Origin of the sequence: Actinoplanes sp. NPDC049118 (assembly GCF_040648555.1) — a bacterium.
In the GTDB taxonomy this organism is placed as follows: Bacteria; Actinomycetota; Actinomycetes; order Mycobacteriales; family Micromonosporaceae; genus Actinoplanes.
In genome coordinates this window covers 112,406-167,911 of the sequence record NZ_JBEZDY010000021.1, presented here as the reverse complement: position 1 = coordinate 167,911, position 55,506 = coordinate 112,406, and the positions used below count along the sequence as shown (strand labels likewise).

53 protein-coding genes and 1 tRNA gene (1 of these 54 running past the window's edge) are annotated in these 55,506 nt (G+C 72.2%); 27 read left to right on the top strand and 27 right to left on the bottom strand.

The genetic code is table 11. From position 1 onward, the window contains the following. Positions 1-894, top strand: partial view of a lipase gene (locus AB0B58_RS30005; protein WP_360230339.1) — the 3' portion only. Its footprint begins 132 nt before the window's first position; the window shows 894 of its 1,026 coding nt (coding positions 133-1,026); the start codon falls outside the window, past its left edge; its stop codon occupies positions 892-894. A 103-nt stretch (positions 895-997) separates the two neighbouring features. Here the strand turns inward: AB0B58_RS30005 and AB0B58_RS30000 are convergent, their stop codons facing one another. Beyond that, positions 998-1,804: an S-methyl-5'-thioadenosine phosphorylase gene (locus tag AB0B58_RS30000; RefSeq protein ID WP_360230337.1), complete on the bottom strand. Its 807-nt coding sequence runs from the start codon at positions 1,802-1,804 to the stop codon at positions 998-1,000. Positions 1,805-1,929: 125 nt separating this feature from the next. On the opposite strand from AB0B58_RS30000, the gene AB0B58_RS29995 reads away from it, so the two are divergent. From AB0B58_RS29995 to AB0B58_RS29965, 7 genes are all read left to right on the top strand, one after another. Further along, entirely contained in the window at positions 1,930-2,487 is a 558-nt protein-coding gene (locus AB0B58_RS29995; protein ID WP_360230335.1) for a YqgE/AlgH family protein, read from the top strand. A gap of 73 nt (positions 2,488-2,560) precedes the next feature. Further along, a tRNA-Ala gene (locus AB0B58_RS29990) sits at positions 2,561-2,633 on the top strand. A 97-nt stretch (positions 2,634-2,730) separates the two neighbouring features. After that, the gene (locus AB0B58_RS29985) at positions 2,731-3,471 is read left to right on the top strand and encodes a hypothetical protein (protein WP_360230333.1); all 741 of its coding nucleotides are present in this window, start codon (positions 2,731-2,733) and stop codon (positions 3,469-3,471) included. A gap of 4 nt (positions 3,472-3,475) precedes the next feature. Beyond that, on the top strand, positions 3,476-3,835 hold the full coding sequence (locus AB0B58_RS29980; protein WP_360230331.1) for a hypothetical protein: 360 nt from the start codon (positions 3,476-3,478) through the stop codon (positions 3,833-3,835). Between the two features lie 91 nt (positions 3,836-3,926). Further along, complete coding sequence (locus AB0B58_RS29975; RefSeq protein ID WP_360230329.1) at positions 3,927-4,355, top strand: YbaB/EbfC family nucleoid-associated protein; 429 nt, start codon at positions 3,927-3,929, stop codon at positions 4,353-4,355. A 7-nt stretch (positions 4,356-4,362) separates the two neighbouring features. Continuing rightward, the gene (locus AB0B58_RS29970; protein WP_360230327.1) at positions 4,363-4,674 is read left to right on the top strand and encodes a type VII secretion target; all 312 of its coding nucleotides are present in this window, start codon (positions 4,363-4,365) and stop codon (positions 4,672-4,674) included. Between the two features lie 14 nt (positions 4,675-4,688). Then, positions 4,689-5,387, top strand: a complete 699-nt coding sequence (locus AB0B58_RS29965) for a hypothetical protein (protein ID WP_360230325.1) — start codon at positions 4,689-4,691, stop codon at positions 5,385-5,387. Here the strand turns inward: AB0B58_RS29965 and AB0B58_RS29960 are convergent, their stop codons facing one another. Next, positions 5,388-6,347 (bottom strand): helix-turn-helix domain-containing protein, encoded by a 960-nt coding sequence (locus AB0B58_RS29960; RefSeq protein WP_360230323.1) that lies wholly within the window; start codon positions 6,345-6,347, stop codon positions 5,388-5,390. It lies immediately after the preceding gene. Between the two features lie 141 nt (positions 6,348-6,488). On the opposite strand from AB0B58_RS29960, the gene AB0B58_RS29955 reads away from it, so the two are divergent. Next, complete coding sequence (locus AB0B58_RS29955; protein WP_360230321.1) at positions 6,489-7,394, top strand: LLM class flavin-dependent oxidoreductase; 906 nt, start codon at positions 6,489-6,491, stop codon at positions 7,392-7,394. Between the two features lie 12 nt (positions 7,395-7,406). Here AB0B58_RS29955 and AB0B58_RS29950 read toward each other — a convergent pair whose 3' ends face one another. After that, positions 7,407-8,054, bottom strand: a complete 648-nt coding sequence (locus AB0B58_RS29950) for a GntR family transcriptional regulator (protein WP_360230319.1) — start codon at positions 8,052-8,054, stop codon at positions 7,407-7,409. 74 nt (positions 8,055-8,128) lie between these two features. On the opposite strand from AB0B58_RS29950, the gene AB0B58_RS29945 reads away from it, so the two are divergent. Continuing rightward, positions 8,129-9,430 (top strand): PQQ-binding-like beta-propeller repeat protein, encoded by a 1,302-nt coding sequence (locus AB0B58_RS29945; RefSeq protein WP_360230317.1) that lies wholly within the window; start codon positions 8,129-8,131, stop codon positions 9,428-9,430. A 43-nt stretch (positions 9,431-9,473) separates the two neighbouring features. Here AB0B58_RS29945 and AB0B58_RS29940 read toward each other — a convergent pair whose 3' ends face one another. From AB0B58_RS29940 to AB0B58_RS29880, 13 genes are all read right to left on the bottom strand, one after another. Continuing rightward, the gene (locus tag AB0B58_RS29940; protein WP_360230315.1) at positions 9,474-11,030 is read right to left on the bottom strand and encodes an RICIN domain-containing protein; all 1,557 of its coding nucleotides are present in this window, start codon (positions 11,028-11,030) and stop codon (positions 9,474-9,476) included. Then, complete coding sequence (locus AB0B58_RS29935) at positions 11,003-11,647, bottom strand: prepilin-type N-terminal cleavage/methylation domain-containing protein (RefSeq protein WP_360230313.1); 645 nt, start codon at positions 11,645-11,647, stop codon at positions 11,003-11,005. The genes AB0B58_RS29940 and AB0B58_RS29935 overlap by 28 nt, the downstream gene beginning before the upstream one ends. Beyond that, positions 11,647-13,365, bottom strand: coding sequence for a putative Ig domain-containing protein (locus AB0B58_RS29930; RefSeq protein WP_360230311.1), 1,719 nt, complete (start codon positions 13,363-13,365; stop codon positions 11,647-11,649). Before AB0B58_RS29930 ends, AB0B58_RS29935 begins: the two co-directional genes overlap by 1 nt. A gap of 227 nt (positions 13,366-13,592) precedes the next feature. Then, on the bottom strand, positions 13,593-13,793 hold the full coding sequence (locus tag AB0B58_RS29925; RefSeq protein ID WP_360230309.1) for a hypothetical protein: 201 nt from the start codon (positions 13,791-13,793) through the stop codon (positions 13,593-13,595). A gap of 3 nt (positions 13,794-13,796) precedes the next feature. After that, positions 13,797-14,405: a type 4a pilus biogenesis protein PilO gene (gene pilO / locus AB0B58_RS29920; RefSeq protein WP_360230307.1), complete on the bottom strand. Its 609-nt coding sequence runs from the start codon at positions 14,403-14,405 to the stop codon at positions 13,797-13,799. After that, a complete protein-coding gene (locus AB0B58_RS29915) occupies positions 14,405-15,121 on the bottom strand; it encodes a PilN domain-containing protein (protein ID WP_360230305.1) in 717 nt (238 codons plus the stop codon). Before AB0B58_RS29915 ends, pilO begins: the two co-directional genes overlap by 1 nt. Continuing rightward, the gene (pilM, locus tag AB0B58_RS29910) at positions 15,121-16,146 is read right to left on the bottom strand and encodes a type IV pilus assembly protein PilM (protein WP_360230303.1); all 1,026 of its coding nucleotides are present in this window, start codon (positions 16,144-16,146) and stop codon (positions 15,121-15,123) included. The genes AB0B58_RS29915 and pilM overlap by 1 nt, the downstream gene beginning before the upstream one ends. A gap of 12 nt (positions 16,147-16,158) precedes the next feature. Then, on the bottom strand, positions 16,159-16,944 hold the full coding sequence (locus tag AB0B58_RS29905; protein ID WP_360230301.1) for a prepilin peptidase: 786 nt from the start codon (positions 16,942-16,944) through the stop codon (positions 16,159-16,161). Between the two features lie 78 nt (positions 16,945-17,022). Next, positions 17,023-17,496 (bottom strand): prepilin-type N-terminal cleavage/methylation domain-containing protein, encoded by a 474-nt coding sequence (locus tag AB0B58_RS29900; protein ID WP_360230299.1) that lies wholly within the window; start codon positions 17,494-17,496, stop codon positions 17,023-17,025. A 100-nt stretch (positions 17,497-17,596) separates the two neighbouring features. Continuing rightward, a complete protein-coding gene (locus AB0B58_RS29895) occupies positions 17,597-18,826 on the bottom strand; it encodes a type II secretion system F family protein (RefSeq protein WP_360230297.1) in 1,230 nt (409 codons plus the stop codon). A 1-nt stretch (position 18,827) separates the two neighbouring features. Then, complete coding sequence (locus tag AB0B58_RS29890; RefSeq protein ID WP_360230295.1) at positions 18,828-19,964, bottom strand: type IV pilus twitching motility protein PilT; 1,137 nt, start codon at positions 19,962-19,964, stop codon at positions 18,828-18,830. A 150-nt stretch (positions 19,965-20,114) separates the two neighbouring features. Further along, positions 20,115-21,797: an ATPase, T2SS/T4P/T4SS family gene (locus tag AB0B58_RS29885; RefSeq protein ID WP_360230293.1), complete on the bottom strand. Its 1,683-nt coding sequence runs from the start codon at positions 21,795-21,797 to the stop codon at positions 20,115-20,117. A 21-nt stretch (positions 21,798-21,818) separates the two neighbouring features. Continuing rightward, on the bottom strand, positions 21,819-22,784 hold the full coding sequence (locus AB0B58_RS29880; protein WP_360230291.1) for a helix-turn-helix domain-containing protein: 966 nt from the start codon (positions 22,782-22,784) through the stop codon (positions 21,819-21,821). Between the two features lie 19 nt (positions 22,785-22,803). Between AB0B58_RS29880 and AB0B58_RS29875 the strand changes: the two genes are divergently transcribed. Both AB0B58_RS29875 and AB0B58_RS29870 read left to right on the top strand, forming a co-directional pair. Beyond that, positions 22,804-24,180, top strand: a complete 1,377-nt coding sequence (locus AB0B58_RS29875; protein WP_360230288.1) for an MFS transporter — start codon at positions 22,804-22,806, stop codon at positions 24,178-24,180. Positions 24,181-24,278: 98 nt separating this feature from the next. Then, on the top strand, positions 24,279-24,809 hold the full coding sequence (locus tag AB0B58_RS29870; protein WP_360230286.1) for a snapalysin family zinc-dependent metalloprotease: 531 nt from the start codon (positions 24,279-24,281) through the stop codon (positions 24,807-24,809). A 50-nt stretch (positions 24,810-24,859) separates the two neighbouring features. On the opposite strand, the gene AB0B58_RS29865 is transcribed toward AB0B58_RS29870, so the two are convergent. After that, positions 24,860-25,177: an STAS domain-containing protein gene (locus AB0B58_RS29865; protein ID WP_360230284.1), complete on the bottom strand. Its 318-nt coding sequence runs from the start codon at positions 25,175-25,177 to the stop codon at positions 24,860-24,862. A gap of 102 nt (positions 25,178-25,279) precedes the next feature. Between AB0B58_RS29865 and fxsT the strand changes: the two genes are divergently transcribed. After that, the gene (gene fxsT / locus AB0B58_RS29860) at positions 25,280-27,700 is read left to right on the top strand and encodes an FxSxx-COOH system tetratricopeptide repeat protein (RefSeq protein ID WP_360230282.1); all 2,421 of its coding nucleotides are present in this window, start codon (positions 25,280-25,282) and stop codon (positions 27,698-27,700) included. 7 nt (positions 27,701-27,707) lie between these two features. Here fxsT and AB0B58_RS29855 read toward each other — a convergent pair whose 3' ends face one another. Genes AB0B58_RS29855 through fxsA form a run of 3 tightly spaced genes read right to left on the bottom strand, consistent with a single transcriptional unit; the run spans position 27,708 to position 31,078 of the window. Further along, on the bottom strand, positions 27,708-29,393 hold the full coding sequence (locus tag AB0B58_RS29855) for an EAL domain-containing protein (protein ID WP_360230280.1): 1,686 nt from the start codon (positions 29,391-29,393) through the stop codon (positions 27,708-27,710). 55 nt (positions 29,394-29,448) lie between these two features. Continuing rightward, the gene (locus AB0B58_RS29850; protein ID WP_360230278.1) at positions 29,449-30,915 is read right to left on the bottom strand and encodes an aKG-HExxH-type peptide beta-hydroxylase; all 1,467 of its coding nucleotides are present in this window, start codon (positions 30,913-30,915) and stop codon (positions 29,449-29,451) included. 7 nt (positions 30,916-30,922) lie between these two features. Continuing rightward, positions 30,923-31,078 carry an FxSxx-COOH cyclophane-containing RiPP peptide gene (gene fxsA / locus AB0B58_RS29845; protein WP_360230276.1) on the bottom strand — a complete coding sequence of 52 codons (156 nt, stop codon included), beginning with the start codon at positions 31,076-31,078 and terminating at the stop codon, positions 30,923-30,925. A 241-nt stretch (positions 31,079-31,319) separates the two neighbouring features. Between fxsA and AB0B58_RS29840 the strand changes: the two genes are divergently transcribed. Both AB0B58_RS29840 and AB0B58_RS29835 read left to right on the top strand, forming a co-directional pair. Further along, positions 31,320-31,526 carry a hypothetical protein gene (locus AB0B58_RS29840; protein ID WP_360230274.1) on the top strand — a complete coding sequence of 69 codons (207 nt, stop codon included), beginning with the start codon at positions 31,320-31,322 and terminating at the stop codon, positions 31,524-31,526. After that, complete coding sequence (locus tag AB0B58_RS29835) at positions 31,516-31,911, top strand: hypothetical protein (RefSeq protein WP_360230272.1); 396 nt, start codon at positions 31,516-31,518, stop codon at positions 31,909-31,911. The genes AB0B58_RS29840 and AB0B58_RS29835 overlap by 11 nt, the downstream gene beginning before the upstream one ends. Before the next feature lie 39 nt (positions 31,912-31,950). On the opposite strand, the gene AB0B58_RS29830 is transcribed toward AB0B58_RS29835, so the two are convergent. Next, complete coding sequence (locus AB0B58_RS29830) at positions 31,951-32,235, bottom strand: DUF427 domain-containing protein (RefSeq protein WP_360230270.1); 285 nt, start codon at positions 32,233-32,235, stop codon at positions 31,951-31,953. Between the two features lie 153 nt (positions 32,236-32,388). Here AB0B58_RS29830 and AB0B58_RS29825 point away from each other — a divergent pair, with 153 nt between their 5' ends. Genes AB0B58_RS29825 through AB0B58_RS29815 form a run of 3 tightly spaced genes read left to right on the top strand, consistent with a single transcriptional unit; the run spans position 32,389 to position 35,479 of the window. Further along, entirely contained in the window at positions 32,389-32,973 is a 585-nt protein-coding gene (locus tag AB0B58_RS29825; RefSeq protein WP_360230268.1) for a hypothetical protein, read from the top strand. Then, positions 32,970-34,034 (top strand): hypothetical protein, encoded by a 1,065-nt coding sequence (locus tag AB0B58_RS29820; RefSeq protein ID WP_360230266.1) that lies wholly within the window; start codon positions 32,970-32,972, stop codon positions 34,032-34,034. The genes AB0B58_RS29825 and AB0B58_RS29820 overlap by 4 nt, the downstream gene beginning before the upstream one ends. After that, positions 34,031-35,479, top strand: a complete 1,449-nt coding sequence (locus AB0B58_RS29815) for a hypothetical protein (protein ID WP_360230264.1) — start codon at positions 34,031-34,033, stop codon at positions 35,477-35,479. The genes AB0B58_RS29820 and AB0B58_RS29815 overlap by 4 nt, the downstream gene beginning before the upstream one ends. 29 nt (positions 35,480-35,508) lie before the next feature. Here the strand turns inward: AB0B58_RS29815 and AB0B58_RS29810 are convergent, their stop codons facing one another. Further along, positions 35,509-36,363 (bottom strand): bifunctional DNA primase/polymerase, encoded by an 855-nt coding sequence (locus tag AB0B58_RS29810; RefSeq protein ID WP_360230262.1) that lies wholly within the window; start codon positions 36,361-36,363, stop codon positions 35,509-35,511. Positions 36,364-36,406: 43 nt separating this feature from the next. Further along, complete coding sequence (locus AB0B58_RS29805) at positions 36,407-37,414, bottom strand: beta family protein (protein ID WP_360230260.1); 1,008 nt, start codon at positions 37,412-37,414, stop codon at positions 36,407-36,409. Between the two features lie 110 nt (positions 37,415-37,524). On the opposite strand from AB0B58_RS29805, the gene AB0B58_RS29800 reads away from it, so the two are divergent. After that, positions 37,525-38,826, top strand: a complete 1,302-nt coding sequence (locus AB0B58_RS29800) for an AAA family ATPase (protein ID WP_360230345.1) — start codon at positions 37,525-37,527, stop codon at positions 38,824-38,826. 10 nt (positions 38,827-38,836) lie between these two features. On the opposite strand, the gene AB0B58_RS29795 is transcribed toward AB0B58_RS29800, so the two are convergent. Beyond that, on the bottom strand, positions 38,837-40,138 hold the full coding sequence (locus AB0B58_RS29795) for a hypothetical protein (protein ID WP_360230258.1): 1,302 nt from the start codon (positions 40,136-40,138) through the stop codon (positions 38,837-38,839). 147 nt (positions 40,139-40,285) lie between these two features. Between AB0B58_RS29795 and AB0B58_RS29790 the strand changes: the two genes are divergently transcribed. Genes AB0B58_RS29790 through AB0B58_RS29780 form a run of 3 tightly spaced genes read left to right on the top strand, consistent with a single transcriptional unit; the run spans position 40,286 to position 43,013 of the window. Continuing rightward, positions 40,286-40,672 carry a type VII secretion target gene (locus tag AB0B58_RS29790; protein ID WP_360230256.1) on the top strand — a complete coding sequence of 129 codons (387 nt, stop codon included), beginning with the start codon at positions 40,286-40,288 and terminating at the stop codon, positions 40,670-40,672. After that, complete coding sequence (locus AB0B58_RS29785) at positions 40,669-41,916, top strand: hypothetical protein (RefSeq protein WP_360230254.1); 1,248 nt, start codon at positions 40,669-40,671, stop codon at positions 41,914-41,916. Before AB0B58_RS29790 ends, AB0B58_RS29785 begins: the two co-directional genes overlap by 4 nt. Beyond that, on the top strand, positions 41,913-43,013 hold the full coding sequence (locus AB0B58_RS29780; RefSeq protein ID WP_360230252.1) for a S8 family serine peptidase: 1,101 nt from the start codon (positions 41,913-41,915) through the stop codon (positions 43,011-43,013). The genes AB0B58_RS29785 and AB0B58_RS29780 overlap by 4 nt, the downstream gene beginning before the upstream one ends. Here AB0B58_RS29780 and AB0B58_RS29775 read toward each other — a convergent pair. After that, entirely contained in the window at positions 43,003-44,235 is a 1,233-nt protein-coding gene (locus AB0B58_RS29775; RefSeq protein ID WP_360230250.1) for a hypothetical protein, read from the bottom strand. The two genes, AB0B58_RS29780 and AB0B58_RS29775, sit on opposite strands and share 11 nt — an antisense overlap. Before the next feature lie 384 nt (positions 44,236-44,619). Here AB0B58_RS29775 and AB0B58_RS29770 point away from each other — a divergent pair, with 384 nt between their 5' ends. The 3 genes from AB0B58_RS29770 to AB0B58_RS29760 all read left to right on the top strand — a co-directional run bounded on the left by AB0B58_RS29770 (position 44,620) and on the right by AB0B58_RS29760 (position 50,451). Beyond that, the gene (locus AB0B58_RS29770; protein WP_360230248.1) at positions 44,620-45,252 is read left to right on the top strand and encodes a hypothetical protein; all 633 of its coding nucleotides are present in this window, start codon (positions 44,620-44,622) and stop codon (positions 45,250-45,252) included. Between the two features lie 74 nt (positions 45,253-45,326). After that, positions 45,327-46,088, top strand: coding sequence for an SDR family oxidoreductase (locus tag AB0B58_RS29765; RefSeq protein WP_360230246.1), 762 nt, complete (start codon positions 45,327-45,329; stop codon positions 46,086-46,088). Between the two features lie 64 nt (positions 46,089-46,152). After that, entirely contained in the window at positions 46,153-50,451 is a 4,299-nt protein-coding gene (locus AB0B58_RS29760; protein ID WP_360230243.1) for an AAA domain-containing protein, read from the top strand. On the opposite strand, the gene AB0B58_RS29755 is transcribed toward AB0B58_RS29760, so the two are convergent. Continuing rightward, a complete protein-coding gene (locus AB0B58_RS29755) occupies positions 50,375-51,337 on the bottom strand; it encodes a helix-turn-helix domain-containing protein (protein ID WP_360230241.1) in 963 nt (320 codons plus the stop codon). The two genes, AB0B58_RS29760 and AB0B58_RS29755, sit on opposite strands and share 77 nt — an antisense overlap. 52 nt (positions 51,338-51,389) lie before the next feature. Between AB0B58_RS29755 and AB0B58_RS29750 the strand changes: the two genes are divergently transcribed. Next, positions 51,390-51,800 carry a cupin domain-containing protein gene (locus AB0B58_RS29750; protein WP_360230239.1) on the top strand — a complete coding sequence of 137 codons (411 nt, stop codon included), beginning with the start codon at positions 51,390-51,392 and terminating at the stop codon, positions 51,798-51,800. On the opposite strand, the gene AB0B58_RS29745 is transcribed toward AB0B58_RS29750, so the two are convergent. Continuing rightward, complete coding sequence (locus AB0B58_RS29745; protein ID WP_360230237.1) at positions 51,762-53,345, bottom strand: restriction endonuclease; 1,584 nt, start codon at positions 53,343-53,345, stop codon at positions 51,762-51,764. The genes AB0B58_RS29750 and AB0B58_RS29745 overlap by 39 nt on opposite strands. A gap of 380 nt (positions 53,346-53,725) precedes the next feature. On the opposite strand from AB0B58_RS29745, the gene AB0B58_RS29740 reads away from it, so the two are divergent. Further along, on the top strand, positions 53,726-55,492 hold the full coding sequence (locus tag AB0B58_RS29740; protein WP_360230235.1) for an EAL domain-containing protein: 1,767 nt from the start codon (positions 53,726-53,728) through the stop codon (positions 55,490-55,492). Positions 55,493-55,506 lie beyond the last annotated feature (14 nt).

Sequence of the window (55,506 nt, the reverse complement as noted above, 5' to 3'; positions counted from 1 at the left end):
CGGCTCGCGTCCTCCCTGCACTGCACCGGCGACCCGGCCGCCAGCGCCCGCGCAGGCCGTACCCCGGTGCTTCTCATCCACGGCACCACCTCGAACTCCCGCGCCAACTTCTCCTGGAACTGGGACCGCGCCTTCGACGGCGAGCTGCGGGCACACTGCGACGTCGACCTGCCCGACAGCGGCAACAGCGACATCCAGGTCGCGGCCGAGTACGTCGTCAACGGCATCCGCACCCTGTACGCCGCCACCGGCTCCCGCATCGACCTGCTCGGGCACAGCCAGGGCGGCATGATCGGCCGCTGGGCGCTGAAATACTGGCCGGACACCCGCGGCATGGTCGACGACTACGTCTCCCTCGCGGCGTCCAACCACGGCACCACCGTGTTCGCCGCCCAGTGCGCGGCCACCCCGACCTGCACGGCGGCGAACTGGCAGCAGCGCACCGGCTCGAACTTCCTCACCGCGCTCAATCAGGGCCCGCAGACCTGGCCGGGCATCAGCTACACCCAGATCTACACCCGCCACGACGAGGTCGTGGTCCCGAATCTCGACTCGAACGGCTCGTCCTCGCTCCCGCCGGCGGGCAACGTCAGCAACATCGCCGTGCAGGAGCTGTGCCGGTTCGAGACCGTCGAGCACTTCGGCATGGCCTACGACAACGCCGCCTGGCTGCTGGGCATGGACGCCCTCACCCACCCGGGCCCGGCGAACCTGTACCGGACCAGCACCGCCACCTGCGGCCGGCCGCTGATGCCCGCGGTCAACCCGCTGACCTTCCTGTCCAACGCCTCCGCCGCGCTGGCGCAGACCGCCGCCTCCACGGCCGCCGCCGCCATCCTGCCGGCCGAGCCGCCCCTGCGCTGCTACGCCACCGCCGCCTGTCCGGGGCGGTGAACGCGGAGACGCGTCCATTGTGTGCCCGCCGGGCGGGCGTCCGGCGGCTTTGAGGCGGGCGTAAGCGCGCAGCCCTCCCCCGTCGCGACGGGGGAGGGCACCCTCAGGGCAGGTCGTGCGGGAGCTTGATCCCGTCGAGGGCATTCCCGCAGGCGCAGGTGCGCTCGGTGGGCAGCAGGCGCACGGCGTCGAGCAGGACCCGCCGGAGCCTCGTGGTGTTCTCGTGGAACACCCTGAAGACCTCCTCCTGGGTGACACCGTGACCGCTTTCGACGCCCGCGTCCAGATCCGTCACGAGCGCGATCGAGGTGTAGCAGAGCGCGAGCTCCCGGGCGAGAACGGCCTCCGGATGCCCCGTCATGTTGACGATGGTGCCGCCGATCGAGGTGAACCAGCGCGACTCCGCCCGGGTGGAGAACCGCGGCCCCTCGACGACGACCATCGTGCCGCCGTCCACCGGGCTGAGCTCCTCGCCAGCCCGAAGGACCGCCTGCCGGCCGTCGGGACAGTACGGGTCGGCGAACGAGACGTGCACCGCGCCCGAGTCGTAGAACGTCTGTTCGCGGCCGTTCGTACGGTCGATGAGCTGGTCGGGGACGACGAAGGTGCCCGGGCCGAGCTCCGGAAGCAGGCCGCCGACCGCGCAGGGCGCGATGATCTGCCGTACCCCGAGCGAGCGCAGCGCCCACAGATTGGCCCGGTAGGGGATCCTGTGCGGGGGGAAACGATGATCGCGACCGTGCCGCGGCAGGAACGCCACACGGCGCCCGCCGACCTCGGCGACGGTGATCGGATCCGAGGGCGGACCGTAGGGCGTGGACACCTGATGCTCGGTCGCGCCGTCGAGGAGCGCGTAGAGCCCCGATCCACCGATGACGCCGATGTCCGCCTCTAGGGGTCGCTCGTTCATGCGCAGACCTTATCGGTGGCCTGAAACCCAGGCTAATGTGCGATGCATGGCGTTGACCGAGGGCCTCTCGCGACAAAGGGTGGGCTGCCGTGTTCAGTGAAGAGCAGCGCATCGGAGGTCGGTCTATGGAGTCGATGACCGGTCAACTACTGGTCGCGACCCCGACCCTGAAGGACCCGAACTTCGACCGCACCGTGGTGCTGCTGGTCGCACACGAGACGGGTGGGGCGCTCGGGGTGGTGCTGAACCGGGCCACCGAGGTGCCGGTCGCCGACGTTCTCGGGAACTGGGGTGAGCTGGCGGGTGACCCGGCGGTGCTCTTCGAGGGCGGCCCGGTCCAGCCCGAGTCGGCGATCTGCCTGGCCCGGACCCGGCCCCAGGTGACGAAGCGGGTGTCGGGCTTCCACCAGGTGTCGGGAGCGCTGGGCACCGTCGACCTTTCGGCGGACCCCGACCGGCTGCGGGAAAGCGTCGCGGGGATCCGGGTGTTCGCCGGATACTCGGGGTGGTCGCCGGGTCAGCTGGAGGACGAGATCGCCGCCGGCTCGTGGTTCGTGTTCGACGCCCTGCCGGGTGACCCGTTCGTGAACAGGCCGGACGACCTGTGGGCGATGGTGCTCAGGAGGCAGGGCGACATCCTGGCGGCGGTGGCGCACTTCCCGCCCGACGTCTCGCTGAACTGAAGGGGCCTCCGCACGAGGGGGTCGGGCGGTGTGTAATATTCCGTGAGTGCCCGGGGAGTCCCGGGGACGGCAAGGGGCTGTGGCGCAGCTGGTAGCGCACCACACTGGCAGTGTGGGGGTCAGGGGTTCGAGTCCCCTCAGCTCCACCCTTGATGAAGGCTCGGCCATCGGCCGGGCCTTTTTGTCGTGCCGGCGCTTGTTAGACTCTGCCGCCTGCGGGCACGGCTGCGAACGGGCAGGGCGGTGACGGGTCGACCCAGGGCACCCCACGGCGGAGGGGCCGGCGACAGCGGAACGCCGCCCGGCCGGCGCGGGCCGGACGACGGCGGATCCTCGCTGACGCCGCGCGGGGCCACGAGCGTGGCGCGGGCGCAGGAGACCGTCGCCGGGGTCGCGCGGGCGGGCCGGCCCGGCTCGGGTGCGGGTCATGGCGGTGGTGCCGGCAACGGTCCTCCGGGGCCGGCCGCACACGCCGACGATGTCGCGCTGCGCGAGATCATGGATCGCTACGACCGACTCGGCGCCGAGCCCCCGAGGTTCAACATCGCGGCCAACGACACCGCACACAGTGGCCACGGTGCGCATACCGAGGAGCGGCACGGCCCGGGCGTTCCGTTGTCCCGGGATCCGAGCACCCGGACGGTCGAGGGCCGGATCTACGGTGATCCGCCGTGGAACCGTCCGGAGAACTGGTCGTTCCGGTGGACCGATCCCTCGACCATGAACCGCGCGGTCAACGACTACGTCCGGCGGAACTGGGAGCAGATTCGCAGCGACCTGGCGCTCCGTGGCCGGCACGGTGGTGGCTTCGACGCCGGACACCGTACTGGTGAGGGCTACTACAACACCGGAATGTACGGCAGCGGACCGCGCGACTCGCAGTACACGGCGACCAGCCTCGTGGTGGTCCGCATCCGGCTCGTACCCGGCTCGGATCCGCCGCAGCCGTTCGTCATCACCGCATACCCGGCCGGACTACTGTAGGCCCATGGAGACGTCCCGCCTCCCCGAACCGATCCGCGCGCGTATGGAAGCGCTTGCCGCACGCTCGCCGATCGAGGCTGTTCGCGAGTTTCTCCGCGACCACGTGACGGACTCCGATGGTCTTGAGGAGGTTCGCGAGGACCTATACCTGGTGGGACGCGTCAGCACTCTGGGGCTTCACCAGGACCTGGCCGCCATCGAGTCTCTCCTGGCCGAGCCGCCGTCGTCTCCTGGCACGCTGGCGCGTCTGGTCGGGTGGGAGGCGAACTGGGTGCTCGACGATCCGTCGGACGCCGGGGCGGCACGGTTTCTCGGCGACCTCGCCCAGCTCCTCCGCGAGGTGATCGACGAGGTGGAGCGGTAGCGGCCGACCCCGGCGAACCGGGCCCGCCGAGCGCCGCGTTGGTAGAGTCCAGCCAGTTCTCGGTGCTCCTTCGTGGGTCTGGAGGCGGTGGATGGCTGCCGGGTTGTCCGATGAGGGCGGCATCCTCGACCCGGACGGGGCGAGGGAGTATCTGCGGGGCTGGAAGGGCCGCGTCGACCGGATGGCCGTCGACGCGAAGGCCGTGAGCGAGCGCCTCGGGCAGCTGCGGGTCACCGCCGAGGACGCGAACGCGATCGCCGAGGTCACGATCGATTCCACCGGGGCCCTGGTGGACATCCGGTTCAGCGAACGGATCCAGCATGCCCAGCCGGACGTCGTCTCGCGGGCGGTGATGAGCGCGGTTCGCGAGGCCCGGTCGAACGCCGCCGACCGGTCCCGTCAGATCGTCCTGGACATCATGGGCGGCGAGTCGGTGGCGGCGCGGGCGATCGCCGAGCGCATGGCCGAGCAGTTACGCGGCCCGGACGCGGGCGGTGCCAAGCACGGCTTGGAGGGGTGACGCTGCGGTGGCGGACGAGTTCTCCGTTGACGTGCGGCAGCTGCGCGCGCACGTGGCCAAGGTCGACGCGGTGCAGCGGCGGTTCGGGGCGGTGAAGGCCGCCAGCGCCGCCATCGCATCCGACGCCGCCGCCTACGGGCTGCTGTGCGGGTGGATCTCCGGCATTCTGCAGGGCCGGCATGCCACGCAGGACGAGCTGATCACGTACGTGGAGGAGAACCTGCGGCTGGCGGCGGATGCACTGATCGGCGCGGGCCGGGACTACGACCGGGTCGACGAGGCGGCCGCGGAGCGGGTCCGCCGCGCCGGGCGGGTCTGAGGGCGGGCACCGCGATGACCGACGATTCCCTGGTCGCCGAGGTTTTCACGCGTACGGCTTGGACCGGGGTGTCGCTGGTCGACAGCTTCCAGGGCCTGCATCAGGCGGTCGACGGCGGCGGCTGGGTCGATCAGGCTCTCGCCGGCGGGTCGCTGGCGCTCGAGGCCACGGCGACCGTGCTAGACCCGTTCAGCGCGCTGCTGTCCAACGGCCTGGGCTGGGCGATGGAGTACTTCGAGCCGCTCCGCGAGATGCTCGATCAGCTGGCCGGCATCCCGGACGCCGTTGCCGCGCACGCCGCGACGTGGAACAACATGGCCGGTGCGCTGCAGGCGATGGCCGCCGATCTGCGGTCGTGCCTCGCCTCGGATCTGCCCGATTGGCAGGGCCCGGCCGCGGCGGCGTACCAGGGCCTGATGGCGAACAACGTCGAGGCGGTCGACGGCCTGGGTGCGCTGGCGGCGACGATGTCCTCGGCGACGCAGGCGGCGGGCAATCTGGTCTCGTTCACCCGTGATCTGGTGCGCGACCTGATCGCCGACCTGGTGGCCCGGGTGATCGTGTGGGCGGCGGAGTCGCTGCTGGTGGTGACGATCCCGGTGGTGGCGGCGCAGATCGCGTCCGCGGTGGTGAAGTGGGCCGGCCGGATCATCGGCTACACGAGCGCCCTGGTCAGCAGCCTCACCAACCTCACCCGGCTCCTACAGGGATAGTCAGGGGTGGCGCTGCAGGCGGCGCAGCGCCAGGGCCAGTTGCAGCCGCAGCCGGCCCTGCGGCTCGCGGACGTTCCAGCTCAGCAGGTGTTCCGCGTGCGTGATGCGGTCCTGCAGCGTCGAATGATGCACCTGGAGCATCGTCGCCGCGGCCCGCAGGCTGCTCGTCGAGGCGACCGCGTGCAGTGTCGCCAGCATCCAGGGCGCCGCGGACGCCGCATGTCCCAGCGCCTTCACGTCCGGCAGCGCCGACTGGTCGCCGGCGGCCGCCAGCAGCGCAAGGCCGCCCAGCTCCGCGGCGTGCACCACCCGCGGCCCGGGGTCCTCGTCGGTGCCGTCGGCCGCGAAGCGCAGCGCCACCCGGGCCGCCGCACAGGAGGCCGGCAGGTCCGGCAGCGGCGTCACCGGTCCGACGCCGGCACGCCCGGACAGCGGCGGCAGCGGCCCGGACAGCACCCGGATCTCGTAGTCGAGCGCGATCACGTACCCCGTGTCGACCAGGCCCAGGCGGCGGGCCGCCCGAACGCGTACGTCGGCGGGAGCGCCCGCGTCCACGATCAGCTCGGCCGAGGCCGGGTCCGCCGCGGCCGAGCGGCCGCGGGTCCGGTCCAGGACCGTCCGCGCCGCGCCCGCCGCCCGTTCGAGGATCATCGCCTCGACCGGGCCGGCGGGGCCCGGCCGCTCCAGCCACAGCGTCGCGGTGCCCACCGCGATCGACATCCAGAGCGGGTCAGGGGCCTCGGTCCGCCATTCCGCCCGTCCCGCCCGCGTCACCCGGATCCGGACCCGGCGGGCCGGGTCCAGCAGCCGGGCCGGGCAGTCCGCCAGGATCGCCGCGCCCCGCACGATCGGCTGCAGGCCCGCCCGCGACTCGGCCAGGGCGTCGTAATACGAGATCACCCGCAGCGCGGCGCCGGCGTCGGCGTCGATCGCGGCCAGCCGCAGGGCGAGGTCCTTCATGCTGACGAGGCTAGTGCGTACCGGGCCGCTCCGTTCCGGTAAAGCACGGCCTGGACATCCGGCAGCCGTGGCGGGTACGCCGACAGCGAAACGCGGTCGCCGGGGTCGGCGCGCCGCGGCGGGCGGGACCAGAATCGCGAAATGGCCGACTTCGCGCTTCAAGCCCAGCCGACCGACGCCGCCGACTGGCTGGACCTGGCCCGTCGCGCGGAGGCGGCCGGCTTCGACACCCTGTCCGCGGCCGACCATCCCGGCTCCTGCGCCTCGCCGTTCGTCGCGCTGGCGGCGGCCGCCGCCGTCACCACGCGCATCCGGCTCGGCTCGTACGTCTCGAACGCCGCCGTCCGTGAGCCGATCCTGCTGGCCTCGGACGTCGCGACGCTGGACGTGGTGTCCGGCGGCCGGGCGATGCTGGGCCTGGGCGCCGGGCACACGCCCGCCGAGTGGGACGCGGTCGGCCGCAACCGGCCGGACGTGCGGGGTCGCGTCGCCCGCTGCATCGCCGTCGCGGAGGCCACGATGGCCCTGCTGGCCGGCGAGAAGGTCACCGCCGGCACCCCGGAGCTGACCATGTTCGCGGCCGAGCTCACCAAGCCGCGGCCGGTGCAGGAACGGATCCCGCTGACCGTCGGCACGGCGAACTCGCGGCTGCTGCGCTGGGCGGGCGAGCACGCGGACACCGTCGGCCTGACCGGCTTCGGCCGTACGCTGGCCGACGGGCACCGGCACGAGGCCCGCTGGCGGCTGTCCGACGTCGACGCGCAGGTGCAGCTGGCGCGCGACGGCGGTGACGCGACGCTGGAGGCGCTGGTGCAGCAGGTCGAGATCACCGACGACGCGGGTGCCGCGCTCGCCGAGCACGCGGTGGAGCTCGGGATGAGCGAGACCGAGCTGCAGGCGGTGCCGTTCGTGCTCGTGGGCACCGCGGACGAGATCGTCGCGGCGGTGCGGTCGCACCGCGAGCGGTGGGGGATCACCCGCTACGCCGTACGCCGGCCCGCGCTCGAAGCGCTCGCCTCGCTGCTGCCGCGCCTGGCCGAGCTGTAGGGCCGGGCGCCGTCAGTCGTCGAGGAGCGCGCGCTCGACCTCGGCGCGGTAGTCCACATAGATCTGGCGGTACCGCTCCAGCGCGCCGACCGTGTTGCCGGCGTCGAGCAGCTTCAGGATGTCGTCGTGGCCGTTGACCCAGATCTGCCAGAGGCTGTCCGCCGAGCCGGCCAGGATGCGGGTCGTGCGGGCCACCACCAGGTCGAGCATCGCCTGCAGCTCGCGGTTGCCGCTCGCCTGTATCACGATGGTGCTGAAGTCCGCGCCGGCCTCGCCGGCCGCCAGCACATTGCCCGTGCGCAGACCCTCCACGAACTCCTTCTGGCGCTGGCGCATCAGGTCGACGTGGGTCTCCGTCAGGTTGCCGACGCCCCATTCGAAGCCGGCGCAGGCCAGCACCCGCATCACGTCGATCAGCTCGAGCGCGTTCTGCTGGGTCACCTTCGTGACGTGCCGGGTGCGGTTCGGGGCTATGTCGATCAGGCCCTCGACCGACAGTTGGGCGATCGCCTCACGCACCGGCGTGATGCTGACCCCGAGGCGGCCCGCGAGCTCGGCGTCCTTGATCAACGTTCCGGGAGGGAGCTCACCGGTGACGATCTCGTTACGCAGCTGGCGGACGACCGCCGCCGTTCGGGTCGGCGGGACCGTGTAGGACATACCGGCAGCCTACCCACAGTGATGGTCGGGTACGAACCGTACCCTGTCCGGGTCACGCGGGGCATGCTTGGCGCGTGGCCGGCGCCGTACCCCTCATCGATCTCGATGCGGCGCCGCGCGCGCCGGCCGAGGCCGGATCGCCGCGGCCGCTCGCCGCCGTGCCGCGCCCCATTCTCCTGCTCGGTGTCCTGGTCGCGGCCCTGCTGACGCTTGCCGCGGCCGCCGCGCCGCCCCGGACCATGCGGCCGGTCCTGGCCGCCGGCGGCACCGCCGCCGCGGCCTTCACCCTTGGCCCGGACGCCCTCTACACGGCCACGTTCGGCCAGAACCCGAACAGCGAGTCCGGGGTACGCCGCTTCGCGCTCCCCGGCGGCGAGCAGTTGTGGGCGACACCGCTGTCGCAGAACGTGCAGAACCTGATGCTCGACGGTGGAATCCTGCTGGCCCGCTCCGGCGCCGAGCCGCGGGTGTCGTTCCTCGACGCGGACGACGGCAGTGTCCTCTGGCGCCTGAACTCGCCGAACACGTCGGTGGTCACCCTCAGCGGCGGCCGCGTGCTCCTGCGGGCGGACACCGAGGACGGGGGTACGGAGTTGCGGCTCGCCTCCGCCCGCACCGGGGCGACGATCTGGAGCCGGGCGATCGAACGGGAGAGCGAGGTCCGCAACGACGACCTCTTCGAGGACGACCCGGACCGGATCGTGCTCGTCGGCGTCGACGGCCACGTCACCACGCTGAGCTTCGCCGACGGGAGCGTGCTGGGCGAGGGGGACCTGGGCGTGCGGTTGCCGACCGAGCTGGACGACGACTTCCTCACCGACTTCGCCGACATCACCGTCGCCGGCGACCGGCTGTACCTGTCGCGCGGCGACGACGGGCGCGTCTCGCTGACGGCGTTCGGGCTGCCGCAGCTGACCGAGCGGTGGCGGACGGTGGGTGGGCCGGCCGGCTACGTGAACGACTGCGGTCCGGTCCTCTGCGTCTCCGACACCGCCCGGGTGAGCGGCCTCGACCCGGGCGACGGGGCGGTGCGCTGGTCCGAACCGGCCTGGAGCAACGCCTCGCCGCTGGGCGACGGCACGCTGCTCGCCTACGACCGGCAGGAGGACCCCGTTTCGGTGATCCTCGACGCCCGCACCGGCGCCGTGCTGCGCCGGCTGGGCCACACCCACGTGACCGGCGGCCTCGAGCTGCGCGCCGACACCGAGATCCTCGGACGGACCTGGGTCAACGTCGCCGACCCGGCCGCCGGGGACGGCGCGGTGCACACCGTCGGCGCGCTGGACACGGCCGCGCCGTACGGCTGCACCGTGCTGGCGCCGTACCTGGCCTGCCCGACCTCCGCCGGGCCGACGACGGTCTGGCGGATTCCCTGAGCCGCATCGAGCGGCCCCGCCGCGGTGGGCGGGGCCGGCGTCACTACTTCTCGATGGTGTTGGTTAGGGGGTCCGGGTTGGTCAGGTTCGCCGGAGCGTTCCACTTCTGCAGCAGGCTGCCGTCGCAGGTGGCGACCCTCGTCTTCGCCGTGCCGTCGGGGTGGGTGTCGGGGCTCGACACCGTCAGGTCGGTCGGCGTGAGGCAGCGTCCGTCGACGTCGACGACGGTGTAACTGGTGGCGTACACGCCGGTGTCGCCGTACATCTTCCAGCGCAGGTCGGCGGCCAGGTTCGGGTCCTCGCCCGGCAACGCCGGCTTGTCGGGGCACGACGTCACCGTCACGTACTTGTTCGAGGCGGTGGATCGTGGGCTGCGCAGGCAGACGCCGGGGCTGCTGGTGCCGGTCGTGCGGATCCGCTCCGCCACCGGGGTGGCCTGCGCGATGGCCAGCGGCGGCAGGGTCCACCGCTGGTTCCACGAGACGTCGCCGTTGGGCGCCTGCTTGCAGAACCACACGATCATGTACGACATGTTCACGTCGTGGTTGGTGACGTCGAGGCAGCGGCTGAACTGCTTGTAGTTGATCAGCTGGCCGGTGGCGGACGAGGCCATGCCCGCGCCGACGGCGGCCTGCGGCCGCCACACCCGCTGGTTGGAGCCGCCGCCGCAGCCGCCGATCACGATCGCGCTGCCGGCCTTCCCGGCGTCCGCGTCCTTGAGGGTGAGGCAGTAGCTGTCCAGATTGACGCCGTCCGACGTGCTGCGGAAGTTCGAGCTGTTGTCCAGGCTCCACTGCTGGCGGGCGACCCGGCCCAGGCACGGCTGGAACGTCACGGCGTTGTTGGCATTGCGGGGCATCGGTGCGTCGAGGCACATCCCGTCCGGGGCCGTCGAGCTCTCCGACTTGACCAGCTTGATGTTGAGGTCGGGGGTGTAGGCGAACCGCTGGTCGCTGGTGATGGTGTAGACCAGCTTGCCGTCGCCGTCGAGCTTGCGCTCGCACTCCTCCACCTTGACGGGCGTCCCGGCGGCGGGCCGGCGGGTGCCGCCGGAGTCCATGCACAGGTACGGGCTCGTCGGCTGGTCCAGGCGGATGTTGCCGCCGTTGATGTTCTCGTTCGTCGTCTTGAAGGTGTAGGTCGCCTCCAACGTGCGGGTGTTGTCCCCGCCCGGCGCCGAACTGCCGGTGCCGGTGACGGTCAGCCGGGCCGTCGCCGGAATGCCGGTCGGCGGGCAGCCCAGATCCGCGGTCACCCCGGCGACCGGGGCGTAGTACTTGATCGATACGTGGTAGCGGTCGTCGGTGCCGCCGTCCAGCTCGCACGGCGGCAGCTTCTTGAAGTCGCCGGCGGCCGCGCGGATCTGGCCGACCGCCGCGTCCATGCCGGTCTGGGACGCCTCGATCGCGCTGCTGCGCACGGAGACCGTGGTGGTGTTGTCGGCCTGTCGGACCAGGACGGGGACCATGACGGCACCCAGCGACATGACGACCGTCGTCACGAGCATCGCCATCGGCATCGAGCCGCGGTCGGTGATGTCACTGTGGCCCGGTCCAGGCCGGCGTGCGAACCTCATGCCCTCGCCCAATCGCTCATGCATCCGTTGGTTATCGCCTTCGCGGAGTTCACGGCGGTGAAGGTGGTGTCCACCGTCGTGACGGCGTCCGCGACCTTCGTCGTCAGCCTGATCCGGAGCCGCTGGAAGGCGGTCATGAAGTCCTGCCCGACCGTGGCCGTCGCGTAGGGTTTCTCCCCGACGTCCTGCCTTGCGAAGGGCTTGTCCGAACCCACGTCGAGGTTCGAGGCGACCGTCGTCCAGGGGCTGGTCGCGGTCGGGGGTGTGCCCAGATTCCACCGGATGAGCTGCAGGATCCCCGCACCCGCCTGGCCGTGCGTGTCCAGGCGCAGGCGTACGCACTTGGTGGGGTCGGCCTCGGCGAACTCCACGTAGTAGCGCGTGCCGATGGCGACATCGTTCGGCAGGCTGATCGACGATGCGTAGCGCAGCTCCCGATCGAACCGCTGGAACGCCATGTGCAGCTGGGACTGCGCCACAGACACGGTCTCCGTTCGGCGGTTCGCCCAGTACACCTGGACGATTCCCGTGGTGAACACCAGCATGACGATGCTCATGACACCCATCGTCACCATCAACTCGATGAGCGAGAGACCCGCGTCGTCGCGCTGCGGCGCCGCCTCGTCGGCGATCCGGCGCATCACTTCACGGTCCAGGTGAACATCAGCACGGACGTCTTGCTCCCGTTCGTCACGGTGAGAGTCACCGGGTAGGTGCCCCTCTTCGTCGGGCTTCCGGTCACCGCGCCGCTGACGGTCATCGTCAGTCCCGGCGGCAGCCCGGTGGCGTTCCAGCGCGGCGAAGGGTTGTTCGACATGTTGGTCTTGGCGTTCAGGTTCACCACGGCGTCGAGCACGGTGGTCTGGTCCGGATTGGTCGGGCTCGGCGAGGTCACCCTCGCGTTGCCGCAGTTCCTCATCTGCCAGATGACCTCGGTGGTCGCCTTCTCGCCGTTCTTGTCGGTGACGGTCACGTTGGTCACGTAACGGGTGCAGGTGGTGGGCTTGCCCGTCATCGCGCCGGTGGAGGAGTTGATCGACAGGCCGGGCGGAAGGTCCTGCGCCGCCCAGGCGTACGGCGTCGTGCCACCGAATGCGGTCATGGTGACGTTGACGCTCGTGTTCAGCTTGACGCTCTTCGGGGTCAGCGGGCTCGCCTTCAGCGTGCCTCCCGGCGGCGGGGTCCCGACGATCCAGGAGATCGTCCCCTCCGCCGTCCTGTCGTTGGCGTCCGCGACGGTGACCTGGACGAAGTGCGCCCCTGGTGCCGTGGTGGTGCCCGAGATGACCCCGGTCGTCGAGTTGATCGACAGCCCGGCCGGCAGGTCCTGCGCCGCCCAGGTGTATGGCGACTTGCCGCCGGCTGCCGTGTTGGCCCGGGACACGCTGTTGCCGACCTGGTTGGTCTGGTCGCCGGGCACGGTGATCGTCACCTCGGGGTAGACGATCATGGGCAGGGTGAACGTGTCGGACTCGTCCGCACTGTCTGTCACCTTTACCGGGATCTGGTACGAGCCGGCTACCTCGGGCGTGCCCGTGAACTGGCCGGACTCGGGCACGAGGGTCAGCCCCTGTGGCAGCTTCGAGGAGTCCACGACGGACCAGGCGAGCGGGCCGGGTGCCCCGCCCTCGCTCAGCATCTGCAGGTCAACGCCCTCGTTCTCGTCAACCTCCTCGCCAACGTACGCGAAGGCGGAGGCGGGGCCGGTGATCACGGGAGGCTGCGAGTTGACTTCGAACGACGGGTCGGCACCGGTGCTGGCGAGGGTCGACGTGACCTCGACGCACGAGGCGGCGCAGCCCCGTCCCGTCCAGGTCACCGACACCACGACGCGGATGTATGTCGCGTATCCGATGGTGGGCGTCGGCTTGCAGTCCACTGCCGTGCCCGGCTGCGCCGAGGACACGGGCTTCTGCCAGCATCTACCCACGTACCAGCGCTGGTCGAAGGACAGACCAGCCGACGAAACCGTCACCGGGTCGGTGGGCAGGCCCGCCTGCGGTCCCGACGTCGCCAAGGCGGCCGGATCCCAGGCCTTCTCCATCTTGGCCAGCTCGGGCTTCACCTTGTCGGGCGCCGCACTCCACTGGTCGTCGGTCTTCTGCTGGCTTCGCCCCTTCAGCAGGAATTCCGGCTTGATCGCGCGTACCCGCTCCACCGCGTCGCTGGCGAGCTGCACAGCTGTCTGCTGCGAGCGTTGCTCGGCGACCACGATCACGGACTTGATGATGAACGGCGTGGCCGCGGTCATGACCATGGTGATGACGGCGAGGGCGACCAGCACCTCGATCAGCGTGAAGCCGCCGTCGCCCGCGGCGGACGGCTTCAGATGAGACGACCGGCGAACCCTGGGTCGCAAGCTGACGCGGTTTCGACCGGCTGGCATGTTCCTCCGTCCCAGGGGTGGCATCGAGGCCGTGCGGCGATCCCGATGTCTCGTGCGACTCATCGGCCGGGCCGGACCGGACTTGAGCACGATCTGCGCCGGGTGTGACCTGTGTCGCATGGCCGCGGCGGGCTTCCGCTCGTGCGCTCAGCGTGTGTGGCCGAGGTCACGGCGGCGCCGCCGCGGGGTGAACCCGCGGCTCACGCCGCGGGGCCGACCTCAGCCAGCAGCCGCCGGTCGACGCCGGCCTCGTCGAGGATCCGCTCGACCGCCGCGATCGACAGCCAGTCGAGAACGTCGTCGCCGTGCACGATCCGGTACCACCGGGTCCGACCGCGCCGCACGATCTCCACCCGCCAGGCGCCGTCCGGCGTCTGCATGGCGCCCTCGACGTCCTCCACGCTTCAGTCCGCGGTGACCTTCGGGGCTCCCGCGCCGGGCGGGGGTGCCACGAACGCCTTGATGCCGAGGTTGAGGAGCATCTGCGGCGCCGCGTCACTCTCGTTGTCGTCGCTGTCGCCGGCGCTCACGTTGGCGGTCTCGATCAGAACCGCCCGCTTCTGATCGGCACCCTGCAACAGCTGCAGGAAGGCGCCGAGCCGCTTGGCGGTGCCTTCCGCGTTGAGCTGGATCGGCAGCGCCCACACTCCGGGCGACGTCTTCTCCTCTGCGGGAACACCGACGGTGATGCCGCTGACTTCGACGTCGACCGCGTTGCCGGACGCCTGCAGCTGGCGCAGGAATTCCGGCACGCCGGAGTCCGGCGGCAGCGCGGCCGCGAGCGCGTCGTACTGCTTGGTCAGTTCGCCGATCTTGGCCTGATCGGCCGCCAGCTCGGCGTTCCGTTTGCGCAATTGGGTGACCTGGGCGGTGGCCGCCTCGGTTTGTTCCTCGAGGTCGGCGGCCTCGGTGTGCTGCGGGTTGACCAGCAGCAGCCAGGTGACCGCGCCGAGCAGCGCGACGACGACTGCGCCGGCGATCACCCACAGCCGGTCCGCGTGGCGGGTGCGCATCACTTGCCTCCCGGGCACTTCTCGGTGAACCGGCCGCAGAGTGCCGCCTCTGTGATGTCGGCGGTGAGGCTGAACGAGACGACCTTCTTGTCGCCCTCCTCCTGGGTCGCCACTACGGTGACGTAGGGGTTCGTCACCGTGGTCTCCTTGGCGAGGGCGTCGGCGTACGCGGCGACAGCTCGTTTGTCCTTTCCTGTTCCGGTCACCACGATCGAACCGACCGAGGTCCCGTTGCTCGACCCGGGCAGCGTGCTGGAGTCCTTTGCGTCGGAGCCGTCGGTCGCGTTGAGCTTTCCGTTCACGCCCTCGACCGTGATGCCCGACCGTTTGCCCGTGTTTCGCACCGTGTCGAGCAGCGCGTCCCAGTCGAGGTCATTCGCCATAGCGGCCTTTAGCTGGCTGTCGAGCGTCTTGATCCGCTCCTGTACCCGGACCGTGTCGGAGTACTCGGCCTGCTGGCGCTGCTGGTTGGTGACCTCTACCGAGGCGGCCTCCAGGTCACGTTCGGCGGCCTGCGTCTGCTGGTACGCCACGGCGAACCAGGCGGCGCAGAGGCCGGCGACGAGGGCGACCACGACGGCCACCAGGATCCCCGCGCGACGGGCCCGCCTCGCGGAGGTGACCTCCTCGGGTAGCAGGCTCGCCGAGATCGTCAGGATCCGGTTGACCCGCTGCGGGGAAACCGCCGGGTCGATGGGCAGCAGGGTGGTGGCCATCAGGCTGCCGCTCCCAGGGTCAGGCCGATCGACACCGCTGCCGACGGCACGAAACTGTCGAATCCGCGCTGGCGCGCCTGACGCGTGTCGCGCAGGCGGCCGGCGGCGTCGGCGTACATGACCTGGACGCCGAGCTGCTTCTGGACATGGTCGGCCAGGCCGGGCATCAGGGCGGTACCGCCGCAGAGGGAGACCCGGGTGACCTGCTTCTGCCGCTCGCCGGAGGCGAGGTAGGTGAACGAGCTGCGCAGCTCGTTGATCAATGGGCGGATCGCGTCGGCGACCGCGGTCGCGGAGTCCGGCCGTTCGTCGCCGTGCAGGCCGTAGCGGCACTTGAGCGCCTCGGCCTCGGGCGCGGTGATGCCGAGCCGGGTGGCGATGCTCTCGGTGACCTCGGCGCCGCCGCGCGGCACGGTGCGCACGATCAGCGGCTCGCCGTCGGCGTGCACGACCACGCTGGTGACCTCGGCGCCGACGTCGACGATGGCCTCGACCTGTGCGTCCAGCCGGGAGGCGGCGCGGAGCATGGCGAACGAGGCCAGGTCGACGTCGACGACGTGCAGGCCGGCCTTCTCGACGGCCTGCACCAGCTCCAGCACGGCGTCCTTCGGCATGGCGATGAGCAGCCCACGCACGGTGGGGTTGTCGCCCGGTTCCTCGAGCGGGCGGAAGTCCAGCAGCGAGCGCTCGACCGCCAGCGGCAGCATGTCGCGCACCTGGAACGGCAGCGACTTGCGCATCTCCTTGACGGGCAGGTTGGAGACGGAAACCTCGCGAACCACCAGCTGCGGGTTGGTGACGCCGAGCCTGACGCGCTTGGTGTTGAACTTGCAGGCCGCCCAGAGCTGCTTGAGCGCGGAGGTGAGTGCGATCGGGTCCTCGAGGACGCCGCCCTGGACAGTGCCGTGCGGGAGCGGCACCTGGCCGAAGTTGGTCAGGTTGTACTCGTCCTTCGCGCGGCGGACCTCCACGGCGCGGATGGACGACGAGCCGATGTCCAGCCCGATCGGATTGACGCCAGCCATCGGTTTCCTTCCTCAGGCGGTGGGTGCGAGCAGGGACGTGTACCAGCCGGCGATGGGCGCAGCGGCGAAGACGGCGAGGAACGCGCCGGCGAGCATGTACGGGCCGAACGGGATCTGGCTCTTGCGGCCGGCCAGCCGGGTCGCCATCAGGACGACGCCCACGACGCCACCGAGCAGGAAGGCGGCAAACGCGCCGACCGCGACCGCGTCCCAGCCGAGCCAGCCGAGGTAGAAGCCGAGCAGCGGGGCGAGCTTGACGTCGCCGCCGCCCATACCGCCGAAGTGGGCGAGCCCGCGGTAGAGGACCCAGAGCAGCGCCGCGGCGGCGAGTCCCCGCACGATCGGGGCCGTGCCGTCGCCGAGCAGGGCGGCGGGCACCAGCAGGGCCGCCGCGACCAGGTACGACGGCAGCACGATGGCGTTCGGCAGCCGCATCACGTCCAGGTCGATAAGGGCGAGCGCGATCGCGACGGCGGCGAGGTAGAGGTATGCGGGCAGGGCCCAGGAGGGGCCGAACTTCGCGGCCACTGCCACGAAGAGCGCCGCGGTGCCGGCCTCGACCAGCGGATAGCGGACGCTGATCGGGGTGCGGCAGTCGGCGCACCGGCCGCGCAGCATCAGCCAGCCGAGCACCGGGACGTTGTGCCGGTTACGGACCGCGGCGCCGCACTGCGGGCAGTGCGAGCCGGGCCGGACCAGGGACTCGTCCCGGGGCACCCGATGGATCACCACGTTCAGGAACGAACCGACGGCGAGGCCGAGTAGGGCGACGATGCCGATCAGCAAGGGCTGCGGCATGGCCGGCTCCTTCCCTCGTGGTGGATGCAACAGGTGCCGGGTGGCGGCGCCGACGGCGCCGCCACCCGAAGGGAACTGTCAGACGCAGGTCGCCGCGCTGGCCGGTGCGGCCGCCATCGACTTGACCGAGCCGCCGATCGCACTGTCGTACAGGTACCACTTGCCGCTGCCGCCGACGTTGGTCGCGCAGATCTTGTAGGTGGTCGACGGAGCCGCGCCGAGGGCGTAGTACAGCGTGGTCTTGTCCGACAGCGTGATCTTCTGGGTCGAGGTGCCCAGCGTCACGGTCGGCGTGGCGCCAGCGCTGTTGTTGCCGGTGGTGGACGGCGGGTACACGTTGCTGTTCTCGGTGTAGTACTGCTCGACCGCGCTGATCGCGCCGCGTACGTCGGACTGCGCCGACTTGTCGGCGGCACCCGCGCGGTAGTTCAGGTAGACCGGGACGGCGATGGCGACCAGCACGCCGATGATGACCACGACGACCAGGAGCTCGATGAGGGTGAAGCCCTCGTCCTGCTTCTTGGCGCGCAGCCGGGCGATGATGTCCTGCATGGGGGTGCCTCCAGTAGGCGTCAGGGGTGGGGCGGGAGCGGTGTTGCTGTTTCGGGCAGGGGGCCCGACGTCGACCGGAGACCGGCCGTCTTCCAGGGCCTCAGCCCTGGATGTTCTGGTAGATGGTGAACATCGGTAGGTACAGACAGATCACCATTCCGCCGACCACGGAACCCATGACGAGGACCATGATCGGTTCGATCGATGCGGTCAGGGACTCGGCGGCGCTGTCGACTTCCCTGTCATAAAAGTCGGCAACCTTGTCGAGCATCTGACTGATCTGGCCGCTTTCTTCACCCACCTCGATCATCTGTGTGACCATCTCGGGGAAGACCTTGTGGCGGCGCAGGGCCGAGGACATCGGCTGTCCGTCGCGCACGGCAGACTGGACGTCGCGCATGGCGATGTTGATGACCTCGTTGCCGGTCGTCTCGCCGACCACGGAGAGCGCCTGCATGACGGGCACGCCGACGTTGAGCAGCAGGCCGAGGTTGCGCGAGAAGCGGCTCATGGCGAGCTTGCGCAGGAGTGGCCCGAAGACCGGCAGCCTGAGCTTCAGCCGGTCGACGCTCAGCCGGAAGCTCTCGCTCTGCCGGATCCTGCGCTTATAGGCGATCGATCCGCCGATCGCGACGGTGAGGAACAGCGGCCCGATCCACCACATGTTGTGGCTGGCGTCGACCAGGAATTGGGTGATCCCGGGCAGTTCGCCGCCCAGATTCTTGAACATCGCCTCGAAGATCGGAACGATGAAGATCAACACCGCCGCGATCATCACGAACGTGAAGGCGAGCACGATCGCCGGGTACGTGAGCGCGCTCTTGATCTTGCCGCGGAGTGCGGTGTCCTTCTCTAGGCTGTTCGCGACCTGTTCCAGGGCGCGGTCGATCATGCCGCCCGCCTCGCCGGCGCGGATCATCGCGACCATGAGGCGGGGAAAGACCCTGTCGTGCTTGGCCATGGCGGCCGAGAGCGAGACGCCGCCGGAGACGTCCGAGCTGATCTCGGCGGTCGCCCTCTTGAGCGGGGCCGAGGCGGTTTGCTCCTCGAGGATCGACAGCGAACGCAGCAGCGACATGCCCGAGGCGGTCATCGTGGAGAACTGCCGGGCGAAGACCGCGAGGTCCTTGAGCTTCACCCGGTTGCCCAGGCCCGGAATCTTGAGGTCCTGGTTGAGCCCGTGACCTGCCTGGCTCATCCCCAGCGGCACCTCGCCACGCTGACGCAGCAGCTGGGTCGCCGCGGCCTCGTTCGCCGCCTCTAGCGTCCCCTTGGTCTTGCGGCCCTGCGCGTCGATGCTGTTGTAGTGGAACGTCTTGGTCGCCGGCATGTCACATCCGTCCGATCAGGCGCTTGAGCTCTTCGTGGGAGTGGCAGATCTCGAGGGCGGTCTGGATCGTGACCACGCCCTCGCGTACGCGGTCGGCCAGGTGCTGGTCGAACGCCAACATGCCGTCGTTCCCGCCGGCCTGCATGAAGGACGGGATCTGGTGGGACTTGCCCTCGCGGATCAGGCTCCGGATGGCGGGCGTCGCGGTGAGGATCTCGCAGACCACGGTTCTGCCCTTACCATCGGCACGCGGTGCGAGCGCCTGAGTGACGACCCCCTGGAGGCTCGCCGCCAGCTGCGCGCGGATCTGGAGTTGCTGGTGTGGCGGGAAGATGTCGATGACGCGGTCGATCGTCTGCGTCGCGCTCTGCGTGTGCAGGGTCGCCAGCACGAGGTGACCGGTCTCGGCGGCGGTCAGCGCCGTCGCGGTCGTCTCGAGGTCGCGGAGCTCGCCGACCAGGATGATGTCGGGGTCCTGGCGCAGCGCGTGCTTGAGTGCCTGCGGGAAGGTCGCCGTGTCGGAACCGACCTCACGCTGGTTGACCAGGCTGCGCTTGTGCGGGTGCAGGAACTCGATCGGGTCCTCGATGGTGATGATGTGCGCCGCGCGGCTGCGGTTCGCCAGGTCCAGCACCGAGGCGAGCGTGGTGGTCTTGCCGGAACCGGTCGGGCCGGTCACCAGCACCAAGCCGCGGGGCAGGTGTGCGAAGCGGGTGACGGACTCGGGCATGCCCAGCTCGTCCAGCGGCTTGATCTTGTGCGGGATGGCCCGGAAGACGCAGCCGCACGAGTTGCGCTGGATGTAGAGGTTTCCGCGGAACCGGGAGACGCCGACGATGCTGTGCGCGAAGTCCATCTCCTGCTCGCGCTGGAACGTCTCCCACTGCTGCGCCGAGACGGCCGCGCGGGCCAGCAGGGCGGTGTCGGCGGAGTTGAGCTTGCCGTAGCCGGGGAGCGGGGCCAGGCTGCCGTCGACCCGGATCATCGGCGGGGAGCCGACGGTCAGGTGCAGGTCGGAGCCGCGGGACTCGACGAGGGTGATCAGCATCTGGTCCAGCACAGCCAGGTCGTCGGGGCCGGGCCCGGACGGGTCCGCCGGTCCCGCCTGGTGCGGAACCTCGTGATCGAGCGTGTACATGGGCTGCACCGGCAATCTCGTCGTGATGTCTGACGCCCTTCTCATTCGGCATGGCGATGCGCTGGTTTAGGGGCTTTTTCGCCGGAAATGAGCGCGTATCAGCGCGGCGGAGTACCCTGCGCCGGGGCCGGGCGAGCCTGCCGCCCGGGCTCAGATGGCGACGCGGGACACCTCGCGGATCGACGTGAGTCCGCCGGCCGCCTTGGCCAGCCCGTCCGAGCGCAGCTCGTACATGCCCTGGTCGAGGGCCACCTCGCGGATCTCGTTGGAGGAGGCCCGGCGGATGGTCAGCGACTCGATCTCGGGCGAGATCGGCATCACCTCGTGCAGCGCGATCCGCCCGCGGTAGCCGGTGTTCGCGCAGTTGCGGCAGCCGATCGGCCGGTAGAGCGCCTCCGGGACCTTGAGGTCCTCCAGCGGCCAGCGGGCGCCCTCCAGCTCCGCCTCGGTCGGCAGGTACGCCTCCTTGCACCAGTCGCAGAGCCGGCGGGCGAGCCGCTGTGCCAGCACGCAGTCCAGCGACGAGCCGACCAGGAACGGCTCGATGCCCATCTCGGTGAGCCGGGTGACCGCGCCGGGCGCGTCGTTGGTGTGCAGGGTGGAGAGCACGAGGTGGCCGGTCAGGGACGCCTCGGTGGCGATCTGCGCCGTGTTGCTGTCCCGGATCTCACCGATCAGCACGACGTCGGGGTCGGAGCGCAGGATGGCCGGCAGCACCGCGGCGAAGGTCAGGCCGGCCTTGGCGTTGACCTGGACCTGGTTGACGCCGCGCAGCCGGTACTCGACCGGGTCCTCGACCGTGATCACGTTGATCTCGGGCTTGCTGATCCGGCCCAGGGTCGCGTACAGGGTGGTGGACTTGCCGGATCCGGTCGGGCCGGTGACCAGGACCATGCCGTGCGGCTTGGAGAACGACTCCGCGAAGCGGTTCAGGTTGTGCTGGGTGAAGCCCAGCTTGCCCATGTCGAGGTCGATGCCGCCGGTGTCGAGCACGCGCAGGACGATCTTCTCGCCCCACACGGTCGGCAGGGTCGCCGTCCGCAGGTCGACCTGGCGGTCCCGGATCAGGACCGTGATGCGGCCGTTCTGCGGCACCCGCTTCTCGGTGATGTCGACGCCGGACATGATCTTCAGGCGCGAGGTCAGCGCCGCCATGCCGCCGCGCGGCACCGTGTCGAGCTCGTGCAGCACGCCGTCGATGCGGTAGCGCACCCGCATCTCGTCCTCGCCCGGCTCCAGGTGCAGGTCGGAGGCGCGGTTCTGGATCGCCTGCTCGATCAGGTTGTTGACGTAGCGCACGATCGGCGCGTCGTCCGCGCTGACCGCCTGCGCCGCCATGGGCTGCTCGTCGAGAGACTGGTCGTCCAGGCCGCCGAGGTCGCTGTCCTCGCGCTGCAACCGTTCGATGATCCGGCGGACCTCGCTGCGGGCGACCACCACCGGGCGGATCGTCATGCCGGTGGAGGCGCGGACGTCGTCGAGCGCCACCACGTCGCCGGGGTCGGTGACGCCGACGACGAGCTCGCCGTCGGCCAACGACAGCCCGAGCACGCGGTGGCGCAGCACGACGGAGAGCGGGATGCGCTTGAGCGCGGCCGGTTCAGGGGTGTATCCGACCAGGTCGAGGGTGTTGATCCCGAACGCCGCCGCGGCGGCCTCGGTCAGCTGCTCCTCGGTGACGACCTGGTCGTTGATCAGGACCGCCCGCACCGACCGGCCACTGCGCTGGGCCTCGTCGGCCGCGGCGTCCACCGCGACCGGGTCGATGCCGAGCTGCTTGAGCGCGTCGAGCAGCGGGCGGAAGGTCTGGTCCACGTTCGTCCCATCGGACACCTGCCGCCTTTTCTGAGGCCGTTACGTCTGACGAAACGTTCGGCGGTACGCGGTCGGCGGCACCCCGATCGTCGCCTGCAGGTGTTGCCGCAGGGCCGTTGCGCTGCCCAGCCCGGAGCGCCGGGCGACCAGGTCGACGCTCAGGTCGGTCGACTCGAGCAGCAGCCGGGCGTGCGCGACCCGCTGCCGCAGCAGCCATTTCTGCGGGCTCAGCCCGGTCTCGTCGCGGAACCGGCGGGTGAAGGTGCGCACGCTCATCCGGGCGTGGCCGGCCATCTCCTCCAGGCTCACCGGGTCGGCGAGCCGGCCCAGCGCCCAGGCCCGGGTCGGCTCCGTGCCGCTGCCCCGCACCGCCGGTACCGGCTGCTCGATGTACTGCGCCTGCCCGCCATCGCGCCACGGCGGCACCACGCAGCGGCGGGCGGCCTGGTTGGCCACCGCGGTGCCGTGGTCCTTGCGCACGACGTGCAGGCACAGGTCGACGCCGGCGCCGACGCCCGCCGAGGTGAGCACGTCGCCGTCGTCGACGAACAGCACGTCGAAGTCCCAGTCGACCTGGGGGTAGAGGCGGCGCAGGCGCTTGGCCCAGGCCCAGTGGCTGGCCGCGGCGCGCCCGTCGAGCAGGCCGGCCGCGGCGAGCACCGAGGCGCCGGTGCAGATCGAGATGATCCGGGCGCCGCGTGCGTGTGCGGCGCGCAGCGCGCCGGCGACCTCCGGGTCGGCCTCGCCGGTCGTCAGCGGCCAGCCGCCGCTCACGCCCGGCACGAGGACGGTGTCGGCCGTGGCGAGCGGCGAGAGGTCGTGGTCGGGCAGGACCTGGAAGCCGCCGCGGTGGGGGCGTACCGCCCGGCCGGCCGGGCCGCAGGTGGTGACGGTGTAGAAGGGCCGCTCGTCGGCGTCCCGGGCGGCGCCGAAGACCTGCGGCGGCACTCCGAGGTCGAAGCCAACCACGCCGTCGAGGGCCAGCATCGCGATCGCATGGGTCATGGCCTGATTCTTGCGTATCATGGCTCTCGGGCCACTCGTCGGACCGGACCGCGGTCCGCAGAATTATCGGGTGATCATTCGCCGCCCACATCCCGCCTGGTTCGTCGCCGCCGTCGCCTTCGTCGCGCTGGTGGGCGCCGCCGGCTTCCGCGCCACGCCGTCGGTGCTGCTCCGGCCCCTGCACGAGGAGTTCGGCTGGTCGCTGGGCACGATCTCCGCGGCCGTCTCCGTCAACCTGCTGCTGTACGGCCTCACCGCCCCGTTCGCGGCGGCGCTGATGGAGAAGTTCGGCCTGCGCCGGGTGGTGACCGCCGCGCTGGTGCTGGTCTCGGCGGGCAGCGGCCTCACGGTGTTCATGCAGCACAGCTGGCAGCTGGTCCTCTGCTGGGGCGTGCTCGTCGGCCTCGGCACCGGCTCGATGGCGCTCGCCTTCGTCGCGGTCGTGGCGAACCGCTGGTTCGTGGCCCGGCGCGGGCTGGTCGTCGGCGTGCTGACCGCCGGCGGCGCCGCCGGCCAGCTCGTCTTCCTGCCGTTGCTGGCCCGGCTGACCGGTGAACACGGCTGGCGGGTCGCGGCACTCACGGTGGCGGCCGCGGCGTTGAGCGTCGTGCCGCTGGTCTGGTGGCGGTTGCGGGACCGGCCGGCCGATCTCGGCGTGACCGCGTACGGTGCCGGGCCCGGCGACGTGGCCGCGGTGCCGTCGGCGGCGCCCGGCAGCGCGGCCCGCAACGCCCTTCGCGCGCTCGGCCAGGCCGCGAGGACCCGGCCGTTCTGGCTGCTCGCGGGCGGATTCGCGATCTGCGGCGCGACCACCAACGGGCTCGTCGGCACCCATTTCATCCCGGCCGCACACGACCACGGCATGACCGAGACGACCGCGGCGGGCCTGCTGGCCCTGGTCGGCCTCTTCGACATCGTGGGGACGATCGCCTCCGGCTGGCTCACCGACCGGGTCGACAGCCGCTGGCTGCTGGGCGGCTACTACGCGCTGCGCGGGCTGTCCCTGCTGGTTCTGCCGTCGCTGTTCGCCGCGACCGCCCACCCGAGCATGGTCGTCTTCATCCTCTTCTACGGCCTGGACTGGGTCGCGACGGTACCGCCGACGGTTGCGCTCTGCCGCGAGTACTTCGGGGCGAGCGGGGCGGTGGTCTTCGGCTGGGTCTTCGCGTCACACCAGGTCGGTGCGGCGATCGCGGCGACCGCGGCGGGGCTGGTCCGCGACCGGCTCGGCGACTACGACGCGGCCTGGTACGGCGCCGGCGCCCTGGCGCTGGCGGCCTCGCTGCTGTCGCTGATGCTGCTGGCCGGGAAGCGCCGCGGGGACGTCGGCCCGGCCGGGCCCGGCATCGGCGTGGCCTTCCCGGCGTCGCCGGCCGCCAAGGCGGCCATCACATGACGATGAGGCGGCAACCGGTATGACCACCATGCATCGATAAACGTCTCTCCATGGCTACGGTGTGGGCACCCGTCCCATCACCCCCAGGGAGGTCATCGATGCTGCGTAAGAGACTGTCCGCCGCGCTGGTAGCCGTCGCGATGCTGGTCGGCCTACAGGTCGCCACCGCCGCGCCGGCCGCGGCGGCCGCCCGGATCCTGTACTACGACGCCAGTCAGGCGCAGGAGTTCGTGGCGGTCGTCAACCAGGGCGCACAGATCTGGAACAGCCGAGTCACGAACGTCCAGCTGCGGCCGGTCCCGGCGGGCCGAACCCCGAACATCCGGGTGTACGCGGACAACGGCTGGCCGCGTACCTACTCGACGTCGCTCGGCAACGGGCGCTGGTACATGGGCCGGGAGGCCGTGAACGACGGCTACTACCCGCCGCGGATCGCGGCACACGAGTTCGGCCACATCCTCGGCCTCCCGGACCGCCGCACGGGCCTGTGCGCGGACCTGATGTCGGGCAGCAGCGCGCCGGTCTCCTGCACGAACTCCTACCCGAACGCCACCGAGGCGGCGACGGTTAACAACAACTTCCGCTCGGCGGCAGTGATCCCGGCCCGCGAATACGCCTGGGCCGGCTGACGCCACCCCGGCCGGGCCCCCGCGGGCAAGCCCGGGCCCGGCCGGCCCGTTCATTCGCTCAGCTCGACGACCTCGAGCAGGCCGCTCAGCACGAGGATCTGGCGCACGCCCTGGCTCGGCCGGGCGAGCCGGAAACCGATCCCGGCGTCCCGCGCCCGCTGGAAGCCGAAGGTCAGCGCCCCCAGCCCCGCGGAGTCGATGAAGGACAGCCCGGACAGATCCACCACAATGGCGCGTGGCCGGCTCTCCAGGGCTTCCCCCAGCGAGACGCGGACCTGGCCCACGTTCATGACGTCGACCTCGCCGTGCAGGGCCACCGTCACCACGTCGTCTTCGCGGGCGAGACTCGTCACAGGTACCTCGGACACCGGTGCCTTTCCGTTCGGCGACAGCTTCCGCTGTGGTGGCGGTTCCACGTACGGTAGTCGGGACCACGACAGTAGACGGCCGAGTCACCTGGGGAGGGCGGCGTGCCGATCCAGGGTGGCCTGCCGCCGCGCAATCCGCATTTCGTCGGTCGTGAAGGGCTCCTCGCCGAGGTGCGCGGGCTACTCGGCAAGGGTCCGGTGGCCCTGCTGCCGGCGCCCGGGCACGAGGTCGGCGGCACCGGGCGCACCCAGCTCGCCGTCGAATACGTCTATCGGTACGCCGACGCATACGACCTGGTCTGGTGGATTCCCGCCGAGCAGACGGCCGGCATGCGCGCCGCCCTCGTCGGCCTGGCGCAGGAGCTGAAGCTGCCCGAGGCCCGGGACCTCAACTCGACGCTCGGCGCGGTGCGCGACGCGCTGAGCCGCGGCGAGCCCCATCGCAACTGGCTGATCGTCTTCGCGAACGCGAACCGGCCCGAGGACATCCGGCCCTACCTGCCCAGCGGCGCCGGGCACGTGCTCGTCACCTCGCGCAATCCCCGGTGGACCACGGAGGTCGCGCAGGCGGTCCCGGTCGCGGCCTTCGACCGTACGGACAGCGTGGACCTGCTGCGGCGCCGCGGCCCCGACCTGTCCGCCGACGACGCGGAGCGGCTGGCCGAGCGGCTCGGCGACGTGCCGATGGCGCTCGATCAGGCGGCCGCGGTGCGCAAGGCGGCGGGCTGGAGTGCCGCGGAATACCAGCGCCGCTATGTCGAGCGGGCCGCCGAGCTGGCGTTCCCGACGCCGATCCGGGTCGCGTGGGGACTGTCCGCCGACGCCCTGGCCGAGGCCTCGCCGGCCGCCTACGAGCTGCTCGAGCTCTGTGCGTTCCTGGCCAGCGCCCCGGTGTCGTGGGAGCTGCTCTGGGCCGCGCGGGGCCGGGTCTCCGCCGAGCTGGACGGCACGGTCCGCATCGAGCGGCGGCTCAAGGCCGCGCTGCGCCTGATCGGCCGGTACGGGCTCGCCGACCTCGATCCCCCCGGCGAGAGCGTGCTCGTGCACCCCCTGGTCCGCGGCATGGTCGGCCAGCAGCTCAGCTCGGAGCGGCACGCCGCGCTGCTGCGCTCGGTGCGCGCGATGCTGGCCGCGGCCGACCCCGGCGACCCGGACAACCCGGCGCACTGGCCCCGGTACTCGGCGATCGTCGCGCACCTGGTCCACGCCGACGTCCTCGGCAGTGACGCCGAGGAGATCCGGCAGCTGGTGATCAACTGCATCCGCTTCCTGTACGCGCGCGGCGACTGGGACTCGAGCCGGGACCTGGCGGAACAGGCGGTGGCCCGCTGGCGCGACGACCTCGGCGAGGCCGACGAGCAGACACTGCTGGCCTCGTTCCATTTGGCCAACGCCCTGCGGTCGGTCGGGCTCACGGCGGACGCCCGGGATCTGAACGCGCGGACACTGCGCTCACAGCGTGAGGCGCTCGGCGCGGACGACGAGACCACCCTCGCGACGGCGAACAGCGTCGGCGCCGACCTGCGGATGCAGGGTCACTTCTCCCAGGCCCGCCAGCTCGACGCGGACAACCTGGTGCGCTACCGCCGCCTGTTCGGCGAGAGCTTCCCGACCGCGCTGCGCTGTGCCAACAATCTCGCGGTCGACCTGCGGCTGCTCGGCGACTTCCGGGGCGCCCGGGCGCTGGACGAACAGGTGCTGCGGCACCGGCAGATGATCTTCGTCGAGGGACATCCGGAGACGCTGTCCTCCCGGGCCGGCCTGGCGTTCGACCTGCTCGGCCTCGGCGACAACACCGGCGCGACCGAGCTGCTGAGCGGCGGGCACGCCGAGGCGCTCGGCGCCGGGCACCCGATGGCGCTCTGGGTCGGCCGGTTCGCGGCGATCGCGGCCCGGCGCTGCGGCCTGCCGCAGGCCCGGCAGCTGGCCGAGGCGAACGTCGAGCTGTTCAGGCAGCGGTTCGGCGACGCGAACGTCGAGACGCTGGGCGCGCTGGTGTCGCTGGCCAACTGCGTCCGTGACGACGGCGACCTCGACGAGGCGCACCGGCTGCTGGAGCGCGCGGTCGCCGACTACCGGGCGGTGCTGGGCGCCGAACACCCGTTCACCCTGGCCGCGGCGACGGACCTGGCCGGCGTGGTGCGCGCCACCGGCCGGTTCGCGCAGGCCCGCACGATGGACGCGGAGGCGCTCGGCGGGCTGCGGCGCAGCGTCGGCGCCGATCACCCGTTCACGCTGAGCTGCGCGAACGGCCTGGCCGCCGACCTGATCGCGATCGGCGAGGCGCAGCAGGCCCGGGAGATCGCGCTCGACACGCTCTCGCGCTCCCGCGTGCTGCGCGGTGCGGAGCACCCGGACACGCTGGCGTGCGCGTTCAACGTCTCACTCGACACCGGCGACGAGCTGTCTACCCAACTCGCGATCGAGGAGCTGCGGAAGTTCTGCGGCGACAGTCACCCGCTGCTGACCCGCGCCCTGGCGGGGGTCCGCCTCGAGACGGAGATCGAGCCGCCGCCGCTTTAGGACAGTCCTAGGACGAGAGCGCCGACTGGCGGTTCAGCAGCGCGGTCAGGTCGCCGGCCGGCATCGGCCGGGCGAAGTGGTAGCCCTGCGCCTGCGCGCACTCGAGCTCGCGCAGCCGGTCGGCCTGCGTCGCGTCCTCGACGCCCTCGGCGACGGGCGCCAGGTTGAAGGTCCTGGCGATCTGCAGCACGGCCTCGGCGACGGATGCGCCGCTGCTCTCCTGCATGGCCTGCACGAACGACCGGTCGATCTTCACGACGTCGACGGGCAGCCTGCCGAGGTGGCTCAGCGACGAGAAGCCCGTGCCGAAGTCGTCGAGCGCGATCCGGACGCCGAGGGTCTTCAGCGCGCTCAGCACCCGCGCCGACTCGGTCAGGTCGACCAGCGCGACCGACTCGGTCAGCTCCAGCACCAGCAGCGACGGCGCGAGGCCGGTGCGCTCCAGCACCGCGCGGACCTCGTCGACCAGGTCGGGCTTGCCGAGCTGGCTGGCGGAGAGGTTCACGTTGAGCTCGAAACCGGGCTCCTGCTCCTGCCAGACGGCGGCCTGCCGGCAGGCCTCCTCGAGCACCCAGCCGCCCAGGCGCGGCAGCAGGCCCAGCGACTCGGCCATGTCCAGGAAGGCGGCGGGCGGCAGCAGGCCCCGCTCGGGGTGGTTCCAGCGGACCAGCGCCTCGACGCCGACCGTGCGCTCGCCGTTCAGGTCGACGATCGGCTGGTAGTGCACCTCGAACTCTTCGTCGTCGAGCGCGCGGCGCAGGTCGGCCTCCTCGCGGCGGCGCTGCTCGGCCCGGGCGAACTGTGCCGGGTCGAAGCGGCGGGCGACGCCCTTGCCTTCGGCCTTGGCCTGGTAGAGAGCGAGGTCGGCCTCGCGCATCATGTCGTCGATCGCCATGCCGCTGCCGCGGGTCAGCGCGATACCGGCGCTGGCCGGGATGGTCAGCACTGCGTCGCCGACGACGAGCGGCTGGGCCAGGTCGCGCAGGATGCGGTTGGCGACGGTGTCGGCGATCTGGTCGTCGATGAGCCGGGGAAGAAGCACCACGAACTCGTCGCCGTCGAGGCGGGACACGGTGTCGTTGTTGCGCACGTTCGCGGTCAGCCGCTCCGCCGCGGTACGCAGCAGCTCGTCGCCGGTCGCATGCCCGTAGGCGTCGTTGACCTCCTTGAACCCGTCCAGGTCGACGAGGATCACGGCGGTCATCGTGTCGTCGGCGCCGGAGAGGGCGTCGACGGCGTGGTCCATGAACAGCTTGCGGTTGCCGAGCTCGGTCAGCGGGTCGCGGCTGGCCTGCTGTGCCAGCTGGGCGCGCTGCCGGGTGAGGTCCCGCACGAGGCCTTCGGTGGTGCGCGCGCCGAGGAACTGGCGGAGCAGGATGATCGCGGCGACGGCGATGACGAGCCAGGTCAGCGCGGGGCTGATGCCGTGCCGGGCGGACCAGAAGGCGGCGGCGACGACCGCGGAGGCGACCGGCAGGAACTGCAGCAGCGGCCAGCGGCGGGCCAGGGCGATCACGCCGATGCTGAGGAGGGCGACCGTGGCGAGGCCCGCGACCAGGCCGACCAGGCCGGCATCCTCGCGGACGAGCTCGTCGAACATCGCCGGCCACGCGAGCAGCAACAGCGACGTGAAGATCATGGCGTGGTCGACCCCGCGGCGCACACGATCCATGGTCTTGTCGATCGGACCCATGACTCACCTCCAACGGGGGGTCCCATCGGTGCCGCGCTGCCGGATCTGAGCGAACTTACGAAGAAAGCCAGGTCGCGAGCGTGACGGGGTCAACATTTCGGTGGTCCAGCGCCCGGTAGGCGGCCGCGACGACCTCCGGTCCGGCGCCCAGCCCGCCGGTCAGGGCGAGACCCGCCCAGGCCGCGTGATCCCCCGGGTCCAGCATCAGACTCCGCTTGTACGCCTGCGCGGCCGCGTCCTGCTCGCCCCGCACGTACGCGAGATCGCCGCCCGGCCCGTCCACCGGATCGCCGCGCAGCACGGCGTGCGCCAGGTCCAGCCGGGCGCTCGCCTCCAGCGCCCGGCGCGGGGCCCTGCGCAGGTGGGACACCACGCGCGGCGGGGGGTCGCCGCGACGCCACGCGTCGGCGAGGGCCCGGGCGTCCGCGGGGTCGACGCGCAGGTTCCGCAGCCGCCAGCGCAGCCGATGGTCCGCGTTGGCGCCGGCGGCGAGCCGCGCCACCTCGGGCGCGACCGGCTCGTCCAGCCAGGGCAGCGCCTCGGCGCGCAGCGCGGTCACGAATCGGATCCCCGCCGCGGTGAGCCCGCCCCGGCCCAGCAACTCGTCCGCCGCGGTGACCACGGCCGAGCGCCACCTCGCGAACTCGAAGGCCGCCAGCGGATCGCCGGCGTGTGCGCGCCGGAAGCGGGTGACGTTGAGATAGGCGTAGGCGCCGTGCAGGATTCCGGACGCCGGGCGCGGGTCGTCGCGCCACGGCGAGTAGCCCAGGGCGTCCGGGTCCTCGTGCAGGTCGAAGAGGTAGTTCACGGCGTTCAGGACGCTGTGCTGTACCTCGTGCAGCAGCCCGACCGCGAGCGCGGTGGCGTCGGCCGGCTCGGACATCGCGACCGCGCCGAACGCGTCCGCGGAGGTCGCGCTGATGCCCCGGGCGGCCGGATCGGCCTCGACGGGAACGATGCAGTCCAGGACCGCGGCCAGCACCTCGGCCTGCGGCCGGGCCCGGCCGACCAGCATCCGCCAGGCCTCGGCGAGGAGTTCCTGCCAGCGTGCCGCCTCGGCGTCGGTGAGCCGCCCGGCCGGCGTCAGCCCGAGCCGGGCCCGCAGCGGATCCCGATCCTCGACCCGTACCGAGATCGACAATCCGTCGTGGGTCGCGGTGAGCAGTCGCTCGGCCCGCCCCGGCGCCGCGGCGAGGTCCGCCAGGTATCCGGAACCTGCCTCTTCGGGCAGACTTCCGAGCCGCAGCGCGCTCAGGTAACTCGCCGCCCACACCCCGGTCAGGGGCCGGGCGAGCATCTCGCGGACGCGCGGGGGATCCGCGCGCTCCTGTGCCACGAGGCTCGCGAACCCCGGCGCGGTCGCGGTCGCGGCGATCTCGCGCAGTAACAACAGGTGCCGGCTGAGCTGGGCGCGGCGCAACTCGCTGACGGTCGCGGCGTCGGGGCGGCCCGCGCCCAGCGCCGCGAACGCGGCGTCGCTGAGCCGGTGCGGTCGCGCGCCGGCGATCCCGGATCGCGTCATGGTCTCCTCAGAGCGCCGAGTTGAAGCCGGCGATGGGCTCGCCCGGCCGGACCAGGTCGTCGGCGAGCCGCCGCAGGCAGTGCGCCAGCGCCGAGTCGTCCGCCGGGCCAGGTGCGGCGTCCGCCGCCAGTTCCGCGAGCGACAGCCCGGAAACGTCGATCATGGCCGATCGCCACTCGGGTGCCGGACCCGTGGTGCTCGTCCCCCCGTCCACGGACACCTACTCTCTGTATTCGGCGACACTGTTTGCCGACCGACAACTATCAATGTATTACCGCAACATTACGGCGGTCGTCGGGTCGGGTGATGTCGGGGAGTTAGCAGAGGCTGCGGTCGCCGGGGTTGACGTGGCGTGATCTCATAGGGACGCCAACACAGCGAAAGTCGGCAACGGAGGACAAACTGTGCTGGGACGGAATGTGGAGGACGCGGAGGACAACGTGCGTGACCAGGTCGACGAGGCGGTCGAGGAGACCGCCGACACCGATGCGGCACCGGAGCAACCGGTGATGCCCTCGCCGCCGTTTCCCACGTTCCAGAGCCGCCCGACGCTGCCGCATCAGGTGCCGGGAGTGGGTTTCGAGAGCGGACGGGACAGCCGTGCCCGCTGAGGACTCCCCGGCGCGCCTGCCCCGGCGTGGCCCGGCTCCGCCCGTCGACCAGATGGACAACGCCGAGTTGGCGCGCCTGATCGAGGCCGAGCACCCCTATCGCGGCAAGGCCCTCTTCGAGCTGTCGGACCGGATCCCGGTCGACGACGACGCTGCGACGAAGGTGGCGATGCTGAGCCGGCTGACCTCGCTGCGGACCGCGCGGCTCTTCGACCGGGTCTCGCTGGCTTGGTCGGCGATCATCGCCCTGCTGGCGGCGGAGACCCCGCACTCGCGGTCCTCGGCCTACGAGGCGTTCTACGCGCTGGCGCCGGAGGAGCAGACCGACATGCTGGACTATCTGGAGGTCACGGCGATCGAAGAGGCGCACCCCCGGATCGGTTAGGCGGCGCGGACCCGGTCGGGCCCGCGCCGACGGCGAGCGTCAGGCCTCGACCTTGACCGTCTTCTTGAATGCGACCCGGTCGCGGACGGCCTTGGCGTCGGGCTTCGGTTCCGGGTAGAACCAGACCGCGTCCTGGATGACCTGCCCGCCAGCCTCGAGCGTGTAGTAGGAAGCCTTGCCCTTCCACGGGCAGACGGTGTGCGTATCCGAGGGTCGCAGCACGTCCTCGCGCAGCGAGGAGCGCGGGAAGTAGGTGTTGCCCTCGACTACCACGGTGTCGTCGCTCTCGGCGATGATCTCGTCGTTCCAGATGGCCTTCGGCATACCCCGAACGTAGCGCGCCGTATGGGTACTGTCCGATACGCGCGATTTATTCACCTCCCGTGGGTGAAACGTGGTGACTCGTCCCCACATTGCCTGCGTCCTGTACGAAGATCTAGAGTCGATCCGCCACGATCCCCCACGGAAGCGGCCGCCATGAACCGCCTGAGCACGCTGCCGAGCGCCCGCGATCAAGCCCGACGCACCCTGCTGCTGATCGGCGCGCCCGCGTCCGCGCGGCTGATCGTGGACGTGCACGGCGCGCTCTTCGACGGCGACCTCTCCACTGCCGCGCTGGCAGCGCTGCTGCGTGACGAGGAGCGGGGCTTCGCCGAGGACGTGCCGGCGGCGTACCGGATCTGCCCGGCGCTGCTGCCGGACCTGACGGCGGCCCGCGGCCTGCTCACCCTCTCGACCTGGCCGTTGACCGGCCGGGTCGCGGCGCCGGCCGCCGACGAGCTCGCGGCGGTCGTCCGGATCGCCGAATTCATCGCCATGCGCGAAACCGCCGGCCAGGCCGCGGCGGCGTTGCTGCGCAAGCTCGCCGAGGGCGTGCCCGGCGGCCCGGAGGCGTACGCGGTGCAGAATCCGGCGACGCTGGCCGACGCGGCCCGGACCGCCCTCGCCGGCGTGGCCGTCACGCCGTTGCCGGAGGAGACCGTCCGCCGCTGGAGCGGCCTCGAGCCGCGGCAGCAGCTCTTCGGCGCGCTCGGCCTGCCGCACCAGCGGGGCCGCCGGTGAGCGCCGCGCTCGACCGGCTCCGCGGCGGCGCGCCGCCGAAGCGGCACAACGCCCGCACGATCGCCGCGCTCACCGGCAATCCCGGCTGCACCCGCCGGGCCGTGCTGGACGCGGCCGGCGTGGACAAGCCGAAGCTCGCGCAGCGGATCGGCTTCCCCGGAAACTTCGGGCAGTCCCGCTTCGCGCTGGCGCGCGGAAACGGCTTCGAGGCGATGCTCAAGGCCGACGACTGCGCGCTGCTGCTCTCCGTGCTCGCCGACTGCCTGCGGCTCGAGCCCGCCGGCGTCTCCTACGACGACCTCGGCGAGGACGCGGACGACACGCTCGCGGCGCGGCACGGGCGCACCCGCAAGCTGCTCGCGGAGGCCGCCGGGGCCGCGCTCATCGACCACCCGCTGCTCACCCTCGACGTCGCCGGCCAGCGGGTCTTCCTGGAGCCGGACCTGATCGCCTTCCAGGTCGAGGGCCGCCTGCACGTGGTCGAGATCAAGTCGTTCGCGATCGTGGACGGCCAGGCGGACAGCGCCAAGGTCTCCGCGGCCGCCGTGCAGGCCGCCGTCTACGTGCTCGCGCTGCGCCGCCTGCTCGAGGAACTCGGTCACGACCCGGCCCTGGTCAGCCACGACGTCGTGCTCGTCTGCACCGAGAACTTCTCGCTGAGCCCGGCGGCCGTGGTCCTCGACGTCCGCAAGCAACTCGCCACGCTCAAGCGTCAGCTCGCCCGCCTGGCGTCGGTCTCGGCGCTGGCCGCCGCCCTGCCGGAGTCGATCAGCTTCGACCCGGCGCTGCCGGCCGCCGATCTGATCGCCGCGCTGGCCGAGATCGAGGCCAGCTACGCCCCGGAGTGCCTGTCCGCCTGCGAACTGGCCGTCTACTGCCGGCACGAGTCCGCCGGGAGCACCGCGGCGCTGGGCCGGCCGGTCCGCGACGCGCTCGGCGGCGTCGGCACCGTCGACGAGGTGCTCGCCCTCGCCACCGGCGACCGGACGCCGACCGGGGAACAGGCCGAGGCCGCCGCGCTGCTCCGGGCCGCGGCGCGGCTGCGGGCCGAAATTCTGTGAGTACGCTCACCGCGCTCGCCCGCGCGCAGGCGTACGCGCAGGGCCGGGCGCAGCGCACCGCGACCGTGCGCCACCTGCACGTGCACCCCCGCCCGCTGGTGATCATTCCGCTGGCGATGGCCGGCGAGGCGAACGCGCCGCTGGCGGCGATGGTCGGCACCGCCGCGGAGGATCCCCGGCTGCTGATCGTGGCGCAGCCCCGCAACCGGGACCACCGCTTCGCGTTCGCCGCCGAGCTCGCCGACGTGCTGGTGCCCTACGTCGACGGCTTCGCGGGCGAGGCCGAGCCGGTCGCGGTCGACCGGGGACGCGACGTGCGGTACCGCTTCACCGACGCGCCCCAGCTCTGGGTCCCCAACACAGGCGGCATCGACTTCCTGCGCCTGTTCGGCCGGTCGACGCGCTTCCGCAGCGTCGAGGGCGAGTACGCGGTCCCGCCCTCCGTGCCGCTGCTCGGGCGCTGGCTCACCTTCTTCGCCAACGCGGCCGAGCTGCCGGGATCGTCGCTGCTGCTCAACGCCGTACAGGCGCTTGGTCTGCACTGGGCGACCGGGCAGAGCAGCGCCGAGGACGCCCAGCTCGCGGCCCTGCTGGGGTGGATTTCCCCGCCGCCGGGGCTCACCGGCGCCGAGGCGGCGCGCTCGGCCGAGGACCCGGCGGTGTCGCCGCCGGCCGGGCCGGCCACCGATCCGTCGTTCGACAACCACGTGCTGGCGCCGCTGATGTCCTCGGCGTCGCCGGACGTCGCGGCGCTGACCGAGGTGCTGCGCGCCCAGCTGCTTCCCACCTGGGACCTGATGTGGCGCGCCCTCGGCCTGCTGCGCGACCTGCCGGCCGGATCCCGGGTGGCCGGGCGCTGGGACGGCGACCGCGACACCTACTCGGGCTTCGTGCAGCACCTGGCCGACGGCGGCCCGCCGCAGCCCCGGCGCGACGGCGCGGTCGCGGCCGCCGCCCGCCTGCACCGCCTCGAGAGCGCCGCCACCCGGTACGCGGTGCAGCGCGCCTTCGATGACCCCCTGGTGATGGCCGAGTACCGGCTGACCGGCGCGGCCTTCGTCGGCCAGGTGACGCTGGCGAAGGCGGACCGGATCGACGACAGCGGCAAGCGGCCGGTGCTGCGCCCCCGCATCATGGTGGTCACCTCCGAGCCGGTGCGCGTCGAGAAGGGCGCGACGCTGACGTCACCGGTCCGGCCGGGCCAGAAGGCACTGGTCGTTTCGGTGACGGTGAGCGACGACACCACGACCGAGGTGCTGCTGGAGCTCTCCGGCGGGATGGGCCGCAAGCTGGTCGCCGAGCCCGGCAGCGTGCCCGAGGTCGGGGAGCGCCTGCTGCTCACCACGCTGAGCGAGGCCTACCGCCCGGGTGGCTCCTTCCCGGACCCGGACCAGACCCCGTGGACACACGGCGGCCCGCCGGTCGCGGAGCCACGCGGCACCTGAGCCTCGGTCAGGCGCCCGTCCGCGCCGGATCACGCCACGCTGCGCCGCCCGGCGTCCAGCGGCCGGAGGCGGCCCGCGCCCAGCCCGGAGCGGATGGTGCGGGCCGTCTCGGCGCGGCCCAGGCCCGCCCAGCGTGCCGCCGCGGTCAGCTCGCCGGTCACCGTCGCCGCGTCCAGCAGGCCGGCACCGACGAGCCGGCCGAGCGCGAAGGCCGCCCGGTTCAGGGTGTCGTTGCGGGTGCCGACGGGGGCGTGCGCCACGCGGTCCGCCTCGGCCTCGCACGCGACGGCCGCGTAACGGTCGGGGTGGACGATCGTGCCCCGGCCGGACTCCGGCGTCGCCGACGGCGGATCCGGGCCGGCGATCAGGTCCCGCAGCGCCGCCGGAACGGCGGCCGGATCACCGGGACGGACCACCCAGTAGTAGGCGGTGCCGTTCGCGTGCCGGGACGGCGGCGCGATCACGTAGCCGCCGGCACCACGCCAGTCGACCCCGGGCAGCAGGCGCACCCGGTTGCCGAATCCGATCGGGGAGAACCAGAAGTGCCAGCCACCGCCGCCCGTCCGGACCTGCGGACCACGGGGCAGCTCGCCGCCGAGCAGATGCCGCAGGCCGTGCCAGCCGCCGGGGGAGTCGACGTCGGCGACGTCCATGACGACGCCGGTGCGCAGCCCGACGTTGGCCTCCGGCCACCGCGCCCACCACATCTCGATGCGCCGCGGATCGACGCTGGCGTCGGTCAGGCCGTGCCGCAGGCGCGGGTGCTTGCCCGGCCGCTCGCAGCCGGCCCGGCCGCAGGAGCAGGACCCGTCGGCCGCAGGGGTGTGCACCGGCAGGACGGGGATCCCGTGCCGGGCATAGGCGAGCGCCGCGTCGAACAGCATTGGCACAAGTGTACGAAGAAAGTCGCCCGCGCGCACCGGTCCGTCAGTGCTGTGGCAGGGCCTTGAGCACGTGCGCGATGTGGTGCGAGGTGCTCCAGGCCATCCAGCTCGCCGAACTGCCGCCGCCCCGCGCGCTGCGGGCCTGCCGGGCGATCTGCGCGTCGCCCCAGGAGAACCGCGCGCCGGCCGCGGGCCACTGCGGCGAGTCGACCAGGGTGCGGCACAGGTCGTGGCACCGGTCGTCGCTGCGGCCACCGCGCCGGGCCCAGCGGTAGATCCACCAGTCGCGGTCGGCGGTGTAGCGCAGGGTGGGCAGCTGCCGGTGGTTGATGCCGAGCCGGCGTACCGGTGAGGTGACGCCGTAGTCGGCATAGCCGATGCCGGGCTCGCTGAGCCGGGACCAGACCTGGGCGTCGAGCCGCCCGACCGTGACCGGCTCGTCGGTCGGCAGGTCGTCGAGGTTCGGCGGCATCGCGCCGGCGGCGACGGTGATCGATCGCCAGGGCGACGCCCGCGCCCAGCGCAGCATGCTGCGGGCCCGCTCCTCGAACCGGTTGGCGTGCGCGGTGCAGGCGGTCTCGGCCAGGTCGATGACCAGATCGACGCGCTCGAACTCGAGCCCGGCCCCGGCGAGCATCCGGTCGGTGAGGGCGGTCGCGGTGAGCGCGTTGCGGGCGTCGAGGTGGGGCTGCAGCCTCAGGACGGCCCGCAGGAGGTGCATGCGCGCGGCCAGGCCGTGCTCCAGCAGCCGGCGCGGACTGTCGTACGCCCGGAGCACGGGCAGCATCGCGACGCCGACGTCGGCCAGCTCCTCGGCGAGGTCGAGCGGCGGCGAGGAGAGCGGATCCCAGGGGTCCGCGATGGTGCCCAGATCAACGGCGATCACGCCGGTCCTGGGCGGAATCTTGCGGACCAGCTGTGGAAGGTGCTCGGTCGCGGAGACCTCGATGATCGGCATCACCAGCCTCGCGGCATCGGCGTCGAGGTGATGCAGGGCGGCGAGCTCACCACGACGGGGCCGCAGAATCGGCCGGTAGACACCATCGGTCATTCACTCAAGGTAGCGTCGGATACTCGACATGTAACAATGTGGACGGGGTTACTCACATCTGGTGACGATCCTGTGCCCCCGGTGCGACGGGATACGGTGCCTCGGTGATCCTGTCTCCCGAGACTCCCGGCGCCGAGGCCACCCGTGTGGTGGACGCGGTGCTGCGGGACCTGGCAACGACCGACCACCGCGGCGTCGTGGTCGACTCCCCGCCCGGCGCGGGCAAGAGCACCCTGGTCGTCCGCGCGGCGGGCGTGCTGGCGGGCACGGGCACCTCCCTGATGATCGTGGCGCAGACGAACGAGCAGGTCGACGACCTGATCGCCCGGCTCGGCGTGGCGTCGCCGGCCCTGTCGGTCGGCCGGCTGTCGGCGGTCGACTACGCGGCCACGGAGCGGGTCCGCTCCCACCCCGGCTGCCGCGTGGGCGCGAAGGTGGCGGACCTGGGCGGCCCCCCGGTCACGATCGGCACGGCGGCGAAGTGGGCAACGGTCACCGAGGGCACCTGGCCGTGGGCGATCGTCGACGAGGCGTACCAGATGCGCTCGGACGCGCTGCTGCGCGTGGCGCCCCGCTTCGAACGGGCGCTCTTCGTCGGCGACCCCGGGCAGCTGGACCCGTTCTCGACGGTCGAGGTCGATCGCTGGACCGGCCTGTCCTGGGACCCGATGCAGAGCGCCGTGGCGGTGCTGCTGCGCCACAACCCGCAGCTGCCGGTGCACCGCCTCCCCGTCTCGTGGCGCCTGCCGGCGTCCGCGGCGCCGGTCGTCGCGGCGGCGTTCTACCCGTTCACGGGCTTCCGCTCGGGGACCGGCCCGGGGGAGCGGACCCTGAGCTTCGCGGTGCCGGCCGCCACCGAACTCGATGCGGTGCTGGACACGGCCGCGGCGACGGGCTGGGGCCTGCACGAGCTGCCGGCGCGGTTCACGGTCCGTACCGACGCCGAGGCCGCGGCCGCGTGCGCGCACGCCGCGGCCCGCGCCCTGGCTCGCGGGGCGGTCGCGGTGTCGGAGGCGGGCCCGGTGTCGCTGACCGCGTCGCGGATCGCGATCGGCGCGGCCCACCGCGACCAGGTCGCCGCGATCCGCTCGTTGCTGCCGGAGCACGCGCGGGAGATCACCGTCGACACGGCAAACCGCCTGCAGGGCCGCGAGTACGACCTGACCGTGGTGCTGCACCCGCTGTCGGGCCGCCGGGACGCGACGGCCTTCCACCTGGAGTCCGGGCGGTTGTGCGTGCTCACGTCGCGGCACCGGCACGCCTGCGTGGTGGTTGCCCGGGCGGGCATCGCGGAGCTGCTGGACGCGCACCCGTCGACGGAACCGGTCCACCTGGGCGTGCCGGTGAAATTCCCCGACGGCTGGGAGGCGAACCAGTCGATGCTCGCCCACCTCAGCGGGGCCCGCCCCTGATCCGCGGGGCTCAGCTGCCCAGCCACGCCCCGATTCTCGGTGCGCAGCCACGCTCGACCGCCGCCCAGGACGCGCCGAACGCCTCACCCGAGGCCTGCGCCGGGCCGCGCCCGCCGTGCGCCATCCGGTCGAAGAAGTCGAGCATCCGCGCCTCGCCGAACGTCTCGCTGAGACAGCGCATCGCGAAGAAGCCCATCCCGTAGTAGCCGCTGCGGTACGCCGACGCATGCGACCACTCCAGATCGAGCTGCCGCGTCCACCGGATCTTCGCCGCCAGCGCGCGGGCGTCGCCGGTGCGGTCGTACGCCGAGACCGGGTGCCCGGTCCACGCCACGTACTCCGCGATGCCCTCGGTCGCCCACTCGCCGACCCGGGTCGAGGGGCCGTACCGGGTGGCGATGTGTGCCATCTCGTGCCTGAGTACGTTCTCGCCGTGCGCGTCGGGCCTGACCTTCGTCGTGTCGATGACGATGAAGCCGGACGTGTCGCTGGGGCGCAGCGCGTACCCGAGGACGTCGCGGTCGGTGAAGGCCGAGAACCAGGTCCTCCACTCGCTCCTGCCGGCCAGGAAGACGAGGTAGCTGCCGACCCGCGGTTCGGTCAGGGCGAACCGGTCCGCGACGACGGCCGCGCGCTCGGCGGGCGCCAGCCACTCCGCCGGCCGCAGCCGGCCACGCGGCGCCGCCACGATCACCCGGCGGCCGGCCGCGAAGGAGAGGGCGCCGCGCTCCCACGGCGTCGGACGGCTCGGCAGCCGAGCCTCGCTGTCGAAGGCGAACCGCAAGAGCACGGCCCGGTCGCCCGTGACCCTCCAGGCGGTCCTCGCCGTCAGCAGATCGGTGCTCGGCTCCGGCCGGCCCGCCGCGGCGCGCTCCCGGGTGCAGACCGGACCGGCGAAGCAGACCCGGATCCTGACGTCGGTGTTCCACACCGGCCCGGTCTGCCCGGCGGCGAGGCCGGCCGGGTCGGTCACCCAGCCGGAGATCCGCAGGCCGTGGAGGTTTCGGTATAGGCGGTGCATCTCGGAGGTCAGGGCGGGGTCGACGTCGCGCAGCCAGCCGCGTTCGTCGCCGCCGATCAGGGCGGCGGCCTGCCGGCCGAGCGTCCCGCGGATGAGCCCGTCGGCACGGGTGGCCGGGGACCCGCGCGCCGACGCCGTGTCGACGGCCCGAGCGGCGCGGGCGCTGTCCTGCTCCAGCCGGTGATCCGGACCGGGCAGACCCAGACTTCCGCAGACCAGCAGGGCGACCAGGGCGAGCCGGGACCAGGGATACGGCAGCCGTCGCCGCCTGTATGCGTCGGACCCACTCACAGTGTCGGACATTACCGCCGACGACCGGCGATTTCAGCCTCGCGGTCCGTCCATCATGGATCTCAGCGTGACCGAGGGGCAACGGACCGTCGTACCCCTTCGGTATTCTGAACGGGTTCTCGGGCGGGACCGGCGCGGGAGGTTGCGATGAGCGACGGATCGATCAGCGTGGAGACCGGCGGACTGGACAGGTTCGCCGGGGACGTGGGCTTCTATGCCGTCGAGGTCGACCCGCTGGACGTCGACCGCGCACGGCAGTCGTTCTCCGCGGGCATCACGTTCGGCCGGCGGAACGCGAGCGTGCCGCTGCTGCATACCAAGGAGAACTACGGGAAGGCCCTGGCCAACTCCCTGACCAACCTCAGCCGCTTCGTGGAGGCGGCGAAGATCCTGGCCGACGCCGCGGAGCAGGCGGCGAGGGAATACCGGGCCGTGGACGACCGGTCCGCGAGGAGCATCGACAACATCAACTACATGCTGACGACCGCGGCCGAGCGCGCGCAGGCGGTCCGCGACGGCAGGACGACACTGTGAGCGACGGAATCTTCGTTCCGAGCGGGGCTACGCCCTGGTCGGCCTACAACACGCCACGGATCTGGGCGATGGTGGAGGGCGAGGACGACCCGGAGTCCTGGCGCCAGGTCGCGGCGCTGGGTTCGATGGCGGGCCTGCTGAAGGATCAGCGGGCACGGCTCGAAGCGGCGAAGCAGCAGCTGATGGATGTCTGGCCGCCGGGGGAGAACAAGGCGTCGGCTGCGTTCGTCGAGCTGATCGACAATCTGCTCTTCACCATGCAGAAGAACAAAGAGACAGCAGACGCGAACGCCGCCGCCCTGGGCCGAGTCCTTGATGAGCTGCGGCAGGCGAAAGCCGACATCGCCCCGCTTTACCAGTCGTACCTGGAGAAGAGCGACGACTGGATGCCGGGATGGTGGGACAACGCCGAGGAAGAGTTGGACGATCAGGCGCGGGCACGCATGCGGGAGTCCGAGCGGGTCATAGCTCAGCCGGACAACGCCATTACCCCGCCCGGTCTATACGAGTTCACGCCAGGCGAGTTCGTCAGCAGGCCGGTCAATGGCGCCGACGACATCGGCGGGGGTGGCCGATTGTCCGCACCCGGCCGAGGCGCGGATGGAGCGGTCGACTTCCCGATCCCCCATGATCCACCGCCGACACTGCCGGCTTCGGGATCGGCCACGTCGTCCGATGCTCTGCCCCGGCCTTCCGTCGAGCCCGGTCCGTCATCCGGTCCGGACCTTGCCGGCGTCATCACACCGCCCACCGGCACTGTTCCGGCGGCACCCCCGGTTGCGCCAACCGTGCCTGGCGGGTCACCTCCCGCGCAGACGAGTCCGGGTCTGGTAATCGGTGGCGGACTTCCGGGAGGCTTCGCCGGGCAGACGGCCAGGGCGGTCAACGGCGGCCTGACCCCATTCGGGACCGGGCCGCAGCGCGGTAGCGGCGGTTCGGTGAGCGGTCGCGGCTCGCTCGGCCGTGGCGGATCGCCAGCGACCAAGCCCGTAACGCCGTCCTGGCTTCCACCTGCTTCGGGGCAGCCCACACGGGGAGTGACCGGTGCCGGCCGTCGCCCGGGCGTCTCGCCGGTCCTGCCGGCGGCTGGTGGACGAGCGCCCGGCAAGGGGCAGGACGAAAACGTGACCTTCGATCCGGACAACCCGTGGGTAACCGCTGAAGGTGTCGCCCCGGTCATCGAGCCCTCGCGGAAACGACATCGCCATGACCCCGGACCCGGCGTCATCGGGCGGCACGGGTGAGGCTGATCGTTGCCGCGCGTCGTTTTTCGGCCGCAGCGCTGGCGTTTCTGCTGTCGTCGGTGAGCTGGGCGCCGCCTGCCCTTGCAGATCAGCACCGGGAGGGGCAGTGGTACCTCGACGACCTGCGTGTCTCGGATGTCCACCGGATCACCAAGGGCGGCGGTGTCACTGTTGCGGTGATCGACAGTGGCGTGTGGGCAGGACATCCCGACTTGCGGGGTGCAGTATTGCCCGGATTCAACGTTTTGGGGAACGGGGACGCCCGTCAGGACGTCCGGGGCCATGGAACCCAGATGGCCGGGATCATCGCGGCGCGGGGTCGATCCGGGGGCAGAGGTGTCCTGGGCCTCGCGCCGGAGGCGAAGATCCTGCCGGCTTCACCAGCTCTCAGTGCACTGGTGGTGTCGGAAGCCATCGATTGGTCGGTCGAGCACGGTGCCAGGGTCATCAACATGTCCTTCCTCGTCCTGGACGACGAGACGCTGGCAGCTGCCGTCAAGCGGGCCGCCAGGGCTGATGTCGTGCTGGTCGCTGGGTCAGGCAACGACGGTGAGAGGAATGGCGCCGGCTACGAGCATCCGGCGGCGTATCCCGAGGTGTTGGCGGTCGGCGCGACCGACAGGGCCGGCAAGGTAATGCCGTTCTCCCATCAAGGCCCGTACCTGGACATCGTTGCCCCGGGCGCGGATGTGGTCGTGGCGAACGGTGACCAGGACAAGCAGTACGAGCGGGTCGAGGGCACGAGCGTGTCGACCGCGATCGTTTCCGGGGCCGCCGCTCTGATCAGGTCGAAGTATCCCGAGCTCACCGCCGCGCAGGTCGTTCGGGCGCTGGAGTCCGCCGCGGTGGACAAGGGCCCCGCCGGCCGCGACGACGCGTACGGCTACGGCGAGTTGGACCTGGTGGCCGCGCTGGACGTGGCGGCCTCCCTGACGCCCGGCCCCGAGGCGTCGACCGGCGCCCCGCCCACCTCCGGCTCGCGCGGCGACGACGCCGGCCTCCCGGCGGTCGCGATCGCCGGGATCGGTGTCCTGCTCCTCGGCGGCGCGGTCGTGCTGCTGGCGTTCGTGCGGCGTCGTCGCCGGATCAGGGTTTGAGCCAGCCCGCGATCCTCGGCCGGCAGGCGCTCTCCACCGCGTCCCACGGCGTGTTCAGCGCGGACCGCGAGGCCTCGGCCGGCGACTCGCCCCGCCGGACCACCTGCGCGAAGAAGTTCAACAGCCTCGGCTCACCGTACGTCTCCGCGATGCAGCGCATCGCCAGGAAGCCCATCGCGTAGAACCCGAAGCGTTCGGCCGGGTCCGCCGACCATTCCAGGTCCAGCCTTCCGCCCCAGCCGGTGTGCTCGACGTGCCAGCGCGCGTCGAGGATGAGCTCGTACGACTTCACCGGCCGGCCCGCGTACGCGATGTATTCGGCCATGCCCTCGACCGCCCACTCGTCGCCGTTGTCCAGGGTTCCGAGCAGGGTCGCGATGTGGCCCAGCTCGTGGCGGAGCAGGCTCTCGTCCGCGAAGTCCGCGCCGAGCCCGGTCGCGTCGACCACCGCGAACGCCGTGGATTCGCTGGTTCTGTCCACGAAGGCCGCCGCCTCGCGGTCCGTGCCCGCCGCGGTGTCCCACTCCCGCTGACCGGCCAGGAACACCAGGTATCTGCCCGGTTTCGGCTCGGTCAGGGCGTAGCGGTCCGCGACCTTTGCCGCCCGTTCCGCTGCGGGGAGCCATTGCGCCGGCGTCGCGCCGGGCAGGTTCTCCGGCGCCGCGACCACCACCCGCCTGCCGGTGGCGAACTTCAGCGTCGTGTTCTTCCACGGCACCGGGCCGTCCGTCGTGGACTGCTCGAATGCCGTCAGGACCGCGCGATCCCCGGTCACCGTCCATCTGGTGCGCGCGGATATGACGTCGCCGAGCGGAACGTACGTCTCCGGCGTACGGGCGCAGGCCGGCGCCGCGAAGCACACCCGGATCTGTACCTCCGCGTCCCATTCCGGGCCGCCCTCGACGCCGCGGGTGCGCGGTAGCCAGCCCGACACCTGTAGTCCGCGCAGGTTCGCGTACAGGCGTGCCCATTCTCTGTACAGGGATTCGTCGACGTTGCTGAGCCATCCGGTTCTGTCGCCGCGCAGCAGCGCGGCGCCCTGGCGGTCGAGCGCGGCGCGGATCGTTCTCTCGGCGCTGTGCGACCGGGCCGCGGCGGCGCGGGTGTAGGTCAGGCTGAGGACGAAGAGTCCTCCGCAGAGCAGGGTCAGCACCCCGAAAACGGCCACCCAGCGGTCAGCCCGCCGTGTGGACGGCTGCGCGGTGGTGGCCTCGCCGATCACAGCCGGGCACCCTACCAACTGCGGTGCGCCGCGACGAGGGGTCGAGCACCGTCGGTAGGTGTTTGCAGGACGGTCACCGGCTCGAAATGTGGGAGCGCTTTACTGTCAGATAGAGGACAGATCCGCGATCTCACATGCAACTTGCACGCGCGGTTCGCCGTGCAATTTGCATGTGATGCGGGTCACGGACCTGCTGCTCCACCGCTGCGGCAACAGTATGGCTGTCCTGCTTATTTTCATTCATGGATGTTTTTGGAAACTGGTCTGGATTGTCTTCCTGTCGATCTCCGTGAGTGGAACTCTTCTAGCCAGACGTAGCGCCAGCGACACGGACGGTGGTGGTAGCGAATGCGCCCAGACGTTCTGGTCGGTCCTAGTGAGTGGGTGGTCGAGCAGTTCGGCGACAAGATCGCCGCTGAGCTCTGGACCCGGGTACCCGAAGCGTTGAGCACAGCAATCGACCGCGAGGTCAACGCTCACCCCGCCACGACGACCACCACCGAACGAGTGCTAGCCAACCCGCGTTGGCCGTTGCCCTACGAGGAGCTGGTCCTCTTTCTCGGGACGCTGCCCGGCGCCGAGGTGATAAGCGTCCCCAAATCCGTCTACCAGCTCGTCGTCATCAACGGCCATGTGGTGGTGCCCTGGTGCTACGGCCAGTCGGCGCGCATGTCCATGCGCGACGCCGAGGTGGGTCGCTCGTTCGGCCGGCTCGCCCGCGAGCTGCTACGCCGCTTCGGTCCGCCGTGGCGCCGCTCGCAGGCCGAGGCTCCGCTGCCGCTCGACGCCGTCGACGAGCGTGAGGTCGCCAAGATCTGCGCTGCCATCGCCATGATCGAGCCGACGCCCGAGGTCGTGATCGCCGGGTATGCGGGCGCGGCCAATCTCGGGCTGCTGCGCGCCTGCCTCGGTGAGATCAAGTCGACCGCGAACGGCTCGCTCAACTGGAGCCACCTCGACGACCTGCCCCTGCCTCCACCGGTCATCCCACGGCCCCGCCGCATGCGCTTTCCCTAGCGTCAGCAGGTCCCGCCCGTCGCCCGCCTCCGGCGGGCGACGGGCGTTTTGCGGGCAGGGTGGCAGGCTGAGGCATGGCTTCCTTCGTGGTGACCGGCGGCGGGCGCGGCGTTGGCCGGGCCGTCGTCGAGCGGCTGGCCGGCGCGGGCGGCGACGTCGCGGTGATCGAGTTCGACGCCGCCGCGCTGGACTGGGCGGGTACCCATCCGGCGGCCGGGCGGATCGTGCCGGTGATCGGCGATGCCGCCGATCCCGCGGTCGCCGAGCGGGCCGCGGCCGCGGTGCCCGCGCCGCTCGCCGGCTGGGTCAACAACGCCGCGGTCTTCCGGGACGCGTGGCTGCACGAGGTCCCGCCGGACGAGGTGCTCGCCCTGATCGGCCGCAATCTCGGCCCGGTGGTGGCCGGCAGCGCCGCGGCCGTCCGCGCGTTCCTGCCGCGGGGCGCCGGCGCGATCGTGAACGTCTCCTCGCACCAGGCGCAGCGGGCGGTCCGGGGTGCGCTCGCCTACGCCACGGCGAAGGCGGCCGTCGAGGGACTGACCAGGGCGCTCGCGGTCGACTATGGACCGCGCGGCATCCGGGCCAACGCGGTGGCGCTCGGGTCGATCGCCACCGAGCGGTCCGAGGCGCACGTCGCCGGGCTCACCGCGGCCGGTGCCGAGCGCTTCGCGCGGGAGATCGGGGGACTACAGCCCCTGGGGCGGATGGGGCGGCCGGAGGAGGTCGCCGAAGTGGTCGCGTTCCTGCTGTCGGAGGCGGCGAGCTTCATCAACGGCGCGGTGCTGCCGATCGACGGCGGCCGCGCGGCGCAGGGCCGGGACCCCGAGGAGGCCTGACCGGGCCCGCCGGCGCGACGCCGTAGCGGGCGTCCGGCTGCGTACGTCGGATAACCTGCGAAGAATGTCCCAGCCGCAACAGGAGTCGTACACGGTCATCCGGGATCGGGCCGTCTCCGTCGCGGATTACCTGCTCGCGGTCCGCGCCCACATGGAACGTCCCGCGCGGACCGTGCCCGCCGACGCGTACCGCCTCGACACCCTCCCCGCGCACCCGGCCGTCGAGCTCGGGCCCGCGCCCGACGGCACCAGCTGGCTGCGCGTCGGGCTGCCGGACCTGCCCGGGCCGGTCGCGGTGCCCGCGGAGCTCCGCCGCCGGCTCAACGAGATCAGCGCGACCGACGAGCCCAAGGCGGCCGACGCCGCGGACGCACCGGCGGACGCGAGCTTCGAGACCTGGCGTGACCAGGTCTGGCGACCGTGGGCGCTGCTCAGCCAGGAGGCGGAGAAGGCACGCACGCTGCACCGGCAGCTCTTCGACCTCATGCACCAGGTCGACATGACCGCCGCCACTACCGAGCTGGTCTGGGGCCACGGCATCCTGGAGACCGCCGTCGGCGACCAGCGGGTGCGTTATCCGCTGGTCGCGACCCCGGTGATCATCGAGTACGAGCCGGACCGCTCCCTGATCACGGTCTCGCCGCAGGGCCCGTCCCGGCTGCAGACCGACGCGCTCGCCGGGCTCGACGAGCGCTACCTCGGCCAACTGCTCGCCCTGGCCGGGCCGGCCGGCACACTCGAGGTCGACCTGTGGAACGACCTGGAGCGCCGTGAGCTCTTCGAGCGCGCCCTCGGCCGGCTCGGCTTCGAACGCCGGGTGGTGGAGCCGGGGCAGAGCGCGACCGGGCCGCACCTGGTCGACACCGGCGTCCTCTTCGCCCGGCCCCGGCAGCGGCTGCTCCGCGGTTTCCTCGAGAGCCTGCGGGATCGCCTGCTGGCCGGCGACACGGGCAGCATCGGCGCGCTGGCCGCGATCGTCGCGCACGAGCCCAGCCGGCTCCGGATGCCCGACGACCGGCCCGAGGACTGGCACCGGGTCGGCGAGCGGCTGCTCATGCCGTTGCCCACCAACGCGGCGCAGGAGTCGATCGCGCGCCGCCTCGCCCTGCACCGCAACGTCGCCGTGCAGGGCCCGCCCGGCACCGGCAAGACGCACACCATCCGCAACCTGATCTGCCACCTGATGGCCAACGGCAAGCGGGTGCTGGTCGTCGCGCAGAAGGAGGACCCGCTGCGGGTGCTGCGCGACGGCCTCCCCGAGGAGGTGCGGGCGCTCTGCCTGGCCGTGCTCGGCCGCACCACCGACCAACTGGTCCAGCTGCAGCTCGCCGCGCGGGAGCTCTCCGACCGGGCCGCCACCCTGGACAAGACCGCCGAGGCGGCCCGCGTCGAGCGGCTCACCGGCCGCCTCGAGGACGCCGAGCGGGGCCTGGCGGCCGCGCTGGGCGGTCTGCGGGCGATCGCCGAGAACGAGGCCGCCACGTACCGGATCGACGGGGTCGGCCTCTCGCCCGCCGACGTGGGTGCCTGGCTGCGGGAGCGGGCCGCCGCCGACGGCGGCATTCCCGACGCGGTGGCGCCGTCCGACTCACCGCCGCTGTCCGCGGACGAGTTCGCCGCGCTGCTGGACCTCGCCGCGCGCCTCGCGCCCGCGGACCGGGCGGCCGCGCTGCGCCCGCTGCCGGACGTCGCGGCCCTGCCCGACGCGGCGACCGCACGAGCGGCGCGGGCCGATCGCGAGGCGGCCGCCGACCGCGTGTCGCGCCTGGAGATGGCCGGCGTCGACACCGATTCCGTACGCGCACAGGGGCCCAGCCTCGTTTCCGAGCTGCTGGAGGGGCTGCGGGACGCGGTGGCGTGGCTGCACCGCCGCGAGGGCACGTGGACCGACCGGCTCGGGCGGCTGCTGTCCGACCCGCACTGGGCCACGATGTGGACCGACCACGTACGCGCGACCGAGGAGCTGCAGCGCTCGCTGGCCGAGCTCGCCCGCGTCCTCGGCGGGCACCGCGTCACCGCCGCGAACGCGCTGGTGGCCGAGCCGAAGCGGCTCCTCGCCGGCCTCGGCGAGCTGCGCGAGCGGTTCGCCGCGGGCAAGGGCGTCAACCGGCTGCTGCAGGCCGGCCTGTGGCGCATCGCCGACGAGGTACGCGTCGACGGGGAGTCGCTGCGCACGGTCGAGGACGCCGACCTGGCCGCGGCCTGGGTGCGCCGGGGACAGGCGCAGCGCCGGCTGGGCGAGCACTGGGCCGAGTGGATCCAGCGGCTCGGCATCCCCGAGCGCCACGGCGACCCGGAGGTGTGGGCGGGAACGCTGCTCGCCGAGGCGGCGCAGTCCCTGGGCTGGGACGCGCGCCAGTGGCCCGAACTCTCCGCGCGCCTGCGGGTGCTCGTACCCCAGGAGGAGCTGGACCTGGACGCGGCCCGGCTGGCCGAGGTCTCGGCCCTGCTGGACGACAGCCCGGTCGTCTTCGAGCTCGACGAGCTGGACGCGCGGGACCGCGCGGTCGCCGACGGCCTGGTGCCGTGGCCGGCGCTCGCCGCGGCCTGGTTCGATCCCGCTCTGGAGCAGTGGGACGACCTGGTGGCCGAGGCCCGCCGGCTGGTCGCGCTCAGGCCCGAGGCGGCGCGCTACGTCGAGCTGCGCGACCGGCTGGCCGAGGTGGCGCCGGAGTGGGCGGGCCAGGTCGGCGCCGGTCTCGTGCCGGCCGTCTCCGGCGCCGCCTGCCTGCGGGCCTGGCAGTGGCGGCAGGCGCAGACGTGGTTCGACCTGGTGGTCGGCAGCGTCGATCCGGCCGTGCTGAACCGCCGGGTGGAGCTGGGCCGCGACAAGATCCGGCGGCTCACCGGCGAGCTGGTCGTGGCGTCAGCCTGGCTCGAGGTCGCCCGGGCGCTCGACGACCGGCGGCGGGCCGCGCTGGCCGACTGGACCACCGCGCTGCGCAAGATCGGCAAGGGCACCGGCCGCACGGCGGCGGCCTGGCAGGCGCACGCCCAGCGGGCGATGGAGTCCGCGGTCGAGGCCGTGCCGGTCTGGGTCATGTCGGTGGACCGGGCCATCGAGCAGTTCGCCGGCGGCGCGCACTTCGACGTGGTGATCGTGGACGAGGCGTCGCAGGCCGACCTGTTCGCGCTGCCGGTGCTGTCGCTGGCCGAGCGGGCCGTCGTGGTCGGCGACGACCAGCAGATCGGGCCGCAGCTCGGCTTCGTCGGCTCGGTGACCGGGCTGATACACAGCCACCTCGGCGACGTGCCGTCCGCCGAGCACTTCGATCCCGAGTCCTCCCTGTACGACCACGCGGTGCGCCGCTCGCCCGAGCGGATCCTGCTCACCGAGCACTTCCGCTGCGTGCCGCAGATCATCGAGTTCTCGTCGCGCCACTACTACGACGGCAAGATCCAGCCGTTGCGCGCGGACCGGCCGCTGTCGGCCCCGGTGCGGCCGGTCTTCATCCCGGACGGCGTCCGGCAGCCGCTGGCACCGTACGGAGACGTGAACGTGGCGGAGGCCGACGCGCTGGTGGCGCAGGTGGCCGCGCTCGTCGCCGACCCGGCCTACCGCGGCCGGACCATCGGCGTGATCAGCCTGCTCAGCACCAGCGGCCAGGCGAACTATCTGCTGGGCGCACTGCGCGAGGCGATCGGCGAGGACGAGATGGAGGCGCGCCGGCTGCGGGTCGGCGACGCGTACACGTTCCAGGGCGACGAGCGCGACGTGGTGCTGGTGTCGATGGTGGTCTCCGACAACGACGGGCGGCCGGCCGCGTTCACCAAGCGCGAGTACCACCGCCGGGTCAACGTCGCCGCCTCCCGGGCCCGGGACCAACTCTGGATCTTCCACTCGGTGCGGGCGTCGTCGCTGCTCGCCGACGACGCGCGGGCGCTGCTGCTCAACTACGCGCTGAACCTGCCGGTGCAGACCACCGCACCGGACCTGGAGGTGCTCTGCGAGTCCGACTTCGAGCGCGAGGTGCTGCGCCGGCTGGTGAAACGCGGCTACCGGCCGACGCCGCAGTTCCGGATCGGCGGCTACCGGATCGACTTCGTCCTGAACGCACCGGACGGCCGCCGGCTCGCGATCGAGTGCGACGGCGACGCGTACCACGGGCCGGAGCAGTGGGAGGGCGACATGCGCCGGCAGGCGGTGCTCGAGCGGGTCGGCAACTGCGTCTTCGTGCGCATCCGCGGCAGCATCTTCGCCCGCGAGCCGGAGGCGGCCCTGCGCCCGCTCTGGCAGCGCATCGAGGAGCTCGACGTTGCGCCCTGGCGTGCCGACGAGCCGCTCGTCAGCGAGGACCGAACCGACGGCGATACTCCGTCGGACTCAGACCCGTCTCCCGGCGCAGCAGCAGCCGCAGGTTAGTCGCCGTGCCCAGGCCCGTACTCCGGGCGACGGTCTCGAGGCGGGACTCGCCGCGCTCGATCAGCCGGCACGCGAGCGCGACCCGCTCCCCGGTGAGCCAGGCCAGCGGCGTCGTGCCCAGCTGGGCCCGGAACCGCCGGTGCAGCGTCGCCACGCTGACCGCCGCCTGCGCCGCCAAGTCACTGATGGTCAGTGGTCGATCTAGGCGCTGCTGAGCCCAGGCCAGCAGTGGGGCCAGCGACTCGTCCGGTATGGCCGGTATCGGCCGCTCGACGAACTGGCGCTGGCCGCCGTCGCGGTGTGCCGCGAAGACCAGGCGGCGGCCGACCGCGTTCGCGACCTCCGCGCCGAAGTCGCGGCGGACCACGTGCAGGCCCAGGTCCAGCGCCGCCGCGCTGCCCGCCGCCGTGAGGATGTCGCCGTCGTCGACGAACAGGACGTCCGGTTCGAGGGTCACCGCCGGGAAGCGGGCGCGGAAGTCGTCGGCCCACCGCCAGTGCGCGGTGGCCCGGCGCCCGTCGAGCACACCCGCCTCGGCCAGCGTGAACGCCCCGCTGCAGAAGCCCATCAGCCGCGCACCTCGGGCGTGTGCCCGCCGGACCGCGTCGAGCACCGCCGGGCGGCGCGGCACCTCGACGTCGGGGCGGTTCGGCACGATCACCGTGTCCGCCGACTCGGCCGCCTCGAGGCCCGCGACGCCGGTCAGCGTGTAGAAGCCGTCGCGCATCAGCGTGCGGGGCAGCGGCGAGCAGAGGCGGAAGTCGTAGAGCTCGCGGCCCAGCTCGGGCCGCCTCAGGCCGAAGATCTCGGTCGCGCAGCCGAGTTCGAAGGGGTTCGAGTTCTCGTCGACGATCACCACGACCCGGTGCAAGGATTCTTGCGGCATGTGCGATTCCTAGCACTCCCGCGCGCGGGCGGCCAGGCTGGACGATGACCGGGTGAGCAATCTTCCCGTCTCCCTCGCCGCGGCCCTGGCCTCGTTCGACGACCTGTGGAGCCCGCGCATCGTCACCCGCGTCAACGACTACGACGTCCGCATCGCCAAGGTGTCCGGGGAGCACCTCTGGCACACCCATGACGACACCGACGAGTTCTTCCTCGTCCTCGGCGGCGACCTGCACATCGCCCTGCGCGACCGCACGGTCGTGCTGCACACCGGCGACGTCTTCACGGTGCCCCGCGGCACCGAGCACAAGCCGTCCTCGCCCGGCGGCGCCCAGATCCTGATGTTCGAGCCCACCGGCACCCTGACCGTCGGCGACCGGCACGACGAGATCCCGGACCACGTCGACGCCACCGTCGGCCACGAGCTAGGCGGGGACCGCCTCGATCCGCGCCTTCACCCGTGAGTGCTCGGCGAGCAGGTTGAGCAGCGCCGGCCCGTCCAGCAGCTCCACGGGCCGGTCGGCGACCGCCTCGTGCGCGGATGCCTCGTACCCGTCGAGGGCGACCAGGATGCCCTTGGTGGCCCCGGCGGCGGCCACCCGCTCGGCCAGTTCGGTCGCCTCACCCGCGCCGGCCGGCGTTCCGCGTACGGCGTGGATCACCACCGGGCCGCCGAACAGCGGCCGCGGATCCGTGGCCAGCCAGCGCGGGCCCTCCTCGGGCTCGCCCATCTCCAGGCCCATGTTGCCGAACAGGTCGCGGAGCAGCTGCTCGTACTCCCCGGCCGGCATGGTCGCCAGGTTCGGCCGCTCGTCGATGTCGGCGAGCACGTTGAACTCGCCGGTGAAGTCGGAGTCGGAGTCGAAGTCGATGACGGGGGTGACGCCCTCCAGCTGATCCGGCCGGTCGGAGAGCCCGGCCCGCAGGTGCTCGAGGCAGGCGACCGGGTCGACCCGGCGCAGCTTGATCGCGGCGAACGTGTCCCGGTCGGTGCGCACCGACACCAGGCAGGGGCGCACGAACCGGCCGGTGCGCCGGTCGACGGTGTCGACGATGCCGTTGAACAGCACCTCCGCGACCAGCCCGCCGCGGTCCGCCTCGACGATCTCGTGCACGGTCCGCAGCGCCACCATCGAGATGATCCCGGTGTAGCGCCGCCGGATCTCGCCCTCGTCGCGCGGCACCGCCGTCAGCTCGTCGCGGACCTTGTCGTGGCGGTACTCCTTCACCACCGGGATCACCTCGACCGGCGGCAGGTGGTACTCGACCAGCAGGTGCCGCTGCTTCGGCAGGTAGGCGAGCCGGAAGTGCTGCGGGAAGTCGTCGGGGTAGACCGAGTTGCCCAGCACCATCGCGAAGTACTCGACGACCGAGGCCGGGTCGGCGGCCGCCACCGCCGCCGCGAAGCGGTCCACCTCAGCGTTGTACGAGATCAGCTTCGCCTCGTAGCGCCGGCGGTTCTCCTCGTACTGCCGCTCGCGTGCGGCCAGTTGCCGCAGCCGGCGCTGCTCCGCCTCGGCCCACCGGTCGCGGGCGTCCTGGAACGCCCGCTTCGCCGTGGCGACCTGCTGCTGGTGGCTGCGCTCGCCACCCAGGATCCGGCCGACGCCGCGCGGCTCCGGCGGCGTGAAGCTCTCCCACCTCGGCTCGGGCAGCGGCCTGCCCAGTTTGCCCGGATCGAACGGCGGTACCCGGACCGGCTTCTTGAACCTGTCCAGGTCGATGTGGTCGTCGACATCCAGCGTGGACAGCAGCAGCACGTCGAGGTCGGCCAGCCGCGCCCGCACGTCCGCGTTCGCCGCCGCCGCGCTGGCGGCGCGTGCCTCCGCGTACAGCCGGCGCTGCTCGCGCTGCCTGGCCTCGTCGGCGGCGGCCCGCTGCGCCGCGGTGACCGCGAGCTCGGCGTTGCGCCGGATCAGCTGACGCTGTTGTTCCGCGGCGGTCCGAGCCCGCTGCTCCGCGGCCTCCTGCGTCGCCTGCGCCCGCTGCATGTCCCGAATGATGCCCATACGCTGTCGTCCTCGCTCATGTGCCCGAAGGGCCACCATATCCACCGTCCCGCGATCTCGTTACGGGGTGCATGTCCATCGCAGCGTTGCGTGCATGGGGGCCCGGGCCTTCGGGCGGAACGTCGCAGAAGGTTCCACATTCAACACTGCCAGTGACTGTCTGTCATGGACGCGCCGATGACCGGGGGAGGGCGCGGCGCGGTGCGGCGTTCAGCCGATCAGTTAAATTCACACTCTGAACGGTGGAGAAGCTGCAGTTCGTTGTTTTGTTGGGCCAGCTACGAAAACATTGTCGCGGGCGTGCACTGTTACATCGACCCGTGACGGGTCGTAATAGGTCAGGGACATCGACTCACCCGGGCGGGAGGTAACGACGGCGCATGACGGCACCCGAAGAAGGCTCACCACGTCCCCGCGCGCTGCGCGACCGCCCCTCCCGCCGTCCCCGAACGAGTCCCAACCAGGGCCCCCAGCTGCCGCTGCCCGAGCCGCGCCCGCCCGCGGACGACGAGGCGTGGTTCAGCTACCGGGCGGCCGGCGAGGAGATCGTCTGGTCCGCCGGGCTCACCGCCCTGCTCGGCCGGCCCCCGGCGGACACCGCGCTGAGCCGGCAGATCCTCGCCCGGCACGTGCACGTCGAGGACCACGCCAAGGCGCTCGGCGCGATCACCCAGGCCTGGACCACCCGCGAGCCGGTGCGCACGACGATACGGCTGCTGCGCGCCGACGGCGGCTGGTTCGACGTGGACTGCCGCCTCGAGCCGATCTCCGAGCCCGACGGCACCGTGCGCGGCATCCGCGGCCTGCTGCGCGACGTCTCCGTCCGCGAACGGGCCCGCCGCGAGGTGGCCCGGCTCAGCCGCCGGGGCGAGACCGTGCGTGCGTCCGTCGTCGAGCGCGACCCGGGGACCGGGCTGCTGACCCGTGGCCGCTTCGCCGACGAACTGGACCGGGCCCAGCGGCGCGGCGGCGGAGCGCTGCTCGTCATCCGGATCGAGCCGGACCACGCCGACGGCGTGCGCGCGGACGGCAACGCCGACCTGCTGCAGCGGGCCGCCCGCCTGCTGGAGAGCGTCGCCCGACCGGACGACCTCCTCGGCCGTGCCGGGCCCAACGAGATCGCCGTGCTGCTGGCCGGTGCCTCGTGGGTGATGGCCCGCCGGCAGTCCGACCTGTTCGTCGAGGCGCTGCGCACGCAGTCCTTCGTGCTGCCGGAGACGTGGCTGCGCGCCCGCGCCTGGGCCGGCCTGGTCCGGTTCCGCCCGGACGGCGAGGCCGGCAGCCACGACCTGCTCATCGACGCCGAGCACGCGTGGCGGCTGGCCCGCGAGGGCGACCGGCCGCTGACCCTGGTGGCCGACCCGGTGGCGGCCCGCGACCGGCAGGGTTCCTACCGCGACCGGGTCGCCGACGCGCTCGGCACCGACCGGTTCACGCTCTTCGCCCAGCCGATCCTCGAGCTGCAGACCAACCGGGTGCTGCGGCACGAGCTGCTGCTGCGGGTCCTGGACGAGGCGGGCGTCCCGCAGTCGCCGACCCAGGTGCTCGACGCCGCGGAACGCCTCGACGCGATCTACGACATCGACCTGTGGGTGGTCGAGCGGGCGCTGGAGCTCGCGGCCGCGCGCGGCGACCTCAGCCTGCAGATCAACCTCTCCGGCCGCTCGGTGGGCGACCCCCGCCTGACCTCCGGGGTCGAGGCCCTGATCGAGCGGTACGGCGTGAACCCCGAGCAGCTGACGTTCGAGATCACCGAGACGGCGCTGATCAGCAACCTGAGCGAGGCGCGCCACTTCGCGGACCGGATCCGCGACCTGGGCTGCCAGCTAGCCCTGGACGACTTCGGCTCGGGCTACGGGTCCTTCCGCTACCTGCGGCTCTTCCCCATCGACCTGGTCAAGATCGACGGCGAGTACGTGGTCAACCTCGTACACAACGAGGAGGACCAGGTGCTGGTCCGGGCGCTGGTGCAGGTCTGCCAGGCGTACGGGATCCACACGGTGGCCGAGTTCGTCCAGGACGAGCCGACCCTGCGCATGCTGCGTGAGCTGGGCGTCGACTACGTGCAGGGCTACCTGATCGGCCGGCCGGCGCCCGCCGAGGAATTGCGCCCGGCCGCCAGATTGAGGCGTTCAAAGCGCCCCTGATCGGGGTACCTGTT

Excerpts from the sequence above, each read along its gene's own strand:
- AB0B58_RS29755 (WP_360230241.1), bottom strand. The coding sequence starts at position 51,337 with ATGCCGCAAGAATCCTTGCACCGGGTCGTGGTGATCGTCGACGAGAAC.
- pilM (WP_360230303.1), bottom strand. The coding sequence starts at position 16,146 with ATGGCTGGCGTCAATCCGATCGGGCTGGACATCGGCTCGTCGTCCATC.
- AB0B58_RS29955 (WP_360230321.1), top strand. The coding sequence starts at position 6,489 with ATGGCCGACTTCGCGCTTCAAGCCCAGCCGACCGACGCCGCCGACTGG.
- AB0B58_RS29760 (WP_360230243.1), top strand. The coding sequence starts at position 46,153 with ATGTCCCAGCCGCAACAGGAGTCGTACACGGTCATCCGGGATCGGGCC.
- pilO (WP_360230307.1), bottom strand. The coding sequence starts at position 14,405 with ATGCGCACCCGCCACGCGGACCGGCTGTGGGTGATCGCCGGCGCAGTC.
- AB0B58_RS29915 (WP_360230305.1), bottom strand. The coding sequence starts at position 15,121 with ATGGCCACCACCCTGCTGCCCATCGACCCGGCGGTTTCCCCGCAGCGG.
- AB0B58_RS29900 (WP_360230299.1), bottom strand. The coding sequence starts at position 17,496 with ATGCAGGACATCATCGCCCGGCTGCGCGCCAAGAAGCAGGACGAGGGC.
- AB0B58_RS29745 (WP_360230237.1), bottom strand. The coding sequence starts at position 53,345 with ATGGGCATCATTCGGGACATGCAGCGGGCGCAGGCGACGCAGGAGGCC.
- AB0B58_RS29980 (WP_360230331.1), top strand. The coding sequence starts at position 3,476 with ATGGAGACGTCCCGCCTCCCCGAACCGATCCGCGCGCGTATGGAAGCG.
- AB0B58_RS30000 (WP_360230337.1), bottom strand. The coding sequence starts at position 1,804 with ATGAACGAGCGACCCCTAGAGGCGGACATCGGCGTCATCGGTGGATCG.
- AB0B58_RS29805 (WP_360230260.1), bottom strand. The coding sequence starts at position 37,414 with ATGACCGATGGTGTCTACCGGCCGATTCTGCGGCCCCGTCGTGGTGAG.
- AB0B58_RS29950 (WP_360230319.1), bottom strand. The coding sequence starts at position 8,054 with ATGTCCTACACGGTCCCGCCGACCCGAACGGCGGCGGTCGTCCGCCAG.
- AB0B58_RS29965 (WP_360230325.1), top strand. The coding sequence starts at position 4,689 with ATGACCGACGATTCCCTGGTCGCCGAGGTTTTCACGCGTACGGCTTGG.
- AB0B58_RS29880 (WP_360230291.1), bottom strand. The coding sequence starts at position 22,784 with ATGACCCATGCGATCGCGATGCTGGCCCTCGACGGCGTGGTTGGCTTC.
- AB0B58_RS29790 (WP_360230256.1), top strand. The coding sequence starts at position 40,286 with ATGAGCGACGGATCGATCAGCGTGGAGACCGGCGGACTGGACAGGTTC.
- AB0B58_RS29740 (WP_360230235.1), top strand. The coding sequence starts at position 53,726 with ATGACGGCACCCGAAGAAGGCTCACCACGTCCCCGCGCGCTGCGCGAC.
- AB0B58_RS29905 (WP_360230301.1), bottom strand. The coding sequence starts at position 16,944 with ATGCCGCAGCCCTTGCTGATCGGCATCGTCGCCCTACTCGGCCTCGCC.
- AB0B58_RS29935 (WP_360230313.1), bottom strand. The coding sequence starts at position 11,647 with ATGCGCCGGATCGCCGACGAGGCGGCGCCGCAGCGCGACGACGCGGGT.
- AB0B58_RS29875 (WP_360230288.1), top strand. The coding sequence starts at position 22,804 with ATGGCTCTCGGGCCACTCGTCGGACCGGACCGCGGTCCGCAGAATTAT.
- AB0B58_RS29960 (WP_360230323.1), bottom strand. The coding sequence starts at position 6,347 with ATGAAGGACCTCGCCCTGCGGCTGGCCGCGATCGACGCCGACGCCGGC.
- AB0B58_RS29870 (WP_360230286.1), top strand. The coding sequence starts at position 24,279 with ATGCTGCGTAAGAGACTGTCCGCCGCGCTGGTAGCCGTCGCGATGCTG.
- AB0B58_RS29765 (WP_360230246.1), top strand. The coding sequence starts at position 45,327 with ATGGCTTCCTTCGTGGTGACCGGCGGCGGGCGCGGCGTTGGCCGGGCC.
- fxsA (WP_360230276.1), bottom strand. The coding sequence starts at position 31,078 with ATGATCGACGTTTCCGGGCTGTCGCTCGCGGAACTGGCGGCGGACGCC.
- AB0B58_RS29810 (WP_360230262.1), bottom strand. The coding sequence starts at position 36,363 with ATGCTGTTCGACGCGGCGCTCGCCTATGCCCGGCACGGGATCCCCGTC.
- AB0B58_RS29940 (WP_360230315.1), bottom strand. The coding sequence starts at position 11,030 with ATGCATGAGCGATTGGGCGAGGGCATGAGGTTCGCACGCCGGCCTGGA.
- AB0B58_RS29895 (WP_360230297.1), bottom strand. The coding sequence starts at position 18,826 with ATGCCGGCGACCAAGACGTTCCACTACAACAGCATCGACGCGCAGGGC.
- AB0B58_RS29830 (WP_360230270.1), bottom strand. The coding sequence starts at position 32,235 with ATGCCGAAGGCCATCTGGAACGACGAGATCATCGCCGAGAGCGACGAC.
- AB0B58_RS29850 (WP_360230278.1), bottom strand. The coding sequence starts at position 30,915 with ATGACGCGATCCGGGATCGCCGGCGCGCGACCGCACCGGCTCAGCGAC.
- AB0B58_RS29995 (WP_360230335.1), top strand. The coding sequence starts at position 1,930 with ATGGAGTCGATGACCGGTCAACTACTGGTCGCGACCCCGACCCTGAAG.
- AB0B58_RS29825 (WP_360230268.1), top strand. The coding sequence starts at position 32,389 with ATGAACCGCCTGAGCACGCTGCCGAGCGCCCGCGATCAAGCCCGACGC.
- AB0B58_RS29890 (WP_360230295.1), bottom strand. The coding sequence starts at position 19,964 with ATGTACACGCTCGATCACGAGGTTCCGCACCAGGCGGGACCGGCGGAC.
- AB0B58_RS29975 (WP_360230329.1), top strand. The coding sequence starts at position 3,927 with ATGGCTGCCGGGTTGTCCGATGAGGGCGGCATCCTCGACCCGGACGGG.
- AB0B58_RS29855 (WP_360230280.1), bottom strand. The coding sequence starts at position 29,393 with ATGGGTCCGATCGACAAGACCATGGATCGTGTGCGCCGCGGGGTCGAC.